48 protein-coding genes are annotated in these 57,671 nt (G+C 70.9%); 30 read left to right on the top strand and 18 right to left on the bottom strand.

Annotated features, from left to right (window positions below; all coding sequences use genetic code 11):
* Window positions 1–22 precede the first annotated feature (22 nt).
* Window positions 23–718, bottom strand: coding sequence for a DUF2293 domain-containing protein (locus AB0L59_RS37240; RefSeq protein ID WP_365591268.1), 696 nt, complete (start codon window positions 716–718; stop codon window positions 23–25).
* A 554-nt stretch (window positions 719–1,272) separates the two neighbouring features.
* On the opposite strand from AB0L59_RS37240, the gene AB0L59_RS37235 reads away from it, so the two are divergent.
* The gene (locus tag AB0L59_RS37235; RefSeq protein ID WP_365591267.1) at window positions 1,273–1,914 is read left to right on the top strand and encodes a uridine kinase; all 642 of its coding nucleotides are present in this window, start codon (window positions 1,273–1,275) and stop codon (window positions 1,912–1,914) included.
* Between the two features lie 42 nt (window positions 1,915–1,956).
* Here the strand turns inward: AB0L59_RS37235 and corA are convergent, their stop codons facing one another.
* On the bottom strand, window positions 1,957–3,084 hold the full coding sequence (gene corA, locus AB0L59_RS37230; protein WP_365591266.1) for a magnesium/cobalt transporter CorA: 1,128 nt from the start codon (window positions 3,082–3,084) through the stop codon (window positions 1,957–1,959).
* A gap of 216 nt (window positions 3,085–3,300) precedes the next feature.
* Between corA and AB0L59_RS37225 the strand changes: the two genes are divergently transcribed.
* Both AB0L59_RS37225 and AB0L59_RS37220 read left to right on the top strand, forming a co-directional pair.
* The gene (locus AB0L59_RS37225; RefSeq protein ID WP_365591264.1) at window positions 3,301–4,095 is read left to right on the top strand and encodes a methyltransferase domain-containing protein; all 795 of its coding nucleotides are present in this window, start codon (window positions 3,301–3,303) and stop codon (window positions 4,093–4,095) included.
* A gap of 369 nt (window positions 4,096–4,464) precedes the next feature.
* Window positions 4,465–5,415 (top strand): SDR family NAD(P)-dependent oxidoreductase, encoded by a 951-nt coding sequence (locus tag AB0L59_RS37220; protein ID WP_365591263.1) that lies wholly within the window; start codon window positions 4,465–4,467, stop codon window positions 5,413–5,415.
* 273 nt (window positions 5,416–5,688) lie between these two features.
* Here AB0L59_RS37220 and AB0L59_RS37215 read toward each other — a convergent pair whose 3' ends face one another.
* Together AB0L59_RS37215 and AB0L59_RS37210 are read right to left on the bottom strand one after the other, a co-directional pair.
* Complete coding sequence (locus AB0L59_RS37215) at window positions 5,689–6,612, bottom strand: PfkB family carbohydrate kinase (RefSeq protein WP_365591262.1); 924 nt, start codon at window positions 6,610–6,612, stop codon at window positions 5,689–5,691.
* A complete protein-coding gene (locus AB0L59_RS37210) occupies window positions 6,609–7,517 on the bottom strand; it encodes a pseudouridine-5'-phosphate glycosidase (protein WP_365591334.1) in 909 nt (302 codons plus the stop codon). Before AB0L59_RS37210 ends, AB0L59_RS37215 begins: the two co-directional genes overlap by 4 nt.
* A 100-nt stretch (window positions 7,518–7,617) precedes the next feature.
* Here AB0L59_RS37210 and AB0L59_RS37205 point away from each other — a divergent pair, with 100 nt between their 5' ends.
* The gene (locus AB0L59_RS37205) at window positions 7,618–8,049 is read left to right on the top strand and encodes a VOC family protein (protein WP_365591260.1); all 432 of its coding nucleotides are present in this window, start codon (window positions 7,618–7,620) and stop codon (window positions 8,047–8,049) included.
* Window positions 8,050–8,058: 9 nt separating this feature from the next.
* Here the strand turns inward: AB0L59_RS37205 and AB0L59_RS37200 are convergent, their stop codons facing one another.
* Window positions 8,059–8,613 carry a methylated-DNA--[protein]-cysteine S-methyltransferase gene (locus AB0L59_RS37200; protein ID WP_365591258.1) on the bottom strand — a complete coding sequence of 185 codons (555 nt, stop codon included), beginning with the start codon at window positions 8,611–8,613 and terminating at the stop codon, window positions 8,059–8,061.
* A gap of 40 nt (window positions 8,614–8,653) precedes the next feature.
* Entirely contained in the window at window positions 8,654–9,523 is an 870-nt protein-coding gene (locus tag AB0L59_RS37195) for a glycerophosphodiester phosphodiesterase family protein (protein ID WP_365591257.1), read from the bottom strand.
* Between the two features lie 278 nt (window positions 9,524–9,801).
* On the opposite strand from AB0L59_RS37195, the gene AB0L59_RS37190 reads away from it, so the two are divergent.
* From AB0L59_RS37190 to AB0L59_RS37165, 6 genes are all read left to right on the top strand, one after another.
* A complete protein-coding gene (locus tag AB0L59_RS37190) occupies window positions 9,802–10,659 on the top strand; it encodes an MHYT domain-containing protein (RefSeq protein WP_365591255.1) in 858 nt (285 codons plus the stop codon).
* A gap of 49 nt (window positions 10,660–10,708) precedes the next feature.
* Window positions 10,709–12,856: an excinuclease ABC subunit UvrB gene (gene uvrB / locus AB0L59_RS37185; protein WP_365591253.1), complete on the top strand. Its 2,148-nt coding sequence runs from the start codon at window positions 10,709–10,711 to the stop codon at window positions 12,854–12,856.
* Window positions 12,857–13,013: 157 nt separating this feature from the next.
* The gene (locus AB0L59_RS37180; RefSeq protein WP_365591252.1) at window positions 13,014–13,592 is read left to right on the top strand and encodes a TerD family protein; all 579 of its coding nucleotides are present in this window, start codon (window positions 13,014–13,016) and stop codon (window positions 13,590–13,592) included.
* 57 nt (window positions 13,593–13,649) lie between these two features.
* Window positions 13,650–15,650 (top strand): TerD family protein, encoded by a 2,001-nt coding sequence (locus AB0L59_RS37175; RefSeq protein WP_365591250.1) that lies wholly within the window; start codon window positions 13,650–13,652, stop codon window positions 15,648–15,650.
* 234 nt (window positions 15,651–15,884) lie between these two features.
* Window positions 15,885–16,874: a TerC family protein gene (locus tag AB0L59_RS37170; protein WP_365591248.1), complete on the top strand. Its 990-nt coding sequence runs from the start codon at window positions 15,885–15,887 to the stop codon at window positions 16,872–16,874.
* Window positions 16,875–17,023: 149 nt separating this feature from the next.
* Window positions 17,024–18,124, top strand: a complete 1,101-nt coding sequence (locus tag AB0L59_RS37165) for an ionic transporter y4hA (RefSeq protein ID WP_365591246.1) — start codon at window positions 17,024–17,026, stop codon at window positions 18,122–18,124.
* Between the two features lie 22 nt (window positions 18,125–18,146).
* On the opposite strand, the gene AB0L59_RS37160 is transcribed toward AB0L59_RS37165, so the two are convergent.
* Window positions 18,147–19,418 (bottom strand): MFS transporter, encoded by a 1,272-nt coding sequence (locus AB0L59_RS37160; RefSeq protein WP_365591244.1) that lies wholly within the window; start codon window positions 19,416–19,418, stop codon window positions 18,147–18,149.
* Window positions 19,419–19,629: 211 nt separating this feature from the next.
* Here AB0L59_RS37160 and aroQ point away from each other — a divergent pair, with 211 nt between their 5' ends.
* Window positions 19,630–20,103 carry a type II 3-dehydroquinate dehydratase gene (gene aroQ / locus AB0L59_RS37155; RefSeq protein ID WP_365591243.1) on the top strand — a complete coding sequence of 158 codons (474 nt, stop codon included), beginning with the start codon at window positions 19,630–19,632 and terminating at the stop codon, window positions 20,101–20,103.
* Here the strand turns inward: aroQ and AB0L59_RS37150 are convergent, their stop codons facing one another.
* The 5 genes from AB0L59_RS37150 to AB0L59_RS37130 all read right to left on the bottom strand — a co-directional run bounded on the left by AB0L59_RS37150 (window position 20,104) and on the right by AB0L59_RS37130 (window position 24,357).
* Window positions 20,104–20,862: an amino acid ABC transporter ATP-binding protein gene (locus AB0L59_RS37150; protein ID WP_365591242.1), complete on the bottom strand. Its 759-nt coding sequence runs from the start codon at window positions 20,860–20,862 to the stop codon at window positions 20,104–20,106.
* Window positions 20,859–21,794 (bottom strand): amino acid ABC transporter permease, encoded by a 936-nt coding sequence (locus AB0L59_RS37145; protein WP_365591240.1) that lies wholly within the window; start codon window positions 21,792–21,794, stop codon window positions 20,859–20,861. Before AB0L59_RS37145 ends, AB0L59_RS37150 begins: the two co-directional genes overlap by 4 nt.
* On the bottom strand, window positions 21,791–22,675 hold the full coding sequence (locus tag AB0L59_RS37140) for an ABC transporter substrate-binding protein (protein ID WP_365591239.1): 885 nt from the start codon (window positions 22,673–22,675) through the stop codon (window positions 21,791–21,793). Before AB0L59_RS37140 ends, AB0L59_RS37145 begins: the two co-directional genes overlap by 4 nt.
* A gap of 293 nt (window positions 22,676–22,968) precedes the next feature.
* Entirely contained in the window at window positions 22,969–23,625 is a 657-nt protein-coding gene (locus tag AB0L59_RS37135) for an MBL fold metallo-hydrolase (RefSeq protein WP_365591238.1), read from the bottom strand.
* 45 nt (window positions 23,626–23,670) lie between these two features.
* Entirely contained in the window at window positions 23,671–24,357 is a 687-nt protein-coding gene (locus AB0L59_RS37130; RefSeq protein ID WP_365591236.1) for a maleylpyruvate isomerase family mycothiol-dependent enzyme, read from the bottom strand.
* Window positions 24,358–24,581: 224 nt separating this feature from the next.
* Between AB0L59_RS37130 and uvrA the strand changes: the two genes are divergently transcribed.
* A complete protein-coding gene (uvrA, locus tag AB0L59_RS37125; protein ID WP_365591234.1) occupies window positions 24,582–27,608 on the top strand; it encodes an excinuclease ABC subunit UvrA in 3,027 nt (1,008 codons plus the stop codon).
* Between the two features lie 147 nt (window positions 27,609–27,755).
* Here uvrA and AB0L59_RS37120 read toward each other — a convergent pair whose 3' ends face one another.
* Window positions 27,756–28,667: a carbohydrate kinase gene (locus AB0L59_RS37120; RefSeq protein ID WP_365591232.1), complete on the bottom strand. Its 912-nt coding sequence runs from the start codon at window positions 28,665–28,667 to the stop codon at window positions 27,756–27,758.
* Window positions 28,664–29,794 (bottom strand): LacI family DNA-binding transcriptional regulator, encoded by a 1,131-nt coding sequence (locus tag AB0L59_RS37115; RefSeq protein WP_365591230.1) that lies wholly within the window; start codon window positions 29,792–29,794, stop codon window positions 28,664–28,666. The genes AB0L59_RS37120 and AB0L59_RS37115 overlap by 4 nt, the downstream gene beginning before the upstream one ends.
* Before the next feature lie 179 nt (window positions 29,795–29,973).
* Here AB0L59_RS37115 and AB0L59_RS37110 point away from each other — a divergent pair, with 179 nt between their 5' ends.
* Window positions 29,974–30,402, top strand: a complete 429-nt coding sequence (locus AB0L59_RS37110) for a Rieske 2Fe-2S domain-containing protein (RefSeq protein WP_365591228.1) — start codon at window positions 29,974–29,976, stop codon at window positions 30,400–30,402.
* A gap of 618 nt (window positions 30,403–31,020) precedes the next feature.
* On the opposite strand, the gene AB0L59_RS37105 is transcribed toward AB0L59_RS37110, so the two are convergent.
* On the bottom strand, window positions 31,021–31,968 hold the full coding sequence (locus AB0L59_RS37105; RefSeq protein ID WP_365591227.1) for a hypothetical protein: 948 nt from the start codon (window positions 31,966–31,968) through the stop codon (window positions 31,021–31,023).
* 277 nt (window positions 31,969–32,245) lie between these two features.
* Between AB0L59_RS37105 and AB0L59_RS37100 the strand changes: the two genes are divergently transcribed.
* The 14 genes from AB0L59_RS37100 (at window position 32,246) to AB0L59_RS37035 (ending at window position 49,444) form a co-directional block, all read left to right on the top strand.
* Window positions 32,246–32,620 (top strand): hypothetical protein, encoded by a 375-nt coding sequence (locus tag AB0L59_RS37100; protein ID WP_365591226.1) that lies wholly within the window; start codon window positions 32,246–32,248, stop codon window positions 32,618–32,620.
* 62 nt (window positions 32,621–32,682) lie between these two features.
* The gene (gene uvrC / locus AB0L59_RS37095; protein WP_365591224.1) at window positions 32,683–34,827 is read left to right on the top strand and encodes an excinuclease ABC subunit UvrC; all 2,145 of its coding nucleotides are present in this window, start codon (window positions 32,683–32,685) and stop codon (window positions 34,825–34,827) included.
* A complete protein-coding gene (rapZ, locus tag AB0L59_RS37090) occupies window positions 34,824–35,843 on the top strand; it encodes an RNase adapter RapZ (RefSeq protein WP_365591222.1) in 1,020 nt (339 codons plus the stop codon). The genes uvrC and rapZ overlap by 4 nt, the downstream gene beginning before the upstream one ends.
* The gene (gene yvcK, locus AB0L59_RS37085) at window positions 35,840–36,934 is read left to right on the top strand and encodes a uridine diphosphate-N-acetylglucosamine-binding protein YvcK (protein WP_365591220.1); all 1,095 of its coding nucleotides are present in this window, start codon (window positions 35,840–35,842) and stop codon (window positions 36,932–36,934) included. The genes rapZ and yvcK overlap by 4 nt, the downstream gene beginning before the upstream one ends.
* Complete coding sequence (gene whiA / locus AB0L59_RS37080) at window positions 36,925–37,914, top strand: DNA-binding protein WhiA (protein WP_189947274.1); 990 nt, start codon at window positions 36,925–36,927, stop codon at window positions 37,912–37,914. Before yvcK ends, whiA begins: the two co-directional genes overlap by 10 nt.
* Before the next feature lie 195 nt (window positions 37,915–38,109).
* Window positions 38,110–41,064: a M14 family zinc carboxypeptidase gene (locus tag AB0L59_RS37075; RefSeq protein ID WP_365591219.1), complete on the top strand. Its 2,955-nt coding sequence runs from the start codon at window positions 38,110–38,112 to the stop codon at window positions 41,062–41,064.
* 343 nt (window positions 41,065–41,407) lie between these two features.
* Window positions 41,408–42,415 carry a type I glyceraldehyde-3-phosphate dehydrogenase gene (gene gap / locus AB0L59_RS37070; protein WP_365591218.1) on the top strand — a complete coding sequence of 336 codons (1,008 nt, stop codon included), beginning with the start codon at window positions 41,408–41,410 and terminating at the stop codon, window positions 42,413–42,415.
* A 134-nt stretch (window positions 42,416–42,549) separates the two neighbouring features.
* Window positions 42,550–43,761, top strand: a complete 1,212-nt coding sequence (locus AB0L59_RS37065; RefSeq protein WP_365591217.1) for a phosphoglycerate kinase — start codon at window positions 42,550–42,552, stop codon at window positions 43,759–43,761.
* 6 nt (window positions 43,762–43,767) lie between these two features.
* On the top strand, window positions 43,768–44,544 hold the full coding sequence (tpiA, locus tag AB0L59_RS37060) for a triose-phosphate isomerase (RefSeq protein WP_365591215.1): 777 nt from the start codon (window positions 43,768–43,770) through the stop codon (window positions 44,542–44,544).
* Window positions 44,545–44,658: 114 nt separating this feature from the next.
* Entirely contained in the window at window positions 44,659–44,889 is a 231-nt protein-coding gene (gene secG, locus AB0L59_RS37055; RefSeq protein WP_181140459.1) for a preprotein translocase subunit SecG, read from the top strand.
* 216 nt (window positions 44,890–45,105) lie between these two features.
* Complete coding sequence (locus tag AB0L59_RS37050; protein ID WP_003957010.1) at window positions 45,106–45,441, top strand: RNA polymerase-binding protein RbpA; 336 nt, start codon at window positions 45,106–45,108, stop codon at window positions 45,439–45,441.
* A gap of 127 nt (window positions 45,442–45,568) precedes the next feature.
* A complete protein-coding gene (locus AB0L59_RS37045; RefSeq protein ID WP_365591214.1) occupies window positions 45,569–46,831 on the top strand; it encodes an MFS transporter in 1,263 nt (420 codons plus the stop codon).
* A 52-nt stretch (window positions 46,832–46,883) separates the two neighbouring features.
* A complete protein-coding gene (gene pgi / locus AB0L59_RS37040) occupies window positions 46,884–48,536 on the top strand; it encodes a glucose-6-phosphate isomerase (protein ID WP_365591212.1) in 1,653 nt (550 codons plus the stop codon).
* 248 nt (window positions 48,537–48,784) lie between these two features.
* Window positions 48,785–49,444, top strand: coding sequence for a thioredoxin domain-containing protein (locus AB0L59_RS37035; protein WP_365591331.1), 660 nt, complete (start codon window positions 48,785–48,787; stop codon window positions 49,442–49,444).
* Window positions 49,445–49,450: 6 nt separating this feature from the next.
* Here AB0L59_RS37035 and AB0L59_RS37030 read toward each other — a convergent pair whose 3' ends face one another.
* Genes AB0L59_RS37030 through AB0L59_RS37020 form a run of 3 tightly spaced genes read right to left on the bottom strand, consistent with a single transcriptional unit; the run spans window position 49,451 to window position 53,009 of the window.
* Window positions 49,451–51,733 carry an FtsX-like permease family protein gene (locus tag AB0L59_RS37030; RefSeq protein WP_365591329.1) on the bottom strand — a complete coding sequence of 761 codons (2,283 nt, stop codon included), beginning with the start codon at window positions 51,731–51,733 and terminating at the stop codon, window positions 49,451–49,453.
* Window positions 51,734–51,753: 20 nt separating this feature from the next.
* Complete coding sequence (locus AB0L59_RS37025) at window positions 51,754–52,506, bottom strand: ABC transporter ATP-binding protein (protein WP_365591210.1); 753 nt, start codon at window positions 52,504–52,506, stop codon at window positions 51,754–51,756.
* Window positions 52,503–53,009, bottom strand: a complete 507-nt coding sequence (locus AB0L59_RS37020) for a PadR family transcriptional regulator (protein WP_365591209.1) — start codon at window positions 53,007–53,009, stop codon at window positions 52,503–52,505. Before AB0L59_RS37020 ends, AB0L59_RS37025 begins: the two co-directional genes overlap by 4 nt.
* Before the next feature lie 128 nt (window positions 53,010–53,137).
* Between AB0L59_RS37020 and AB0L59_RS37015 the strand changes: the two genes are divergently transcribed.
* From AB0L59_RS37015 to AB0L59_RS37005, 3 genes are all read left to right on the top strand, one after another.
* Window positions 53,138–54,409 carry an ABC transporter substrate-binding protein gene (locus AB0L59_RS37015; RefSeq protein WP_365591208.1) on the top strand — a complete coding sequence of 424 codons (1,272 nt, stop codon included), beginning with the start codon at window positions 53,138–53,140 and terminating at the stop codon, window positions 54,407–54,409.
* A gap of 135 nt (window positions 54,410–54,544) precedes the next feature.
* Window positions 54,545–56,155: an alpha-amylase family glycosyl hydrolase gene (locus tag AB0L59_RS37010; RefSeq protein ID WP_365591207.1), complete on the top strand. Its 1,611-nt coding sequence runs from the start codon at window positions 54,545–54,547 to the stop codon at window positions 56,153–56,155.
* Between the two features lie 48 nt (window positions 56,156–56,203).
* Window positions 56,204–57,529 carry an extracellular solute-binding protein gene (locus tag AB0L59_RS37005; RefSeq protein ID WP_365591327.1) on the top strand — a complete coding sequence of 442 codons (1,326 nt, stop codon included), beginning with the start codon at window positions 56,204–56,206 and terminating at the stop codon, window positions 57,527–57,529.
* Window positions 57,530–57,671: the final 142 nt, after the last annotated feature.

Here is a 57,671-nt window from a genome sequence, read left to right as displayed (position 1 = left end):
GGCCCACGTCCGCTCTCTGCTCTCAGCCCACGTCCGCACCGGCGTCCTGCCAGGCCCGCAGCACGCTCTCCACGGCCTGGGCGATGCGGCGGCGTGCCTCGTACCGGGACACCCCGCTCATCAGCAGCTGGTCGTACGGCGTGTCCACGTGCCGTACGGCTGCCGCGACCGCCGAGATCACCGCCCCCTCCGACAGCGCCCGCCCGGCCGCGCTGCGCCCGACCCGCCCACTGCCCCGCGCGGACGCGTGCGCCGCGATCGCCCCCGCGCGATCGGCCGGGCAGCCGGGAAACAGCCGCAGGATCTCGGCCGCGAACGCCGCCGCGAACCGCTCGTCCTCCGCCGCCCTGCGCCGCGCGTCCCGTGCCCGCCGTCGGCGCCGCGCCTCCGCGTCCGCCAGGCAGCGGGCCTCGGCCCGGGCCAGCGCCGCCTCCTCGACGAGCACGCCCTGCCGCTCGTACCGGCTCTTGCGCCGGTTGAACCGCACCACGACGACCGACAGCCCGCTCTCCTCCCTGGACCTGCGGGTCAGCGCGGTGTCTCCGCGCGGCAGGAACACCAGGTGCCCGAGGTCCGCGCAGTGCAGGCAGCGCGGCGCCCCGTCCTCCAGTACGAGCAGCGACAGCGGACCGCGTCGGCACGCGGCACACCGCTTGGGTTTCAGCGCCTGGATGACGACAAGCCGACTGGGGGAGTGGGGAGTTGAGGGAAGGGCCATACGCGGTACTTTCCCCGCCGCCGCCCGCGCCTCCCGCGCCCTGCCTACTCCTTCTCCTCCTTTCGCATGCCGTTCTTCTCCCCGCTGTGGAAGGGGAACTCCGGCACCGGGGTGCGGTGCCGCAGCGGAGCCGGATCTCGTCCACCACAGCGACCGCGAGATCGGCGTACGACAGCCACGGCTTGCCACGGGCACCGCACTCTGCTCGCGGCCGCCGGTCCCCGTCGACGCGGTACCGCCCCGTTCGCGGCTCGCCGTGCTCCAGCTGTCCCGCGGGCGTGAGCATGACCCGGTCGACGGGCCCGTCGGCGACGAGTAGATTCCCGTCCAGCCAGCCTCCGACGAGAATCGAGCCGCGTCGCGTACGCGCTCACTTCGCTCGGCTGTACGCTGCCCCCCTTCTCGACACTGTCCTCGCCCGGAGCGAGGCCATCTCCGGGCCCTGCCGGCGGCCCGCGCCGAGCCGGCGAACCCCACAGGCGATCGCGCCGCTCTGCGCCCGCCGGACCTGCAGCGGGCGGGCTCCGTCACCTCGCTGTCCACCACCCGGCATCATGGGGCCTGTGCGACTCGAAGCGATCACCTGGGACCGGCTCGCCGAGCTGCTCGCCGACCGGCTGGCAGGCATGGAGCCAGCCGACGGCGGCGCCTGGCCGCGTGTCGGCTTCGACGGTGCCCCGGCCGCCCGGCCCGGCGACCTCGCCGAGCGGGTCGGGCAGGCGCTGCGGGTGCGTGGCCGGCCCTCGCTCGTGGTCGGTGCCGAGGGGTTTCTGCGGCCCGCCTCACTGCGCCTGGAGCACGGGCGGCGCGACGCGGAGTCGTACTACGGCGGATGGTTCGACACCGGTGCCCTGTGGCGGGAGGTGTTCGGCCCGCTCGACCCCGGCGGCAGCGGGCGCGTCCTGCCCGACCTGTGGGATCCGGACACCGACCGGGCCACCCGCAGCCCCTATGTACAACTCCCGCCCGGCGGGATCCTGTTGCTCCACGGCCCCCTGCTGCTTCGCCACTGGTTCCCCTTCGATCTGACCGTGCACCTCCTCCTCTCGCCAGGCGCCCTGCGCCGCCGCACCCCCGAGGCCGAGCACTGGACACTTCCCGCCTTCGAGCGCTACGAGACGGAGACCGACCCGGCCGGCACGGCGGACGTTCTGGTACGCGCCGACGACCCGCGCCATCCCGCCTGGGGCGGCTGAGCGGAACGGCCCGGCCGCGAGCCGTGGTCGTGCGGTCGCGGCTCAGAGCCAGCCGTTGCGCCGGAAGCCCCGGTACAGCACCAGGCACGCCGCCGCCATCACCGCCATGACCAGGGGATAGCCGAACCGCCAGTGAAGCTCGGGCATGTGGTCGAAGTTCATGCCGTAGACCCCGCACACCATCGTGGGCACGGCGATCACCGCGGCCCAGGCCGTGATCTTCCGCATGTCCTCGTTCTGCGCGACGGTCACCTGGGCGAGGTGGGCCTGCAGGATCGAGTTGAGCAGTTCGTCGAACGCGGCGATCTGTTCCTTGGCCCGGATCAGATGGTCCAGCACGTCCCGGAAGTAGGCCTGTATCTCCGGGGCGACGACCCGTATGGGCCGGGTGGCCAGGTCCTCCACCGGGCGACCCAGCGGCACCACCGCCCGCTTCAGTTCGAGCAGTTCGCGCTTCATCTGGTAGATGCGGCCGGGGTCGAGCCGTGCGCCGTTCTCGGAGAACACCTCCGTCTCGACCTGGTCGATGTCGGCCTGGACGGCGTCCGTGACGCTCAGGTAGTCGTCGACGACATGGTCGGCGATCGCGTGCAGCACCGCCGCCGGCCCCTTGGCGAGCTGATACGGATGCGCCTCCAACTCCTCGCGCAGTGGGCCCAGTGAGCCGTGCCGGCCGTGTCGCACGGTGATGACGAAGTCCTCACCGACGAACACCATGATCTCGCCGGTGTTGACCACCTCGCTGGTGGCCGTCAGCTGTTCGTGGTCCACGTAGCAGACGGTCTTGAACACCGCGAAGAGCGTGTTGCCGTAGTGCTCCAGCTTCGGGCGCTGATGGGCCTCGACCGCGTCCTCCACCGCCAACGGGTGCAGGTCGAACAGCTCGGCGACGCCCGCGAACTCACGGTCCGTCGGCTCGTGCAGCCCGAGCCAGACGAACCCCTCGCCGGTCTTGCGCACCATCTTCACGGCATCCACGAGGTCCGTGCACTGCGGTACGCGCACGCCGTCCTGGTACGTCACACAGTTGACCACCGACGAACCCAGGGGTGACCGGGCGGGGTGGCTCAGGTCGACGCGCGGCCGCCGCCGGGCCAGCCGCGCCACCTTGCGCAGGCCGCCGACCCTGCTGAACCCCGTGACCTTTCGCAGATTCCCCGCCATGGACATCTGGATCTCCTCGCTTGGATCTCCTCGCGCGACGCCTTCGCGCCTTGCCGGGCAAGTCTGCCAGCCGAGGGCAAAACGCGGGTAAGCCTGTGGGAATATGAGGTTCCGCTTGGTTCCCGGCTGTGGACGGTGCGGCCGTGTCCCGGCTCCGGCCTCCTCCACGCTCGCGTTCCAGGGGTGATCCCGAACAAGCCGGACGAATGGGATGATCGTGGCATGAAGCGTTCCGACGGATACCTCCTGGACAACCGGCAGAACGAGGCGGGTCAGCGCTTCGACGCCTTTGCCACGCTCTTCGATCCCACGACCTTCCGGCACATCGAGGCGCTGGGTATCGGGCCCGGCCGGCGCTGCTGGGAAGTCGGGGCAGGCGGCACCTCCGTGGTGTCCTGGCTCGCCGAGCGGGTGGGCCCCACCGGCAAGGTCGTCGCGACCGACATCGACACCTCGCGGCTCGCTTCCGCGGATCGTCCGCCGGTGGAGGTCCGCGTCCACGACGTGGGCGCCGAGGAACCGCCCGGTGAGGGCTTCGACCTGGTCCACGCCCGGCTCGTCCTCGTCCATGTCCCGGACCGGGAAAGGGCGTTGCGGTCCATGGTCCAGGCCCTGCGGCCCGGTGGGTGGCTGTTGGTCGAGGACGCCGACCCCGCGCTCCAGCCCTTGCTCTGCCCCGACGAGTACGGCCCCGAGCAGCGGCTGGCCAACCGGCTGCGGCAGGGCTTCCGCAAGCTTCTCGCCGAACGCGGCGCCGATCTGTCCTACGGCCGCAAGGTCCCGCGTCTGCTCCGCGAGGCCGGCTTGAGCGAGGTGCAGGCCGATGCGTACTTCCCGGTGACGTCGTCGGCCTGTACCGCCCTGGAGGCCGCGACGGTCCGCCAGATCCGGGACCGGCTCGTCAGCGCCGGGCTCGCCACCGACGAGGACATCGACCGGCACCTGGCCAACGTCGAGGCCGGCGGCATGGACCTGGCCACCGCGCCGATGATCTCGGCGTGGGGGCGGAAGGACTAGGCGCTCCCGCAGCCGTGCCGCACGGGGCCGGCCGTCCCTGCCCGGCGTGCGCGCTGCCGGGCCAGGGCGCGCCGCAGCTGCCCGTGTCCTTGTGCCACCGGCGGTCGACCGGTGTCTGTGTGCGGTTGTGATCAAGCAGTGTGACTGAGCGCCGGAGCCGACCACTGAGTGCGTCACCTGGCCGCGCTCGCTCTCAGTTCTGCGCCGGTCGTGGCGTGGGCCTTCTTGCCCTCGGTAGTTCTCCGAGGTGTCGGAAGTCTGTCGGCGGTGTCCGTGATCTGTCGGCGGTATGTCGGTGGAGGTTGCGACCTTGGGCGGGTCGGTGCTCCCCATGAGCACGCTGCCTCAGAGAGCAAGGAGCCTGTCATCGTGTCTTCCGCATCCCGGAGCCGACCGTGGGACGTTCACCGGCTGCCCTCTGCCCCGGGCAGGATCTTCCTGGTCACTGGGGGTAATGCCGGGATCGGCTACTTCGCCGCGGAGCAGCTCGCCGCCACCGGCGCCGTCGTCGTACTCGGCAGCAGGGACGCCGCGAAGGCCGACGCCGCCATGGCCTCGATCCGCTCGCGCGTCTCCGGCGCGCATGTGCGGCACCTTCCACTGGACCTCGCCGACCTGTCGTCCCTGCAGACCGCCGTGGACAGGCTGGACCTCGATCATCTCGACGCGGTGGTCCACAACGCAGGGGTCGCGCTCGACGACCCGCCGCGTCGAGAGACCGAGGACGGCCATGAGCTGATGTTCGGCACCAACCACCTCGGCCACTTCGCGCTCACCCAGTGGCTGGCCCCCCTGCTGTCCGCGGCGCCGGCGGGCCGCATCGTGACGGTGGGAAGCTTCGCGGCGCGGTCCGAGCGACTGGACCTGGACGATCTGCAGTCGACCCGGGACTACCGGCCCAAGCGCACCTACGGCCGATCGAAGCTGGCGCAGATGTGCTTCGGCTTCGAACTCGATCGCCGCCTGCGTGCCGTCGGCAGCACGGTGCTCAGTGTGGTGGCCCATCCCGGCGGCGCACTGGACTCCCTCACTCCGTCCCGCCCGCCGGTACGCGTGACAACCCCCGGTGAGCGGCTGCGAGCCCTGCCCGCCGGGCTCTTGGTGCAGGGCAAGGACGCCGGAGCATGGCCCGTGGTCCGTGCCGTACTCGACACGCAGGTGCAGGGAGGGCAGCTGTGGGGGCCGAGGGCATTCGGCCTGCGTGGCAGACCACGGCGTGAGCCCGTCCCTTCCCACATGGCCGATCCGGCCGTCGCCGCTCGCCTTTGGGCCGCCAGCCGTGAGCTGGCCGGCACCGGTCCGGACCTCGGATTTCGGTAGTCCGGAGCCGCACCCAGGGCAACCATGCGGTGGCCAACTGCCGTGCTTCAGCCGGGCCAAGACCGGCTCGGCTGGATCGACTTCCGACGGCCGTCCAGCGTCAGACCCCGCGAGTACTACTCGCCCCACCGCCGCTGATCCCGCCGCGGGACCGTAGCGGCCACATCGGCGACGAACTGCGACAACTCACCCCGGAGCCGTTCCATCTCCCCCAGCCCTCATACCAAGACGTCGCCACCACCTGCCGGGATCACCCGAAGTAACGAAGAACTACTAATCGTCGTCACCCGGTTGCGGCGGCCTCCCGCCGACCCGTTCCACCGCCTCCGCGCCCGCCCGGCAGCCTCGTGCCGCCGCCTCCTGCGGGTCCGCGCCCGCGAGCAGGGCGGCGAGGAACCCACCGGTGAAGGCGTCACCGGCGCCCGTGGTGTCCCGTGGGACCGCCGGCGCCGCCGGGATCCTGGCCGGTGTGCTGCCGGAACGGGCCACCAGGGCGCCGTCCGCGCCCGCCTTGGTCACCACCAGGGGAACGAGACGGCTGAGTTTGGCGGCCGCGTCCGCCGGATCCGGCAGTCCGGTCAGCAGACACGCCTCGTCCCGGCTGGGCAGCAACACGTCCAGCTCCGCCGCGAACGCCAGGAACCGGTCCACCCCCAGCCGTACCAGGAAGCCCGCCGACGCCGGGTCCAGGCTCACCGGCACGCCACGCGCGCGTGCCGCCGCAAGCGCTGTCCGCGCGAGCTCCCGGCTCGGCTCCCTGAACAGCAGGTACCCCGACAGGTGCAGCCGGGCGACGCCGTCGAGCAACGCGTCCGACCAGTCTGCGGGTTCCAGCCGCAAGGACGCCCCGCTGTCCGTGAGGAACGTGCGCTCCGCCGCCGCACCCGTGTCGACGAGGCAGATCACCGTGCCGGTGGCCGCCGTCGGATCGACCACCAGTCGGGGCCGCACCCCGGCCGCGATCAGCGCACGCTCGTGCCACGCGGCCGCGTCGACGCCCACCCGCCCCAGCAGCCGTACGTCCGCACAGCCCGTGTGCACGGCCCAGCAGGCCACGTTCGCGCCCGCGCCGCCCGGCAGCGTCCGGACCGCCGCGGCCGTGTCGGTGCCGGCCGCGAGCGGTCCCCGGTGCCGGGCGACGACATCCGTGACCACGTCACCGACGACCAGCAGGGCCCCGCTCCGGACCGTGGTCACCCCTTGGCCCACGCCGTGGCGATCCGTGCGGCCAGCCGTACGTTGCCGCGCACGGCCGCCAGGTTGGCGCTCAGGGAGGCGCCGTCGGTGTGCCGGACCAGGTAGTCCAGCAGGAACGGGGTCACCGCCTGCCCGGTGATGCCCTGGTCCGCGCACGAGCGCAGCGCGTCGGCCAGTACGCGCGCGTGCAGCTCCGGATCGAGCTGCTCCGCCTCGGGGACGGGCTGAGCGACGATCAGCGCCGACTGCGTCACCTCGAGCGCGTCCTGGCCCCGCATGACGGCCGCCACCTGCTCCGGGGTGTCCAGTGTCCAGTCGACCGGATGTCCCGAGTCCGACAGGTAGAAGCCCGGGAAGCGGTCCGTGCCGTATCCGGCGACGGCCACACCCAGCGTCTCCAGCCGCTGCAGGGTCGCCGGAACGTCCAGGATCGACTTCACGCCCGCGCAGACCACGGTGATCCGGGTGCGTGCCAGGAGCCCCAGGTCGGCCGATTCGTCCTGGGTGACCGTCCACTCCCGGTGCACACCGCCCAGCCCGCCGGTGGCGAACACCCTGATGCCCGCGAGCGCAGCCAGCTGCGCCGTCGCCGACACCGTGGTCGCCCCGCTCACCCCGACCGCCACGGCGAGCGGCAGATCGCGGTGGCCCAGCTTGCGGATGCCGTCCTCGTTCGCCACCCGCTCCAGCTGCTCCTTGTCCAGACCGACGCGGGGGCGACCGTCGAGCACGGCCACGGTCGCCGGTACGGCGCCCTCCCGGCGCACCGCGTCCTCCAGCTCCAGCGCCACCTGTAGGTTGCGGGGGCGCGGCAGACCGTGCGCGATGATCGTGGACTCCAGGGCCACCACCGGCCGCCGCGCGCCGATCGCTTCCCGGACTTCTTCCGACATCACCAGCACCACGCGCACCGCCTCCTGTCCGTAGTCCTTTCCTGATCTCTGGCGGGAGCCGGCCGCCGCTAAACGCTTGCGGCCTGTGGGGGACGCCACCAGTGTGGGCCGCATGACGAACAACAGCACGCGTCTGGATCACATCGTCCTGTGGGTCGCCGATCCGGTCGCCGCGGCCCGCTTCTACGAGACGGCCGTCGGTCTGGAGCCGATCGGGGTCGCCGAGTTCGCCGAGGGAAAGGCGGCCTTCCCCTCCGTACGCGTCAACGAGGAGACCATTCTGGATCTCGCTCCGCTCACCTTCGCCGCACGCATGAAGATGCTGCCCGGTGCGGCCGAGAGCGCCGGCCACCCCGTCAACCACCTCTGCCTGGCCCTGCCGGCCGACGCCTTCGACGCTCTGCGCGCCAGCCTGGAGGAACACGGCGTGGCCGTTTCGGCCACCGATCACGACCTCGCGGGCGCCCGAGGCAACGCCACGAGCAGCTTCTACTTCCGCGACCCTGACGGCAACGTCTTCGAAGCCCGGCACTACGACGACTAGCCGGGCCGGTCAGAACAGCGGCTCGGGCAGCACCCCCTCCAGTGCGAGCAGTCTTCGCTTGGTTTCCAGACCGCCCCCGAAACCGCCGATGCCGCCGTCGCTCTCCACCACCCGGTGACACGGCACGACCACCGGCAGCGGATTGGCACCCATCGCCGCCCCGACCGCCTGTGCCCCGCCGGGCTGTCCGACCCGTCCGGCGAGGTCGCCGTACCCCACCACCGTGCCGTACGGCACGCCGGCCGCCAGCTCGTGCAGCACCTGCCGGTTGAAGCCGGAGATCAGCGACCAGTCCAGCGGCAGGTCGAAGTCATGCCGCTCGCCCGTGAAGTACGCCCGGAGCTGGCGTATCGCCTCCGCCAGCAGCGGCGCGTCCGGATCCTCCACGGGACCGGTGCCCAGCCGGGCCGCCAGCCGCTCCAGTGCTCGGTCGCGCACCGCGTCCGTGGCGTGGAAGACGACGTTGACCAGGCCGTCGCGGGTGGCCGCCAGCATCAGCGGCCCGATGTCCGTGCCCACCACGGCCCACACGACCCGCTGCTCATCCTGCCCATGGCTGTCCATGCGCCCACGGTACGACCCGCCACTGACAACGCCCGGCCCGTCAGTCCGAACCCAGCGCCGTCCGCACCACGTCGGGCTTGTTGGTGATGATCCCGTCGACGCCGTAGCCCGCCACCCGGCGTGCGCCGGCCACGTCGTTCACCGTCCAGGCGAACACCCCGAGCGGCCTGCCGTGCGGCCCGTCGAAGGCGTGCACGGCCGAGACGTACCCCTTGGAGAGCGAGGCGTACGAGGGGTTGACCAGGTCGGTGAAGCGCGCGTACGTGTGCAGCTGTGCGACCGTGGGCATCCCGAGGTAGGCCGTGGTGATCGCGGGCCGCAACTCGTGCACCGTCCGGATGCTGTCGGCGCTGAAGCTCTGCACCATCAGTCGCCTCAGATGGCTTTGGTCCAGCCACCCCTGGTTGCCGAGGAGCTTGAGGGTCTGCTGTTCGATGCCCGGATACAGCTGCGGGTTCTTGATCTCCAGGAGCAGCTTCTCGTGGTTGTGCTCGATGCGGCGCATGTACTGCTTCAGCGTCGGCACGCGCGTGCCCGCGTAGGCGGGGGAGTACCAGCTGCCCGCGTCCAGCCGGGCGATCTCGGCGGCGGTGAAGTCCTTCACCTTCCACGGTGCCCGGCCGGGGAAGAGCTGCTTGACGTTCGTGGTGCGCTGGAGACTGTCGTCGTGGATGACGACCAGCTCGCCGTCCTTGGTGCGCTGGACGTCGTTCTCGACCCAGGAGAAGCCCAGCCGCGCGGCCTTGTCGATGGAGGCAAGCGTGTTCTCGGGAGCGTAGGCGGAGGCCCCCCGGTGGGCGACCACCGTGGGCTTGCCGACGTCGCCGGCCCGGGCGTCGGAGGTGGGGCTCAGCAGGGCCGCCGTGGCCAGGACCGCGGCGGCTGTGAGGGCAACTACGCGCGCGTGCATGCAGACTCCTCGCGTCGAGCGAATACGCACAGCATCCAGACTGACAGCTGACCGTCACCGGCACACGGGCGCACGATGGCCACAGCCTGAACGGGGATGTCCCAGTCCGCTCACCGCGACCGCACAACTGCGGCAGGGCCGTGTTTCTTTGCCGGAAAATCGTTCGACCATTCCGGTGGGGGTCATACTCTCAGCGACAACCCGGACCGCCCGCGCGGTCCTGGGCCGGGGGCATTTCGGGTATTCCAGGACACAAAAGGGCGGAAGGGCAGCCGCGGATGCAAGGCACGGTCGACGGATTCAGCTACGGGGCCGTCACCCCGCTGGCGGCCTATCTGATGGCCTGTCTCGGTGGCGCCCTCGGCCTGCGCTGCACCACCCGCGCGCTGCTGGTCACGCACTCCTGGCGGCCCGCCTGGCTGGCCCTCGGCGCCGCCGCGATCGGCTCCGGGATCTGGACGATGCACTTCGTCGCCATGATGGGCTTCGCCATCAAGGAGGCCCCGATCCACTACGACCAGCCGGTCACCTACGCGAGCCTCGGCCTCGCCATCGTCATGGTCGGCGTCGGCATCTTCATCGTCGGCTACCGGGGCGCCACCGGCACAGCGCTCTTCACCGGCGGCACCATCACCGGTCTGGGCGTCGCCTCGATGCACTACCTGGGCATGGCGGGTGTGCGCTTCCACGGGCGGTTCACCTACAACACGCTCACGGTCGCCGCCTCCGTCGTCATAGCGGTCGTGGCCGCCACCGCCGCCTTGTGGGCCGCCGGACGCGTCCGCGGCTTCCTGTGGAGCGTCGGGGCGAGCCTCGTCATGGGGCTGGCCGTGAGCGGTATGCACTACATGGGCATGGCAGGCCTGGGCGTCCACCTCGACGGCACCTCCCACACCGGCGGAGGCGTTCCGGAGCCGTCCGTGCTCGCGCCCATGCTGATCGGCCCCCTGGCCTTCCTGCTCCTCGCGGCCGTCGTCGTGATCTTCGACCCGATGATGGTCATGGGCCGGCCCGTCCGCCTGCCCGCCGAGCGCACACCGGGTGTCCCGGCGGCCGCCGTCCCCTCCCACCTGGACCGCCGTCCCGTCCTGCACTCGGGGCGCCGGCCCGAGCACCAGGGCTCCCGGAGCAGGTAGAACCACTGATCGGGGCCCGTTGTCAGTGCGGGGTCGTACGGTGGAGGACATGCGGCCCGTTTCCCACATCGAACGCACGGTGGCGCCCTTCGAGGTCGTCAGCCCCTACCAGCCCAGCGGCGACCAGCCGACGGCCATCGCCGACCTCGCCAAGCGCATCGAGGCCGGTGAGAAGGACGTCGTCCTGCTGGGCGCGACCGGCACCGGCAAGTCCGCCACCACCGCGTGGATGATCGAGCAGCTCCAGCGCCCCACGCTCGTGATGGCGCCGAACAAGACGTTGGCCGCCCAGCTGGCCAACGAGTTCCGCGAGCTGCTGCCGAACAACGCGGTCGAGTACTTCGTCTCGTACTACGACTACTACCAGCCCGAGGCCTACGTCCCCCAGTCGGACACGTACATCGAGAAGGACTCCTCGATCAACGAGGAGGTGGAGCGCCTGCGCCACTCGGCGACGAACTCGCTGCTCACCCGCCGCGACGTCGTCGTGGTCGCCTCCGTCTCCTGCATCTACGGCCTCGGCACCCCGCAGGAGTACGTGGACCGCATGGTCCCCCTCCGGGTCGGCGACGAGCTCGACCGGGACGAGCTGCTGCGCCGTTTCGTCGACATCCAGTACACCCGCAACGACATGGCCTTCAGCCGCGGTACCTTCCGGGTCCGCGGCGACACCATCGAGATCTTCCCGGTCTACGAGGAGCTGGCCGTCCGCATCGAGATGTTCGGTGACGAGATCGAGGCGCTGTCCACGCTGCACCCGCTCACCGGCGAGATCATCAGCGACGACCAGCAGTTGTACGTCTTCCCCGCCTCCCACTACGTCGCCGGTCCCGAGCGCATGGAGCGGGCCGTCAACGACATCGAGAAGGAGCTCGGGGAGCGCCTCGCCGAGCTGGAGAAGCAGGGCAAGCTCCTGGAGGCCCAGCGCCTGCGGATGCGCACCACGTACGACATCGAGATGCTCCGCCAGATCGGCACCTGCTCCGGCGTCGAGAACTACTCGATGCACTTCGACGGCCGCTCGCCCGGCTCCCCGCCCAACACCCTGCTGGACTACTTCCCGGACGACTTCCTGCTCGTCATCGACGAGTCACACGTCACCGTCCCGCAGATCGGTGCCATGTACGAGGGCGACGCCTCCCGCAAGCGCACCCTCGTGGACCACGGCTTCCGCCTGCCCTCCGCGTTGGACAACCGCCCGCTGAAGTGGGAGGAGTTCCAGGAGCGCATCGGCCAGACCGTCTACTTGTCGGCGACCCCGGGAACCTACGAGCTGTCGCGCTCCGACGGCGTGGTCGAGCAGATCATCCGCCCGACCGGCCTCGTCGACCCGGAGGTCGTGGTCAAGCCCACCGAGGGCCAGATCGACGACCTGGTGCACGAGATCCGCAAGCGCACCGAGAAGGACGAACGCGTCCTCGTCACCACCCTCACCAAGAAGATGGCCGAGGACCTCACCGACTACTTCCTGGAGCTCGGCATCCAGGTGCGCTATCTGCACAGCGACGTCGACACCCTCCGCCGCGTCGAGCTGCTGCGCGAACTGCGCTCCGGTGAGTACGACGTGCTGGTCGGCATCAACCTCCTGCGCGAGGGCCTCGACCTGCCCGAGGTGTCCCTGGTGGCGATCCTCGACGCCGACAAGGAGGGTTTCCTGCGCTCGGGCACCTCGCTGATCCAGACCATCGGTCGCGCGGCGCGCAACGTCTCCGGCCAGGTCCACATGTACGCCGACAAGATCACCCCGGCGATGGAGAAGGCCATCGACGAGACCAACCGCCGCCGGGAGAAGCAGGTCGCGTACAACAAGGCCAACGGCATCGACCCGCAGCCGCTCCGCAAGAAGATCAACGACATCGTCGCGCAGATCGCCCGCGAGGAGGTCGACACCGAGCAGCTTCTCGGTTCCGGCTACCGCAAGTCCAAGGACGGCAAGGGCGCCAAGGCTCCCGTCCCGGCGCTGGGTGACAAGGCGGCCAAGGGCGCGAAGGGCGGCAAGGCGGCCAAGGGCAAGGCGGCGGCCACGGTTCCCACGGACCGTCCGGCGGCCGAACTCGCCGAGCAGATCGAGGAGATGACCGAGCGCATGCGCGCCGCCGCCGCGGAGCTGCAGTTCGAGATCGCGGCCCGGCTGCGCGACGAGGTCTCGGAGATGAAGAAGGAGCTGCGTCAGATGCGGGAAGCCGGCCTCGCCTGACCCCCCGCCACCCTGCCGGACCTCGGTATATGCGCCGAGTGTTGCAACACCGACACAAAGCGCGGGCGGGGGTTCGGCACTGCCGGTGCCCCTGCGTAGGGTTCTTGACAACCGCGAGCTTCGCGGCAACAGGGGACCATCGAGAGGGGATTCAGCGGTGTCCGTCAACTTGAGCAAGGGTCAGGCCATCAGCCTGGAGAAGAAGGACGGGGCCACCCTGACCGCGGTCCGTATGGGGCTCGGCTGGCAGGCGGCGAAGCGGCGCGGCCTGTTCGGTTCCCGCACCCGCGAGATCGACCTGGACGCCTCCGCCGTCCTCTTCGCCGAGAAGCAGCCGGTCGACGTCGTCTTCTTCCGCCACCTGGTGAGCGACGACGGCTCCGTCCGCCACACCGGTGACAACCTCGTCGGCGGCGTCGGACAGGGTGGTGACGACGAGGCGATCCTCGTGGACCTGCAGCGTGTGCCGGTCCACGTCGACCAGATCGTCTTCACCGTGAACTCCTTCACCGGCCAGACCTTCCAGGAGGTGCAGAACGCGTTCTGCCGCCTGGTGGACGAGACCAACGGGCAGGAACTCGCCCGCTACACGCTGGACGGCGGTGGTGACTACACCGCCCAGATCATGGCGAAGGTGCACCGCGCGGGCTCGGGCTGGACGATGACCGCGCTCGGCTCCCCGGCCAACGGCCGCACGTTCCAGGACCTGATGCCGGCGATCCTGCCGCACCTGTAGGACCACCCGCTCAACCTGGCGGGGCGCACGAGAGAACAACACAGGGGGGCGACGGCGATGACGGCCGAGCTGGTGCGCGGACAGAACCACCCGCTGTCCCAGGTCGGGCTGGCGATCCGGATCACGGCCGGGACACCGGTCCTGGCCGGGGCCACGCTCGGCGACGAGAACGGCATGGTGCCGGGCCCCCAGTGGGTCGCGCATCCCGGCGCCCCCGCTCTGCCCGGCATCGAGGTGCCCCGGCGGGCCGCCACCGAACACCGGCTGGCCGTCGACCTGGACGCTCTGCCCGAGGCCGTGCACCGCCTCGACGTGTTCCTCGCTCTTCCCTCGGGCGTCGGAGGACCGCTCCGGTTCGGTGGCGTAGCCGCCCCGCACACCACGGTCGAGGGGCTCGACGGCAGCGAACTCGCCTGCTTCACCCTGACCGGCCTGGACAGTGAGACGGCCGTGCTCGCCCTGGAGCTGTACCGCAGACAGGGTGCCTGGAAGGTGCGCGCGGTGGGCCAGGGCTACGCGGCCGGCCTCCCCGCACTCCTCGCCGACCAGGGCCTGGACGCGGCGGCGGATCTCGCGGCCGCCGTCCACCGGGCCGCGGCCCACGACCCGTCCCGTGCGCTGCCGTCCTCCATGGCGTCACCGCACCAGGCACCGGTACCCACACCGCAGGACACCTCCGCGACCGTGCCGCACGGCGCACCCGCTTCCGCGCCGCGCGACACCCACCGGCCCGAGGACGAGGACGCGCCCGGGTCCGGGACGGTGGGGCCGCCAAGCTCGTACGCCCCGCGGAACCCGTACGACGCCCAGGACCCCGGCACCACCCCGCGCGATCCGGACGCCCGGGTCGACCACACCCATCCCGGTCGCCGCCCGCACGGCACACCGGCGCCGGCTGCTCCCGCCGCCGATGACCGACCCGCACAGCCCGTCGCGGGCGACGCCGTCGGCTGGTCGATGGAGGAGCGGCTGTACAACCAGGTCTGGGGCATGTTCGAGGATCTGGCCCGCACGACGGCCGCGTACCGCAGCGCCGTCGACTTCGCCGACTCCCGCCTGGAGAAGGAGCTCGACCAGGCCCTCGCCGACCCCCGCACCCGGCTCGGCACCGCGGGCGATGCCGCGCGCGAGGCGGCCCAGGAACGCCGGACGCAGTTGGTGGACCAGGCGCGCGCAGTCCTCGACCGCGACCTCGCGCAGCTCACCGCCGAGTCGGAGGTGGTCGAGCCCGCGCTTCCGCCCGCCTACGCCGGCTGGGACAACCCCGTCTGGCACGGATACCGCGTGCCCGCCGAGCCGCCCATGGCCCTGCGCCTCGGCGACCTGCAGCTGCCCGAGAGCGTGCCGCTGCGCATTCCCCTGCTGGTCAGGCTGCCGCTGGAACGCGGCCTGTGGCTCGACAGCGGTGCGGCAGAGGCCTCCGACGGCCCCGAGGGCCTTCAGGACTCCGCCGAGCTGCGGCGCCTGGCCATGGAGGCGGCGATGACACTCGCGGCGCGACTGCTCGCCGTCCACCCGGTCGGGGACTTCGCCGTGCGAATCATCGACCCGGCCGGCGCGGGAGCCACGGCGTTTGCTCCGATCACGGGGACAGGGGTGCTCGCGGCGCCCCCTGCGACCGGGGCAGCGGGGGTGACGGCGCAGCTGGAGCGGCTCACCCGACGGGTCGATCTGGCGCAGATGGCGCTGCGCGGAGGCGCCCCCCAGACGCTGCCGGCCGATGTCGACACCGCGCGTCAGCTGCTGATCGTCAACGACTTCCCGCACGGCTTCGACGACCGGGCGGTGACCCGGCTGCGCTATCTCGCCGACGAGGGGCCCGACGTCGGCGTGCACCTCCTGCTGGTGGCGGACCGCGCGGACGCCGCAGCGTACGGCCCCCTGCTCGATCCGCTGTGGCGTTCGCTGATGCGACTCACGCCCGTGCCCGACGACCATTTCACCGACCCCTGGGTCGGGCACGCCTGGACCTACGAACCCTCACTGGTGCCGTCCGGCAGCCAGATCGTGCAGCACGTCCTCAGCGAAGTGGCCCGAGCCTCGACCAAGCCCAAGTAAAGCCGTTTCACCTGGTGCTTTGGTCTTTATTTTGCATTTTCCTTTACCTTTCCTTGGTGATTGGGGTACTGTCTTCCGTACGGAGGGGAGTACTCCCTGACTGCGGCGCACCCGTCAGTACGGACCGGTTCCGGTCCTGGGGCGTCGGCCCCACGCGGGTGGAAGAGACCTCCGGCAGCGACGACGCTGACGTGTTTGCCGTTACGTAATGCCGGAGGTGCAGTGGAAGTCTCCATGACCCTGTGGGTCCTGACCATCGTGGGCCTTGCCGCCCTGATCGCGGTCGATTTCTTCATCGGGCGCAAGCCGCACGAAGTGTCGGTCAAGGAAGCCGGTATCTGGACCGTCGTCTGGATCTCCCTGGCCGGGCTCTTCGGTCTCGGTCTCCTCGTCTTCGGCGGCGGGCAGCCGGCTGGTGAGTTCTTCGCGGGATTCATCACCGAGAAGTCTCTGAGCGTCGACAACCTCTTCGTCTTCGTCCTGATCATGGCGAAGTTCGCGGTGCCCTCGCGGTACCAGCAGCGCGTCCTGCTCGTCGGCGTGCTCATAGCCCTGGTCCTGCGGGCCGTCTTCATCGCCGCGGGTGCCGCGATCATCGCGAGCTTCTCCTGGGTGTTCTACCTCTTCGGCGCCTTCCTGGTATGGACGGCCTGGAAGCTCGTCCAGGAGGCCCGCACGGATGAGGAGGAAGAGGAGTTCGAGGAGAACAAGCTGCTGAAGGCCGCGGAGCGCAAGTTCGGCGTGGCCGACCGCTATCACGGCACCAAGCTGTGGATCCAGCGGAACGGCAAGCGGGTCATGACCCCGATGCTGGTCGTGATGCTCGCCATAGGCACCACGGACGTCCTGTTCGCCCTCGACTCCATCCCCGCGATCTTCGGCCTGACCCAGGACCCGTACATCGTGTTCACCGCCAACGCCTTCGCCCTCATGGGGCTGCGGCAGCTGTACTTCCTCATCGGCGGCCTGCTGAAGAAGCTGGTCCACCTCTCGTACGGCCTGTCCATCATCCTCGGCTTCATCGGCGTCAAGCTGGTGCTGCACGCCCTGCACGAGTCCGGCGTCCATGTCCCCGAGATCAGCATCCCCGTCTCGCTCGGCGTGATCTGCGCGGTCCTGGTCGTCACGACCATCACCAGCCTGATGGCCACCAGGAAGCGGGCGGCGATCGAGGCCGCGCGGACCGGCCGCGAAGACGCCCGGAAGGCCAGCGTCGACGCCTGACCAAGCCCGCGACAGGCGCGCCTCCGAGGGAGCGGGACTGTGCTTCAGCAGACACCGCTCCCGCCCGTGCCGGGCTCACGGCGGAAGGCGTGAGAGGTGTCCGAAAAGAACGGAATGCGAATCCTGTACGTCTCTGCGACCATCGCGGCATGATCACTCGGCTCCGGTCGCTCACCCGGGAATGGACGCTCCTCGTGCCCGTCCTCGCGGTCGTCCTCCTGGTCTTCACCTGGGGACGTGACCTGCCGGGTGCGGTCGTCGGCCTGGTGACCCTGGTGCTTGCCGGATCCGTCCTGGCGGCGGTCCATCACGCCGAGGTCGTCGCCCACCGGGTCGGCGAGCCCTTCGGGTCCCTGGTGCTGGCCATCGCCGTCACGGTCATCGAGGTGGCCCTGATCGTCACCCTCATGGTCGACGGGGGCGCCAAGAGTTCCACCCTGGCGAGGGACACCGTCTTCGCCGCCGTGATGATCACCTGCAACGGTATCGTCGGGCTCTGTCTGCTCGTCGCCTCCCTGCGGCACGGCACCGCGGTCTTCAACCCCGAGGGCACCGGCGCCGCCCTGGCGACCGTGGCGACGCTCGCCACGCTCAGCCTGGTGCTGCCGACCTTCACCACCAGCAAGCCCGGGCCGGAGTTCTCCTCGGTCCAGCTGACCTTCGCCGCGCTGTCCTCACTGATTCTCTACGGACTGTTCGTGGCCACCCAGACCGTGCGCCACCGTGACTACTTCCTGCCGATCACCCGGCAGGGCGAGGTCATCACCGCCGAAGACCACGCCTCACCCCCGACCGCGCGCACCGCCTGGATGAGTCTCGGCCTGCTCGGCCTGGCCCTGATCGGCGTAGTCGGCCTGGCCAAGGGCGTGTCGCCCGCCATCGAGTCCGGCGTGGAGGCGGCCGGCCTGCACCAAGCCGTCGTCGGCGTGATCATCGCCCTGCTGGTCCTGCTGCCGGAGACCATCGCCGCGCTGCGCTCCGCCCGCCGCGACCGGGTACAGACCAGTCTCAACCTGGCGCTCGGCTCGGCCATGGCCAGCATCGGCCTGACGATCCCGGCCGTCGCCCTCGCCTCCGTCTGGCTGTCGGGACCGCTCGTCCTCGGCCTCAGCTCGACCCACATGCTGCTGTTCGCGCTGACCGTCGTGGTCAGCTCCCTGACGGTGGTACCGGGACGAGCCACACCCCTGCAGGGCGGTGTCCACCTGGTGATCTTCGCGGCTTACCTGGAGCTCGCGATCAACCCCTAGCCGTCCGTCCGGTCCCAGCGGGTCAGCCCGTAGCCGGCTCCACCGCCGGCACGGGCACGGGGCGGGTCTCGGGCAGCAGAGCGAAGCACGCGAGGCTGAGCAGTGCGACGCCCGTGAGATAGACGCCCACACCCCACGGGACCCGTCCACCGTGCTCCGCGAGAGCCGTGGCCACGATCGGGGTGAGGGCGCCGCCGAGAACCCCGCCGAGGTTGTAGCCCACCGCGGCGCCCGTGCAGCGCACCCGCGCCTCGTACAACTCAGGCAGGTAGGCGGCGATCACCGCGAACATGGTGATGAAGGAGACCAGTGCCCCGAGGATGCCGAGGAACATGAGCAGTGGCTGGCCGGTGGCCAGCAGCGCGACCATCGGGAGCATCCACAGGCAGCAGGCCGCGCACCCCGTGAGGCACATCGGCCGGCGCCCGTAACGGTCGCCCAGCAGGGCCATGAACGGCGTGAGGGAGGCCTTGACCACCACCGCGGCCATGACACACGTCAGCATCACCGTCCGGCTCACCCCCAGCCGCTGCGTGGCGTACGCCAGCGACCAGGTCGTCACCGCGTAGAAGACGGCGTACCCCGCGGCCAGCGCCCCCGCCGTCAGCAGCACCAGCCGGCCGTGGTGGCGTACGACCTCGACGAACGGCACGCGCGCGTGGTCGTCGATCTCCAGGAACCGAGGGCTCTCGGCGAGCGACGAGCGCAGCCACAGCCCGCACAGCGCCAGCGCCCCGGCCGCCCAGAACGGCACCCGCCACCCCCAGGCGGCGAACTCCGCGTCGGACAGCCCCGCCGACAGGGCGAGCATCACCCCATTGGCGAGCACGAACCCGAGCGCGGGTCCCACCTGCGGAAAGCTGGACCACAGCACGCGCCGCCCGGGCGGCGCGTGCTCGGCGGTCAGCAGTACCGCCCCGCCCCACTCCCCGCCGAGGCCGAGACCTTGCAGAAAGCGCAGGACGAGCAGGAGCGCGGGCGCGGCCACGCCGATCGATCCGTACGTCGGCAGACAGCCCACCGCGACCGTCGAGGCGCCCGTGAGCAGCAATGAGAGAACCAGCACAGGCCGCCGTCCGCGCCGGTCGCCGAGGTGCCCGAACAACACCGACCCCAGCGGCCGGGCCACGAACCCCGCCCCGAACGTCGCGAACGCCGCCAGTGTCCCCGCGAGCGGCGAGAACGTCGGGAAGAACAGCGGCCCCAGGACCAGGGCGGCCGCTGTGCCGTAGACGAAGAAGTCGTAGAACTCGACCGCGGTCCCCGCCAGGGAGGCCGCGGCGAGCCGCAGCATCGACGGTGTCCTTACGGTGCGTGCAGGTTCCATGTCGTGCCAACTACCCACCGTGAGCGCGGGTTACGGGGGGGCGTGTGGAGGTGACGAAGCGACCGGAGTGCGCGCCGAGGCGACGGCGTGCGGGGCGCGCCGTCCGCTCCGGCCACCGTGATAGACCGGGTGCCAGCAGCGGTCGTCGACGTACCGCTCCGAACGGACCGGAGGAACCGTGCCCCGCACCCTGGCCACCGCCCCGATCATGATCCTCAACGGGCCCAACCTGAACCTGCTCGGTCAGCGCCAGCCCGAGATCTACGGCAGCGACACACTGGCCGACATCGAGGCGCTGTGCGCCAAGGCCGCGGCCGCGCACGGCGGCACGGTGGACTTCCGGCAGTCCAACCACGAGGGCGAACTGGTCGACTGGATCCACGAGGCGCGGCTGAACCACTGCGGAATCGTCATCAACCCTGGCGCCTACTCGCACACGTCCGTCGCGATTCTGGACGCACTCAACACCTGTGACGGCATGCCCGTCCTGGAGGTGCACATCTCCAACATCCACCGGCGCGAGTCGTTCCGGCATCACTCCTACGTCTCGCTGCGTGCCGACGGCGTGATCGCCGGATGCGGGGTGCAGGGCTATGTGTTCGGTGTGGAGCGCGTCGCCGCGCTGGTGGGCGCGGCCCAGGCGGAGGCGTAGTTACAGCCGGCCCGCCTCCACGATCCGCCGCAGGAAGCGCCGCGTGCGCTCCTGCTGCGGGTCGCCGAAGACCTGCTCGGCGGTGCCGCGTTCCAGGACCACTCCACCGTCCAGGAAACAAACCTGGTCGGCGACGTCCCGCGCGAAACCCATCTCGTGCGTCGCCAGCACCATGGTCATGCCGTCGTCCTTCAGACCCCGGACCACTTCCAGGACCTCGCCCACGAGTTCCGGGTCGAGCGCTGCGGTGATCTCGTCCAGCAGCAACAGCCGAGGCCGCACCGCAAGGGCCCGTACGATCGCCACCCGCTGCTGCTGACCGCCGCTGAGCCGGTCCGGGTAGGCGTCGGCCTTGTCGGCCAGTCCGAGGCGCTCCAGCAGCTCCCTGGCCCGTTCTCCGGCCTCCGCGCGGGAGACGCCGTGCACCCGGCGCGGCGCCAGCGTGACGTTCTCCAGCACGGTCATGTGCGGGAAGAGGTTGTACGCCTGGAACACCACGCCGATACGGCGCCGTACCGCGTCCTGGTCGGCGCGGGGGTCGGTGATCTCCTCTCCGTCCAGCCAGATGGCGCCGTCGTCGAGTTCCTCCAGGAGGTTGGCGCAGCGCAGCAGCGTGGACTTGCCCGAGCCGGAGGCGCCGATCAGCGCGGTCACCGTGTGCGGTGCGACCTCCAGATCCACGTCCCGCAGAACGACGGAGCCGCCGAATGTCTTGCGGACGGACTCCATGCGCAGCACGGGCGCGTCTGCGTCGCTCATGGCGTTCCTCCCTGGGCCCGCTGCCGGTCCATCCGGGCCGTCACCCAGTCCGTGAAGCGGGTCATCGGAATGGTCAGCGCCACGAACACCAGCCCCGCGACGATGTACGGCGTGTAGTTCAGACTGCGGCCCACGATGATGTCGGCCGCCCGTACGGCGTCCACCGCGCCGCCGATCGACACCAGACCGGTGTCCTTCTGCAGCGACACCAGGTCGTTGAGCAGCGGCGGCACCTGACGTCGTACCGCCTGGGGGAGGACGACGTAGCGCAGGGCCTGCCGGCTGGTCAGGCCCAGTGAGCGGGCCGCGGCGTGTTGCGAGGGGTGGATCGACTCGATGCCGGCCCGGAACACCTCGGCCACGTACGCCGAGTACGTCAGCGTCAGCGCCGTACCGCCCAGCAGCACCGGATCGACCGTCACACCCTGCAGCCGCAGCGCCGGCACGCCCAGGACCACGATCATCAGGTTGATGATCAGCGGGAGGCCGCGGAAGAAGTCGGTGTACGCCGCCGCCAGCACCCGCAGCGGGAAGAACACCGGTCCACGCAGAGTGCGCGCGATCGCGATCAGCATGCCGAGTACCAGGACGGCGACGCCGCAGACCACGAGCAGGCGGACGTTCAGCCACAGCCCTTCGAGGACCTTCGGCAGCGCCTCGCGCGCGTAGCGCGCGTTGAAGAACGTCTCCTCGGTGCGCGGCCAGCCCGGCGCGTCGACCACGACCAGATACAGCACGACGGCCGTGACCAACGTGGACAGTGCCGCGACGGCCGTGGCGCGGCGGGCACGCGCGCGTGTGTAGCGCTCGCGCTCGAGCCGCCGCTCGGAGGGTGCGTACCCGTCACCGGCGACGCCACCAGCGCCGCCACCGGTCATGCCGCCCTTGTCGTCGGCCCCCTCCGGGGCCGACTCGCCCTTGACGACCGTCACTTGAACACCGGCGCGTCGACGGCGTCGGAGAGCCACTGCTTCTCCAGCTTCGCCAGCGTGCCGTCCTTGCGCAGGGCGTCCACGGCGCCGCTCACGCACGAGGTCAGCGCGCTGCCCTTGTCCAGCACCAGCCCGAACTGCTCGGGTGTGCCGCCCTGGTTCTCGAACTGGCCGACGATCCGCGCGTTCGTCACCTCGGCGGAGGTGATGTAGAACGCTGTCGGCAGGTCGACGACGATGGCGTCCACCTGGCCGTTCTTCAGCGCCGACTTGGCCTGGTCGTTCTTCGCGAACGCGGCGGCCTGCTGCTTCGGCTTCACCACGTCGGTGATGTAGTCGAGGCTCGTGGTGCCCACCTGCGCACCCAGCTTGAGGTTCTTCAGGTCCGCGATGCTCGTCGCCTTGGCGGCCTTGCCGCCCTTCAGCGCGATGACGGCCTGGCGCACGTCGTAGTAACCGGAGGTGAAATCGACGGCCTTCTTGCGTTCGGCGCTGATCGACACCTGGTTGATGTCGAAGTCGAAGGTTTTCACACCGGGCGCGAACGCCTTGTTGAACGGCACGCTCTGCCAGACGACCGCGTTCCTGTCGTAACCCAGCTGCCGGGCCACGGCGTAGGCGACCGCCGACTCGAAGCCCTTGCCGTTCGCGGGCTTGTCGTCCTTGAACCAGGGCTCGTACGCCGGTTCGTCCGTCGCGATCGTCAGCTTCCCGGAGGTCTTGGTGCCCAGCTTGCCCTTGGCGCAGCTCTTCGCGGCCGAGCCGGACGGGGAGGCCGCCGCCGCGCCGTCGGGCTGCGGAGCGCAGCCGACAGCGGTGGCGAGCAGGGCTACGGTGGCGGCGGCCAGCGCACGGCGCAGGGTGCGGGGGGCGAGGTACATGGCGGGAGATTGGCAGCGAACCCCGGGTTTGTCCAGGTCACGACCGTAACTGTCCGCATAGTGGGAGCGTGCGTTGCGGGCGTGTGAACGGCGGGTACGACGCGGGCCTTTGGCCAGGGCCGCCGGCCGAGGGCGGGGGTGGAGACCGGCGGCCCTACCGCACAGGAGCCGTCATCCTCTGCGGGGCTGCCACCAGTTGACCGCGTGACACGGCGCGCCGGGAGCGCGCACGCGCCCCCGGCGCGGGTGAAAAATTCACACGGGGCGCACGCCACGAGGCACGCGCCTGGCGCTCACCACCCGCGCGCGTGCCACTCCGGCAGATGCGGCCGCTCCGCTCCCAGGGTGGTGTCGTTGCCGTGCCCCGGATACACCCAGGTCTCGTCGGGCAGCACGCCGAAGATCTTCGTCTCCACGTCGTGGATCAGGCTGGCGAACGCCTTCGGGCTCTTGCGTGTGTTGCCGACGCCGCCCGGGAACAGGCAGTCGCCGGTGAAGACGTGCGGGTGGCCGTGCGGATCGTCGTAGACCAGTGCGATCGAACCCGGTGTGTGCCCGACGAGATGACGCGCGGTGAGTTCCACCCGCCCCACCCTGATGACATCGCCGTCGTCCACGAGAACGTCGGTGGGGACCGGGATGCCGGAGGCGTCCTCGCGGCCCGCGTACGTACGCGCTCCCGTGGCCGCGACGACCTCGGCGAGCGCCTGCCAGTGGTCGCCGTGCTGATGCGTGGTGACGACGGACGCGATGCCGTCGTCACCGATCATGCCGAGGAGCACCTCGGCCTCGTTGGCGGCGTCGATCAGGAGCTGCTCGTCGGTGGCCCGGCAGCGCAGCAGATAGGCGTTGTTGTCCATCGGGCCGACCGCGATCTTGGTGATCATCAGGTCTTTCAGCTCGTGCACATCCGCGGGCCCGCCGACCCTGACCTCTCCGGTGTACGTCATGGTGATCAGCCTATAGCGGCCGGCGGCCCCCGGACCGTCGGCGGCCTACAGCGCGGGCAGCTTCGGCAGCGCGCCGTTCGTGGTCAGGGCCGAGCCGTCGCGCCGCCCGGCGAGCCAGCCCAGCAGGTCGGCGGCCGTGCCCTCGACCACGACCGGTCCGTCCGTCGCGCCGCCGCCGGTGGTCCAGACCCGGCCGTTGCCCGCGTTCAGGCCGGTCGACGGCACGTCCCTGTGGCCGGCGAAGCGTTGCGCCAGGAAGTCGATCACCCGGTCCGTGAACTCCTCCGGAAGATCTTCCAGCTCATATCCGATGCCGAGGTCCACATGGTGCAGCTCGACCTCGACCCACCGCCGGAACGGCACCCGGGACGCGGAGTCGGTGACCCCGTTGCGCAGCTCCACCGTGCGCGTCCAGTCCGCCGGCGCGTCCCCCCTGGACTGGAAGCGGGCGGCGCTCTCGCGCAGGTCGGCGAGCTGGACGTCGAGGGGGCGCGGGGCGTCACGCTCGATGTCGGCGTCCCGCGCCTCGGCGCTTTCGTACATGGGCCGCCCCTCGAGCACGTTCACGAGCGCGTCCGCGTTGCGGGCGAGATGGGCCACGACGTGCCCGCGGGTCCACCCCGGAAGCCGTGACGCGTCGGCGAGCGCGGCGTTGTCCAGTTCGGCGACCGCGTTGAGGAGCCGTTCGGTCGCGTCACGTACACATCCCAGGTCATGAGCGTGATCAATCATGAGCCTGACATTAGCCCCGCCACACCTTTGAGTGAAGGTGGTGAACCGCGTCCTCAAATCGAAAGCACGTGCTATATCGTCGAAGGCGGCGTCGGGCATGCTGGATAGCCGGTGGTTGTTATGCAACCGGGCAATCCGACCGGCGTTGTCAGTGGCTCCCCCTAGTCTGAAGAAGCACGGGGGCCCCGCCCCTGTCACTTCTCTCAAGAAAGGTGCGGACCGGCGTGGCCGACCGTCTCATCGTCCGTGGCGCGCGCGAGCACAACCTGAAGAATGTCTCGCTCGACCTGCCTCGTGACTCGCTCATCGTCTTCACGGGCCTGTCCGGGTCGGGCAAGTCCTCCCTGGCCTTCGACACGATCTTCGCGGAGGGCCAGCGGCGCTACGTGGAGTCGCTCTCCTCCTACGCCCGGCAGTTCCTCGGCCAGATGGACAAGCCGGACGTCGACTTCATCGAGGGTCTGTCCCCGGCGGTCTCCATCGACCAGAAGTCGACCTCGCGCAACCCGCGCTCCACGGTCGGCACCATCACCGAGGTCTACGACTACCTGCGACTGCTCTTCGCGCGCATCGGCAAGCCGCACTGCCCCGAGTGCGGCCGCCCGATCTCCCGCCAGTCGCCGCAGGCCATCGTCGACAAGGTCCTGGAGCTGCCGGAGGGGAGCCGCTTCCAGGTGCTGTCGCCGCTGGTGCGCGAGCGGAAGGGCGAGTTCGTCGACCTCTTCGCCGACCTCCAGACCAAGGGCTACTCCCGCGCGCGCGTGGACGGGCAGACCGTCCAGCTCTCCGACCCGCCGACGCTGAAGAAGCAGGAGAAGCACACGATCGAGGTGGTCGTGGACCGCCTCACGGTGAAGGAGTCCGCCAAGCGCCGCCTCACCGACTCCGTGGAGACAGCCCTCGGCCTGTCCGGCGGCATGGTCGTGCTCGACTTCGTCGACCTCCCCGAGGACGACCCCGAGCGCGAGCGCATGTACTCCGAGCACCTGTACTGCCCGCACGACGACCTGTCCTTCGAGGAGCTGGAGCCCCGCTCCTTCTCCTTCAACTCGCCCTTCGGCGCCTGCCCGGACTGCACCGGCATCGGCACGCGCATGGAGGTCGACCCCGAGCTGATCGTCCCGGACGAGGAGAAGTCCCTGGACGAGGGCGCCATCCACCCCTGGTCGCACGGGCACACCAAGGACTACTTCGGCCGCCTGACCGGCGCCCTCGCGGACGCCCTCGGCTTCCGCACGGACATCCCGTTCGCGGGACTGCCCCAGCGCGCGAAGAAGGCCCTGCTCTACGGCCACAAGACCCAGATCGAGGTCCGGTACCGCAACCGGTACGGCCGCGAGCGCGTGTACACCACGCCCTTCGAGGGCGCGGTGCCGTTCGTGAAGCGCCGGCACAGCGAGGCCGAGAGCGACGCGAGCCGCGAGCGGTTCGAGGGCTACATGCGTGAGGTGCCGTGCCCCACCTGTGAGGGCACGCGCCTGAAGCCGATCGTGCTCGCGGTCACGATCATGGAGAAGTCGATCGCCGAGGTCTCCGCGATGTCGATCAGCGACTGCGCGGACTTCCTGGGGCAGCTGAAGCTGAGCGCCCGCGACAAGAAGATCGCCGAGCGGGTGCTGAAGGAGGTCAACGAACGGCTGCGTTTCCTGGTCGACGTCGGCCTGGACTACCTCTCGCTGAACCGCGCGGCCGGCACGCTCTCCGGCGGTGAAGCCCAGCGCATCCGCCTGGCCACCCAGATCGGCTCCGGCCTCGTCGGCGTCCTGTACGTCCTGGACGAGCCGTCCATCGGCCTGCACCAGCGGGACAACCACCGGCTGATCGAGACGCTGGTCCGGCTGCGCGACATGGGCAACACGCTCATCGTCGTGGAGCACGACGAGGACACCATCAAGGTCGCCGACTGGGTCGTGGACATCGGTCCCGGAGCGGGTGAGCACGGCGGCAAGGTCGTGCACAGCGGCTCCCTGAAGGAACTGCTCGAAAACACCGAGTCGCAGACCGGCGCATACCTCTCGGGCCGCAGGGCGATCCCGCTTCCGGACATCCGCCGTCCCCGCGACCCGTCCCGCCGGCTCACCGTGCACGGCGCCCGTGAGAACAACCTGCAGGACATCGACGTGTCCTTCCCGCTGGGCGTGTTCACGGCCGTCACGGGCGTCTCCGGATCCGGCAAGTCGACGCTGGTCAACGACATCCTCTACACGCACCTGGCCCGCGAGCTGAACGGCGCGAGGAACGTCCCCGGACGGCACACGCGCGTGGACGGCGACGACCAGGTCGACAAGGTCGTACACGTCGACCAGTCGCCGATCGGCCGCACCCCCCGGTCCAACCCGGCGACGTACACCGGGGTCTTCGACCACATCCGCAAGCTGTTCGCCGAGACCACCGAGGCGAAGGTCCGCGGTTACCAGCCCGGCCGCTTCTCCTTCAACGTCAAGGGCGGCCGCTGCGAGAACTGTGCGGGCGACGGCACGATCAAGATCGAGATGAACTTCCTCCCGGACGTCTACGTCCCGTGCGAGGTCTGCCACGGCGCCCGGTACAACCGGGAGACCCTGGAGGTCCACTACAAGGGCAAGTCCGTCGCCGACGTGCTGAACATGCCGATCGAGGAGGCCACCGACTTCTTCGAGGCCGTCCCGGCCATCTCCCGGCACCTGAGGACGCTGAAGGACGTCGGTCTGGGCTATGTCCGCCTCGGCCAGTCCGCCACCACCCTCTCCGGTGGTGAGGCACAGCGCGTGAAGCTGGCCAGCGAACTGCAGAAGCGGTCCACCGGGCGCACGGTCTACGTCCTCGACGAGCCGACCACCGGTCTGCACTTCGAGGACATCAGCAAGCTCCTGAAGGTCCTCGGCGGCCTGGTGGACAAGGGCAACACGGTGATCGTCATCGAGCACAACCTCGACGTGATCAAGACCGCCGACTGGATCGTGGACATGGGTCCGGAGGGCGGCGCCGGCGGTGGCCTGGTGGTTGCCGAGGGTACGCCCGAGGAGGTCGCCGGGGTTCCGGCCAGCCACACCGGCAAGTTCCTGCGCGAGATCCTCGGCGCCGACCGGATCAGCGACGCGGAACCGGTGTCGGCGCCGCGTGCCGGCACGGCCAAGAGGACGGCCGCCGCGAAGACGACGGCGAAGCGGACGGTGACGGCCAAGGCCAACAACACGGCGACCAAGAAGGCCGCCACGGCCACGAAGAAGGCGACGCCCGCGAAGAAGACGACACGGGCACGCAAGGCCTGACACACCACCAGAAAAGCGGCGCCCCGCGGGAACTTCCCGCGGGGCGCCGCTCGTTCCACCATCAGCCGCCCCGGCTCCGAGGCCCGACCGGCCCCCGCACCTCGGGTCCGGCCGCACCTTGACAACAACAGAGAGGAAAAGGGCCGCTCACAGTTCGCCGACCTCGGCCGCGTACGGCGGCTCGGCCCCCGCCCGCGAGCAGGTGATCGCCGCCGCGCGCGCCGCGAAGCGCAGCAGCCGCGTCCAGCCCTCCGCCCCGAGGGCGGCCAGCGCTTCCTCCGACAGTGCGTCCAGTGCGGAAAGCCCATGCAGCAGGGCCGCGTTCACCGTGTCACCGGCGCCGATGGTGTCCACCACGGCGACCTGCTCACCCGGTACGGAGTACTCCCCGCCGTCCCGGGTGAACGCGGTCAGACCCTCCCCGCCCCGGGTCACCACGACGGCCGCCGGCCCGGCCGCCAGCCACTCGCGCGGGGTGCCATCCAGCCACTCGGCGTCCTCCGCGGAGAGCTTCAGCAGCGTCACCGAGGGCAGCCAGCTCTTGAAACGAGCCCGGTAGGCGTCCGCGTCCGGGATCAGTCCCGCCCGGATGTTGGGGTCGAGCGCGGTGAACAGGCTCTGTCCGGCTGCCGTGCGCATCAGCTCCTCATAGGCACTCGCTCCGGGCTCCAGGACGAGTGAGCAGGTGCCGAACGACACCGCGCGCGTGCCGGCGGGAAGCGCGGCGGGGACGGTGAACAGGCGGTCGGCGGTGCCGTCGACATAGAAGGAGTACGCGGCCGAGCCGCCGGCGTCGATCGTGGCCACGGCCAGGGTCGTCGGCTCCGGCCCGCGCTGCACGCCCGACACGTCCACCTCCTCCCGGCGCAGTCCGTCGAGCAGGGCCTCGCCGAAGGCGTCGTGCGAGGTCCGGGAGCAGAAGGCGGTGGGGGAGCCGAGCCGGCCGAGGGCCACGGCGGTGTTGTACGGGCCGCCGCCGAGCGCCGGCTTCAGGTCCGCGAGGGCACCGGAGCCCTGCGGTACCAGGTCGATCAGTGCCTCACCGGCGACGACGATCACGAGGCGGTTCCCTTCTGGGGCAGCGTGGATGATGCGGTGTGCTCCGGCTCCTCGGACCCGCCCGGCTCCTCCGGGCAGCCGCAGGACGTGCGGTGGACGAACGCACACGGCAGCCGCACCGTCCGGGTCGGTCGGCGCCGCTCCTGCAGACGGTCCAGGAGCAGCTGGACGGCCCGCGCGCCCAGTTCCCTGCTGGGCTGGGCGATGGCGGTGAGCCGGGGTGAGAACAGGTCGGCCCAGGCGAAGTCGTCGAAGCAGCACAGGGCGATGTCATCCGGGACGGACAGTCCGTGCCGGCGCAGGGCACTGAGGGCGCCGATGGTCATGGCGTTGTTGGCGGTGACGAGCGCCGTGGGCGGACCCGGCAGGGCGAGCAGGGCGGCCGTGGCCTGCTCCGCGCTCCCGGATTCGGAGTCGCCGGACACGAGGAGCCGTTCGTCGTGGGCCAGACCGGCGGAGGTGAGGCCGTCCCGGTAGCCGGAGACACGCTCACTGGTGGTGCTGAGCCCGGGCAGGCCGGCGACCAGGCCGATCCGGCGGTGGCCAAGGCCGGCGAGATGAGTGACGAGACGGGCGGTCGGTGCGGCGCTCTCGGCGCATACCTGGTCGTACCAGGGCGCGCTCTCGGCGGAGGCGGGGCCCCCTCCACCGTCGGCGGCTGTGTCCGCAGCCACGTCCACGTCGATCACCCGGTCCAGGAAGACGGTGGGTACGGCGTGGCGGCGGAGATAGCGGACCAGATCGTGCGGGCGCGCTGAGGGAGCGACGATCATGCCGTCCACCCGGCGTTCGTGGAGAAGCTGGACGATCTTGCGCTCGTGCCCCGGGTCGTCGTGCGGGTCCGCGATGAGCAGGCCGTAGCCCGCCGCCAGGGCGGCGGACTCCACGCCCTGGAGGATCTCCGTGAAGTACGGGTTGCTGCTCGCCGACACCGCGAGTCCGATGGAGCGGGTGCGGGAGGTCACCAGGGAGCGGGCCAGGGTGTTGGGGGTGTAGCCGAGGGTGTCGATGGCCTCCAGCACGGCCTGGCGGGTGTGGGGGAGCACCGGGCGGGTGCCGTTCAGGACATGGGAGACGGTCGCCACCGAGACACCGGCGCTCCGCGCGACGTCCGCCATGGTGGGCATCGCCTTCACCTCCCTGAACCGAATGACCGCAGGCCCTTCCGGCTCGGACGCTATCTCACCGGCGCCTTCGCGTAAACGCTTGCGCAAACGTTTACGCCCTTTCCCTGCCCCCGCCCCAGGGTCGACCCTTCTGCCCAGGTATGGTCGCCGTGCACACCCCTTGAACAGTGGAGTTCCCTATGCCCGTCCCGCCCTCCGCGAGCCGCCGTACCGTCCTTCGAGGTGCCGCCGTGGCCCCGGTCGCCGGGCTCGGCCTGGCCGCCTGCTCGGCACCGGGCCAGGGCGGCTCGGTCGCGGCCACGCCGACCGCGCCGGTCGACCTCGGTGCCGACAGCGAGGTCTCGAAGGGCGGTGCCAAGCTCTACCGGGATCACAACGTCGTCGTGAGCCGTGACGGGAGCGGCGCGCTGAAGGCCTACAGCTCGATCTGCACGCACGCGGGGTGTCCCATCAACAAGCTGCAGGGGACGACCCTGACCTGCCCCTGCCACGGCAGCCAGTTCGACGCCGTGACGGGCAAGGTGGTCCAGGCACCGGCCACGGAGCCCCTGGCCGAGCTGCCGGTGAAGACCACGAACGGTCGGATCATCGCCGGCCCGGGCGCCTGACCGGAAGGCCGCCCCGAGCCCCGCCCGCACGCCCGTCCCACCCCGCCGCCGCGCTGCCGTCCCACGCTGCCTGGCCGCGGCCTTCTGCCGTGACTGGGTGCCGCTGTCCTGCGGTTCGGCGGTCCTCCGTGTCCTTGCGCCCGGGCGGCGCCGCCGCGCTGCCTTCCCGACGCCGCCGACAACCGGGCAGCCGCCCCGCCGGTGCTCGTCTCTGTCCCGCGCGGCCATCCCGTATCGCCGGGCCGTCCGGCATACCCTTCAGCACCCACCGCCTCCTCGTCCGTGACCCCGCCTCTGCGCTGGGATGCCGGGTTAAAGTGCGGTGACTCCTGCCGTGCGCTGCCCCTCATCGCCGTCCCGCACACCCTGTCGGGCAACCGCGAAACGGCACCGCCGCACCGGCACCGCGGCCCGGCCACCGCTACCGCCCCGCATCAGGGTGCCACCCGCCACCACGGCGGCACGCCGTACTTCCACCGCACCTTCGGTGCCCCGTCGGCCCCGCCCCACCTCCGAAGCGCGGTCTCCTCCGAAGGCCGCCCTGTCCGGCCCCGCACGCCCCTCATCGCCGTCCCGCGGGCCCGGAGTCGCCTCAACCGGCACGCGCCCAAGGCGACTTCACGCCCAGTCCCACCCGATACCGACGATGCCCGGACGTATCCGTGGCTCGACCAGGTGGACGCAGTGATGGGGGCCGGTGACCGGCAGTTCGTGACGGCCGCTGCGGGGAGCCGCCGCCGAGTGCTGGGCGAAGCGGTGGCAGCGGACCGGCAGCGCGGCCGCGTCGAATCGCACCTGAAGCGCGTACTGGCCGCCGGGGAAGCCGAAGCCGTGGAGGTACTCGCGGCAGGGCCCGGCCGTGCCGTCCTCGAAGCCGTACCGGAAGAGGAAGGTGTCGCCCGCCCGCAGCCGGGTGCCGAAGAGCAGCTCCGCCACGAGCACGCCGGTGTCCTGGTCCCGGCGTACCCGTCCCGTGCGGCAGTTCTCCAGGGCCCGCACCCTGATGTCGTGCGGGCGACAGCCGGGGTCGCCGTGGTGCACGGCGACGAATCTGTCCACACCGTCGCGGTGGGCCCGGACGATGTGGTGGGCCTCGCGGCCCGCCAGCTCGCCCCGGGCGCCGATGCGGACGCATTCGTGGTGGCCCAGGGTGTGCAGCCCGCCGTCGAGGGACCAGCCCAGCTCGGCCCGGAGTCGGTCCAGGACGTCCGAGGCCTCGATCAGGGAGCGGTAGGAGCGCCCGGCAGGGCGGCCGGCCGCGGCACGCTCGTCGGCCTCGGCGAGTAGCCGGATCAGCGACTCGTCCGGCAGACGGAGGATCTCCTCCAGCGCCCGCACGGCGCGCAGCGACTCCGGGCGCTGCGGTCGGCGGGCACCCTGCTGCCAGTAACTCAGGCTGGTGACCCCGACCTTGACGCCGTGCCGGGACAGATGGTGCTGGACCCGCTGGAGCGGCAGCCCACGTGCGGCGATCGCGGCGCGCAGCGCCACATGGAAGGGGCCGCCCCGCAGGGCCGTGTCCAGTTCCGCGGTGGCAAGGTGCGCGTGTTCTGTGGCATGCCGCATACCGGGGCGCCTTTCTGTGAGGTGTCGCAACGGCTGGTCAGACCGTCTGCGCCGGTGCCCGGGCCGCCCCCGTGGGCGCGGTGGACGCCCGTGGCTGCGCACGCCGCGCCGGTACGCGTGCGTGCACGGACCCGAGTTCCCCCGCATTGAAGCGTGTTGACCAGACCCCGACAACACCTCGAACCCGCCACGGCCGAGCCGGGCCGGGAGACGACGCCGAGCCGCAGCCGCCCGCCACGAGCAGCGCGCGCGCCCCGGCCGATGGGAGGATCGGCGCGTGACGGAGATCTGGGCCTTCGACGGTGATCGCACGGCAGTGACGGCTGAGGAGGGGGTCGCCGCGCTGTGCCGCCGGATCGCCGAGGGCCGTCTCGACACCTGCCTCACCAGCTCCGCCGGGCGCCGGCTGTCGGTGGTGACCAACACCGAACGCGCGCTGGTGATGCTCCTTGGCGGGGAGGACGATCCGGGCGCGCACGCCGTCTCCAGGGGAGCCCGGGGGACGAGCGGGGGCTTCCGGCTCTCGAACGGGCAGTGCGACGCCTTTCCCGACGAGGACACCGTGCCGCTCGACGAGGCGCTCCGGATCGTCCGGCATGTGATCGGCACGGGGCTGCCGCCCGGGGACACCGGCTGGTGTGCGGACGGGTGAGCGGCGCGGGGGTCGTCCACAGGCCCGACGCGGTGTCGGTGCTCGCCAGTAGGGTGTGAGACATGGCCGATCCCTCCAGCTACCGCCCCAGGCCGGGTGAGATCCCGGACTCTCCGGGGGTGTACAGGTTCCGTGACGAGCACCGCCGGGTGATCTACGTCGGAAAGGCGAAAAGCCTGCGCCAGCGCCTGGCGAACTACTTCCAGGACCTGGCGAACCTGCACCCGCGCACCCGGACGATGGTGACCACCGCCGCGTCCGTGGAGTGGACGGTGGTGTCCACGGAGGTCGAGGCCCTTCAGTTGGAGTACTCCTGGATCAAGGAGTACGACCCCCGGTTCAACGTCAAGTACCGCGACGACAAGAGCTACCCGTACCTCGCCGTGACGATGAACGAGGAGTTCCCGCGCGTGCAGGTGATGCGCGGTCACAAGAAGAAGGGCGTCCGGTACTTCGGGCCGTACGCGCACGCCTGGGCCATCCGGGACACCGTCGACCTGCTGCTGCGCGTGTTCCCGGTGCGCACCTGCTCGGCGGGCGTGTTCAAGAACGCCGCGCGCACCGGCCGTCCCTGCCTGCTCGGCTACATCGGCAAGTGTTCCGCCCCCTGCGTCGGCCGGATCGGCCCCGGGGACCACCAGGAGCTGGCCGAGGAGTTCTGCGACTTCATGGCCGGCCGCACCGGCACCTACCTCCGCCGTCTGGAGAAGCAGATGACGGAGGCTGCCGAGGAGATGGAGTACGAGCGGGCCGCCCGGCTGCGCGACGACATCGAGGCCCTGAAGAAGGCCATGGAGAAGAACGCCGTAGTGCTCGCCGACGCGACCGACGCCGACCTCATCGCAGTCGCCGAGGACGAGCTGGAGGCGGCCGTGCAGATCTTCCACGTGCGCGGCGGCAGGGTGCGCGGCCAGCGCGGCTGGGTGACCGACAAGGTGGAGGAGATCACCACCGGCGCCCTCGTCGAGCACGCCCTGCAGCAGCTCTACGGCGAGGAGACCGGGGACGCGGTCCCCAAGGAGGTCCTGGTCCCGGCGCTGCCCGAGCCGGTGGAGCCGGTCCAGGACTGGCTGACCGGCCGCCGCGGGGCGAACGTCTCCCTGCGCATCCCGCAGCGCGGCGACAAGAAGGCGCTCATGGAGACCGTGCAGCGCAACGCCCAGCAGGCCCTCGCGCTGCACAAGACCAAGCGCGCCTCCGACCTGACCACCCGCTCGCGCGCCCTGGAGGAGATCGCCGAGGCCCTCGACCTGGACAGCGCCCCGCTGCGCATCGAGTGCTACGACATCTCGCATCTGCAGGGGGACGACGTGGTCGCCTCCATGGTCGTCTTCGAGGACGGCCTGCAGCGCAAGAGCGAGTACCGCCGCTTCCAGATCAGGGGCTTCGCGGGCCAGGACGACGTCCGCTCGATGCACGAGGTGATCTCCCGCCGCTTCCGGCGCTATCTCGCCGAGAAGGAGAAGACGGGGGAGTGGGCCGACGGCGGGGACGACGCCCTCACCGACGGCGACGGCGCGGTCACCGGGCCGCAGCCGGTCACCGGCTCCGTCAAGACGGACCCCGTCACCGACTCCGTCCAGACGGACCTGATCACTGACTCCCTCAAGGAGGAGGACGGCCGCCCCAAGAAGTTCGCGTACCCGCCCCAGCTGGTCGTCGTCGACGGTGGGCAGCCTCAGGTCGCCGCGGCCCGGCGCGCCCTGGACGAGCTGGGCATCGACGACATCGCCGTCTGCGGCCTCGCCAAGCGCCTGGAGGAGGTGTGGGTGCCCGGTGAGGACGACCCGGTGGTCCTGCCCCGCACCAGCGAGGGCCTCTATCTGCTCCAGCGCGTGCGCGACGAGGCACACCGGTTCGCGATCACCTATCAGCGCACCAAGCGCGCCAAGCGCTTCCGGTCCGGCCCTCTGGACGACGTCCCCGGCCTCGGCGAGACACGCAAACAGGCGCTCATCAAGCATTTCGGCTCGGTGAAGAAGCTGCGGTCCGCCACAATCGAACAGATCCAGGAGGTGCCCGGGATAGGCCGGAAGACGGCCGAGACCATCGCCGCGGCCCTCGCCCAGGCGGCTCCGGCCGCACCCGCCGTGAACACGGCGACTGGAGAGATCATTGATGACGAGGAACCCGATACGACGGCGGGATCCTCGGGGGAGCCCGTGACCGCGGGCCTCCCTGACGAACGACGGGGGCAGGAGACATGACCGAGCACGAAGCACAGCCCACAGCGGAGCGAGATCGGGCCCCCGGGGAAGCGGGTCAGGATCAGCCACAACCCGCGGCCGGCGAGCAGCCCGCGGTCCAGGAAAACGGAGCACAGGTGAGCACGGAAGGTACGCCGGCCGGCGGCCCCGAAGCGGCCATCCCCGAGCTGGTGATCATCTCCGGCATGTCCGGAGCGGGGCGGTCGACGGCCGCGAAGTGTCTGGAGGACCTCGGCTGGTTCGTCGTGGACAACCTCCCGCCCGCCCTGATCCCCACCATGGTGGAGCTGGGCGCCCGCTCGCAGGGCAACGTGGCGCGGATCGCGGTCGTCGTGGATGTGCGCGGCCGGCGCTTCTTCGACAACCTGCGCGATTCCCTCGCCGACCTCGACAGCCGGGGCGTCACGCGCCGGATCGTCTTCCTGGAGTCCTCCGACGACGCCCTGGTGCGCCGCTTCGAGTCGGTGCGCCGCCCGCACCCCCTGCAGGGCGACGGCCGGATCGTGGACGGCATCGCCGCCGAGCGCGAGCTGCTGCGTGAGCTGCGCGGCGACGCCGACCTGGTGATCGACACCTCCAGCCTCAACGTGCACGAGCTGCGTGCCAAGATGGACGCCCAGTTCGCCGGCGAGGAGGAGCCGGAGCTGCGGGCCACGGTGATGTCCTTCGGCTTCAAGTACGGCCTCCCGGTCGACGCCGACCTGGTCGCGGACATGCGGTTCCTGCCCAATCCGCACTGGGTCCCGGAGCTGCGGCCGTACACCGGCCTCAACGAGGAGGTCTCCGCCTATGTCTTCAACCAGCCCGGCGCCAAGGAGTTCCTCGACCGGTACGCCGAGCTGCTGCGGCTCATCGCGGCGGGCTACCGGCGCGAGGGAAAGCGGTATGTGACCATCGCGATCGGCTGTACCGGCGGCAAGCACCGCTCGGTCGCGGTGTCGGAGAAGCTCGCCGCCCACCTGGCGGCCGAGGGCGTGGAGACGGTGGTCGTGCACCGGGACATGGGACGGGAATGACGGAACGTACACGGCGGCTCGGCAGGCTGCGCCGGATGGTGCCGGAGGGGCGCTCGAGCCGTGCCACGGCAGAGGGCCGGGCGGCCCGCCCCGCCGAGGCCCGCGGCGGCCGGCCCCGCCGCCGGGGCGCCCAGCCCAAGGTGGTCGCGCTCGGCGGCGGCATGGGCCTGTCCGCCTCGCTCGCCGCGCTGCGCCGGATCACCGGCGACCTCACCGCCGTCGTCACCGTGGCCGACGACGGCGGCTCCAGCGGCCGGCTCCGCGACGAGCTGGGCGTGCTGCCGCCCGGCGACCTGCGCAAGGCGCTGGCCGCGCTGTGCGGCGACGACGAGTGGGGTCAGACCTGGGCCCGGGTCATCCAGCACCGCTTCCAGTCCAAGGGCGATCTGCACGAGCACGCGGTCGGCAATCTGCTCATCGTCGCCCTGTGGGAGCAGCTCGGCGACCATGTGCAGGCCCTGGACCTGGTCGGCAAGCTGCTCGGCGCGCACGGGCGGGTCCTGCCCATGTCGGCCGTGCCGCTGGAGCTGCAGGCCCTGGTCAGGGGGCACGACCCGGAGCGCCCGGACGACGTGGACACCGTGCGCGGGCAGGCGACGGTCGCGCTCACGCCGGGCGAGGTGCAGTCGGTGCACCTGGTGCCGAACGACCCGCCGGCCGTGCCCGAGGCCGTCGCGGCGGTCCTGGACGCGGACTGGGTGGTGCTCGGTCCCGGTTCCTGGTTCTCCTCGGTGATCCCGCATCTGCTCGTCCCCGAGCTGCTGGACGCCCTCATGGAGACCAAGGCGCGCAAGGTGCTGTCGCTGAACCTCACCCCGCAACCGGGCGAAACCGAGGGCTTCTCCCCGCAGCGTCATTTGGAGGTTTTGGGGCGACACGCCCCTAAACTCGCCCTGGACGTGGTGCTGGCCGACGAGGCCGCCGTGCCCGACCGCGACTCGCTCACCGAGGCCGCCCAACGGCTGGGAGCCGCGATCGAGCTGGCTCCGGTGGCTCGGACGGACGGATCACCCCGGCACGATCCGGAGCTGTTGGCCGCCGCGTACGACCGTATTTTTCGGATGCATGGAAGGATCGGCCCATGGCGATGACGGCAGCGGTGAAGGACGAGATCTCCCGGCTACCCGTCACCCGGACCTGCTGCAGGAAGGCGGAGGTCTCCGCCATTCTGCGGTTCGCCGGCGGCCTTCACCTGGTGAGCGGGCGCATCGTGATCGAGGCGGAGCTGGACACCGCGATGGCGGCCCGCCGGCTCAAGCGGGACATTCTGGAGATCTTCGGCCACAGCTCCGAGCTGATCGTGATGGCCCCCGGCGGGCTGCGCCGCGGCTCGCGCTACGTCGTACGGGTCGTCGCGGGCGGTGACCAGCTGGCCCGTCAGACGGGCCTGGTGGACGGTCGCGGCCGTCCGATCCGGGGTCTGCCGCCGCAGGTGGTCTCGGGGGCCACGTGCGACGCGGAGGCGGCTTGGCGCGGGGCCTTCCTGGCGCACGGGTCGCTGACCGAGCCCGGCCGTTCCTCCTCGCTGGAGGTGACCTGCCCGGGACCGGAGGCCGCGCTCGCGCTGGTCGGCGCCGCTCGTCGGCTGTCGATCGCCGCGAAGGCCCGTGAGGTGCGCGGCGTGGACCGGGTGGTGGTCCGCGACGGAGACGCGATCGGCGCGCTGCTGACCCGCCTCGGCGCGCACGAGTCGGTGCTCGCCTGGGAGGAGCGCCGGATGCGCCGCGAGGTGCGGGCCACGGCCAACCGGCTCGCCAACTTCGACGACGCCAACCTGCGCCGCTCGGCCCGGGCCGCCGTGGCCGCCGGAGCCCGGGTGCAGCGGGCGCTGGAGATCCTGGGCGAGGAGGTTCCCGAGCACCTCGCCGCGGCCGGGCGCCTGCGCATGGAGCACAAGCAGGCCTCGCTGGAGGAGCTGGGCGCGCTCGCCGACCCGCCGCTGACGAAGGACGCCGTCGCGGGCCGTATCCGCCGGCTGCTGGCGATGGCCGACAAACGCGCCGCCGACCTGGGCATCCCGGGCACGGAGGCCAACCTCAGCGAGGAGCTGGCGGACAACCTGGTCGGCTGACCGTCCTCGTCAACAGGCCGTTGCCGAGGCCCAGTCGGGGCTTCGGCAGCGGCGTTTGCGCAGTAGCCGAGCCTCCGTGTGCACAGCCGGCGAACCTTCGTCCACGTGGCCGTGAGGCGCTCTTGACTCGACCTTCGACTGACATGAACCTGGCAACCTGTTCGCCGCTGTGGCGGACCACCGCTAGGGGGGTTCATGAGACACAGAGCGAGATCGATCCTCGCTGTCGGCGCGCTCCTGCTCGGCGGAGCGAGCCTCGCACCCGTGGCCCAGGCACAGAACGGAAGTCCGGCGAAGTCCGACCCGGACGAGATCAAGGTCTTCCGTGCCGACATCACCCAGCGGCAGATCCCGCTGCTGCTCAAGGCCGGCCAGGACGGGGACGAACTCACCGAGCAGGTCACCGGCGGCGGAAGGTCGGAGGTCGAGGTCTACCTCACCGACCAGCAGGCCGCGAAGCTCCGGAAACAGGGCGTCGACCTCACCGAGCACACCGTCTCGGCCAGGGCGCAGGCACGCGTCGAGAAGGCGTCCGAGGGTGTGTTCCGCCCCTACGGAGGAAGCGGGGGGCTGAAGGCGGAGATTCTCCGGACCGCGCAGGCCAACCCCGGCCTGACCAAGGTCGAGTCCATCGGCAGGACGGTGGACGGCCAGGACATCCTGGCGCTCCGGCTGACCAAGGGCGCCAGGAGGACCAAGGACGGCTCCAAGCCGTCCGTGCTGTACATGTCCAACCAGCACGCGCGTGAGTGGATCACACCGGAGATGACCCGGCGTCTGATGCACTACTACCTCGACCACTACAGGACCGACGAGCGCATCCGGCGGATCGTCGACTCGACCGAACTGTGGTTCGTCATCTCGGCCAATCCCGACGGCTACGACTACACGTTCAAGAACTCCGCGACCCGCCTGTGGCGCAAGAACCTGCGGGACGTCAACGGCGACGGCGTCATCGGCACGGGTGACGGCGTCGACCTCAACCGCAACTTCCCCTACAAGTGGGGTTACGACGACGAGGGTTCGTCCCCCAACCCCACCAGCGAGACGTACCGCGGCGCGAGCCCCGCGTCCGAGCCCGAGACCAGGGCGCTGGACGGTTTCGAGAAGCGCGTCGGATTCAGGTACGCCGTCAACTACCACTCCGCCGCCGAACTCCTCCTCTACGGCGTCGGCTGGCAGGTCGCCACCCCCACCCCGGACGACGTCCTCTACAAGGCGCTGGCAGGCACCCCGGACAACCCGGCCATCCCCGGCTACCGTTCGCAGCTGTCGTCGGAGCTGTACACCACCAACGGCGAGGCGGACGGACACGCGTCGAACGTCGACGGCATCGCGATGTTCACCCCCGAGATGTCGACCTGCGAGACCGCGTCGAACGTGGACCCGAACGACGCCTGGAAGCCCGAGGACTGCCAGTCGGTCTTCAACTTCCCCGACGACGAGAAGCTGATCCAGCAGGAGTTCGCCAAGAACCTCCCGTTCGCGCTCTCCGTCGCCGAGACCGCCGTACACCCCGACAGGCCGGTCTCCTCGGTCGGGCTGCGCGCCGCCGACTTCACCCCGGCCGCCTTCCCCACGTCGTACTCCCGGGGAGCGGACCAGGAGGTCTCGGTCGTCGTCCGCAAGGCGATCCGCGACAAGGAGCTCAGGTACCGCGTCGACGGCGGCCGCACGCTCGACCAGCCGCTCAGGCCCTGGAGGGGCGGACAGACCTACGGCGGCGCGGACAACCTCTACTTCGACGAGTACCGGGCCACGGTGCGTGGCGGCGAGCCGGGCGACAGGGTCGAGGTGTGGTTCAGCGGCAGGACGGAGAGCGGCAGGAAGGTCTCCAGCTCCCGCTTCACCTACACCGTCGCCGAGCGGCCCAGGGCCGACACGCTCGTCGTCGCCGAGGAGGGCGCGGCGGCCACGCAGGCGCAGAAGTACGTGGACGCGGTCAGGGCGGCAGGACACAGGGCGCTCGTGTGGGACGTCGCCACGCAGGGCGCTCCGGACGCGCTCGGCGTGCTGAAGCACTTCAGGACGGTCGTGCACTACTCCGGCGCGAACGGCCCGGGCAACGCCACCCAGCTCCAGCTGCGCTCCTACCTCAACGAGGGCGGCAGGCTGGTCGAGGCCGGCGAGCTGGCCGCTGGCAGCGTGGACCTCGGCGACGGCACCCTCTCGGACGACTTCAGCCAGTACTACCTGGGCGCCTACAGCCGTACGTCCACCAGGGGAGCCACCGGCTTCACGGGGTCCGGCGCCCTGGACGGCTACACCGGCGCCCTCGGCGACGCGCCCGGCAACCCGCTGGACAGGGCCGGCACCTACGGCGTCACCTCCGACGAACTTCCGGTGACCACGTACCCGCAGTTCAAGAGCGCGGGCGCGGGCCGGTTCGCCGGGACGGTCAACCCCTACGGGCCCTACTCGGGGTCGTACATGGCCGCCGCCGTGCACACCGACGACGCCTACAAGCGCCTCACCCGCACCATCGACCTCACCGGGGTCACCGCCGCCGACAAGCCCGCCCTGAGCACCCGGCTGCTGTGGGACACCGAGCCGGGCTACGACCACGCGGTGGTCGAGGCGCACACCGTGGGCGCCGACGACTGGACGACCCTGCCGGAGACCGGCGGCGCCACGAGGACGGCCGTGCCGGCGGACTGCGGGCAGGGCTTCCTGATCGCCGAGCACCCGTGGCTGAAGCACTATCTGACGCTCACCGACAACGCCTGCACCGCGACCGGCACGACCGGCTCCTGGAACAGCCTCACCGGCAGCTCCGGCGGCTGGCAGCAGGCCGGCTTCGACCTGAGCGCCTACGCCGGGAAGTCGGTCGAGGTCTCGATCAGCTACATCACCGACCCGGGCACCGGCGGACACGGCGTCCTCGTCGACGACGCCTCGCTCGTCGTCGGCGGCACGGCGAAGGAGACCGAGGGGTTCGAGTCCTCGCTGGGCGCCTGGCACGTGGCCGGACCGCCCGCGGGCAGCCCGGCCGTACTGAAGGACTGGGAGCGCTCCGGGGCGCTGTTCCAGACGTACGGAGCGGTCACGACGCACGACACCGTGCTGCTCGGTTTCGGTCTGGAGCAGGTGTCCTCGGCGGTGGATCGGGCAGTCCTGGTGAGGAAGGCGTTCGCGGCGCTCGGCGGGTGAGGGGCGCCACGTTGACAGATCCCGCTCGCCTTGTTCCAACAGGTGAGCGGGAGCCCTCTCAAGGGTGCGCGGAGGGAGTCCTGATCAAGTGAGCCGACCCGCTCACGAACGAGTGAAGACAGCGTGAAAACCGCCCGGCGTTCCGTATCAAATAAGGGTGAATCCACCGCCGTTCCGGGAGGGTCCGTACCCCTACTGGCGGGTACGGAACACCTGCCCGTGTATGGGTCAACTCGATGTCACCCCGGGGCCCGCAGAGAGGTAGGGTCGGGGGTGGTCGGGGACATCCCAAACAGAGCTCGCCGGCACCGCATGGCCGGCGTACCAACGAGGAGATCGGTTCGTGACGATCCGCGTAGGCATCAACGGCTTCGGCCGTATCGGTCGTAACTACTTCCGTGCGCTGCTGGAGCAGGGTGCGGACATCGAGGTTGTGGCTGTCAACGACCTGGGTGACACCGCCACCACGGCGCACCTGCTCAAGTACGACACGATCCTGGGTCGCCTGAAGCAGGAGGTCTCCCACACCGCCGACACCATCACCGTGGACGGCCACACCATCAAGGTGCTCTCCGAGCGCAACCCGGCCGACATCCCCTGGGGTGAGCTGGGCGTCGACATCGTCATCGAGTCGACCGGCATCTTCACCAACAAGGACGACGCCGCGAAGCACATCGCCGGTGGCGCAAAGAAGGTCCTCATCTCGGCTCCGGCCAAGAACGAGGACATCACCATCGTGATGGGCGTCAACCAGGACAAGTACGACCCGGCGAACCACCACGTCATCTCCAACGCCTCCTGCACCACCAACTGTGTGGCGCCGATGGCGAAGGTCCTCGACGAGAACTTCGGCATCGTCAAGGGTCTGATGACCACGGTGCACGCGTACACGAACGACCAGCGCATCCTGGACTTCCCGCACAAGGACCTGCGCCGCGCCCGTGCCGCCGCCGAGAACATCATCCCGACCACCACCGGTGCCGCGAAGGCCACCGCCCTGGTGCTGCCGCAGCTCAAGGGCAAGCTGGACGGCCTCGCCATGCGCGTCCCGGTCCCGACGGGCTCGGTCACCGACCTGGTCGTCGAGCTCGGCCGCGAGGTCACCAAGGAAGAGGTCAACGCCGCCTTCCAGAAGGCCGCGGAGGGCGAGCTGAAGGGCCTCCTCGAGTACACCGAGGACCCGATCGTCTCCTCCGACATCGTCAACGCCCCGGCGTCCTGCACCTTCGACTCCTCCCTGACCATGGTCCAGGAGGGCAAGAACGTGAAGGTCATCGGTTGGTACGACAACGAGTGGGGCTACTCCAACCGCCTCGTGGACCTCACGGTCTTCGTCGGCAACCAGCTCTGATCGACGCAGCAGGACCTTGAAGTGAGAGCAGGGCTCGGGCAGCGCAGCGCCGCGCTGTCCGGGCCCTGTCTCACGCCCGCACCACGTCCTTTTACGATCAGGTGCACCACGAGCCCTCCTTTGGAGTCCACTCAATGAAGACGATCGACGAACTTCTCGCCGACGGCGTGAGCGGCAAGCGGGTCTTCGTCCGCGCCGACCTCAACGTCCCGCTGGCCGACGGGACGATCACCGACGACGGCCGCATCCGCGCCGTCCTGCCCACCATCAAGGCCCTGGTGGACGCCGGCGCCAAGGTGGTCGTCGCCTCGCACCTGGGCCGCCCCAAGGGTGCCCCGGACCCCGCCTTCTCGCTGCTGCCCGCCGCCGAGCGCCTCGGTGAACTGCTGGGCGCTCCGGTCGCCTTCGCCCAGGACACGGTCGGGCCGGCCGCCCACGACGCCGTCGGCGGCCTCCAGCCCGGCCAGGTCGCGGTCATCGAGAACCTGCGCTTCAACCCCGGCGAGACCGCCAAGGACGACACCGATCGCGGCGAGTTCGCCGACCGGCTCGCGGCCCTCGCCGACGTGTACGTCAGCGACGGCTTCGGCGCCGTGCACCGCAAGCACGCCTCCGTGTTCGACCTGCCGAAGCGGCTGCCGCACTACGCCGGCTACCTCATCACGACCGAGGTCGGCGTCCTGAAGAAGCTGACCGAGGACGTCAAGCGCCCCTATGTCGTCGCGCTCGGCGGCGCCAAGGTGTCCGACAAGCTCGCCGTCATCGACGAGCTGCTCGGCAAGGCCGACCGCCTCCTCATCGGCGGCGGCATGGCCTACACCTTCCTCAAGGCCAAGGGCTACGAGGTCGGCATCTCCCTCCTGCAGGAGGACCAGATCGCGGCCGTCACCGAGTACATGGAGCGCGCCGAGAAGCAGGGCGTGGAACTCGTGCTCCCCGTCGACGTCGTGGTCTCCCGGACCTTCCCGGACCTGAAGACCAAGGCGCCGACCGAGCACACCACGGTCGACGCGGACAAGATCCCCGCCGACCAGGAGGGCCTGGACATCGGCCCGAGGACCCGAGAGCTCTACGCCTCGAAGCTCGCCGACGCCGCGACCGTGTTCTGGAACGGTCCCATGGGCGTCTTCGAGCACCCCGACTACGCCGAGGGCACCAAGGCGGTCGCCCAGGCCCTCGTCGACTCGAACGGCTTCACCGTCGTCGGTGGCGGTGACTCCGCCGCGGCCGTGCGTACGCTCGGCTTCGACGAGAACGCATTCGGCCACATCTCGACCGGTGGCGGCGCCTCCCTCGAATACCTCGAGGGCAAGACGCTCCCCGGCCTCGCCGCACTGGAGGACTGACCTCACATGAGCACGCGCACGCCGCTGATGGCGGGCAACTGGAAGATGAACCTCAACCACCTCGAGGCCATCGCGCACGTCCAGAAACTCGCCTTCGCCCTGGCCGACAAGGACTACGAGGCCGTCGAGGTCGCCGTCCTGCCGCCCTTCACCGACCTGCGCTCCGTGCAGACCCTGGTCGACGGCGACAAGCTCAAGATCAAGTACGGTGCCCAGGACATCTCGCAGCACGACTCCGGTGCCTACACCGGCGAGATCTCCGGCCCGATGCTGTCCAAGCTGAAGTGCACGTTCGTGGTCATCGGCCACTCCGAGCGGCGCCAGTACCACAACGAGACCGACGAGCTGGTGAACGCCAAGGTCAAGGCCGCCTACAAGCACGGCCTCACCCCGATCCTGTGCGTCGGCGAGGAACTGGACGTCCGCGAGGCGGGCAACCACGTCAGCCACACCCTCGCCCAGGTCGAGGGCGGTCTGAAGGACCTCCCGGCCGAGCAGGCCGAGACCGTCGTGATCGCCTACGAGCCGGTCTGGGCCATCGGCACCGGCAAGGTCTGCGGCGCCGGGGACGCCCAGGAGGTCTGCGCCGCCATCCGCGCCAAGATCGCCGAGCTGTACTCCCAGGACGTGGCCGACAAGGTCCGCGTCCAGTACGGCGGCTCCGTGAAGTCGGGCAACGTCGCCGAGATCATGGCGCAGGCCGACATCGACGGCGCCCTGGTCGGCGGTGCCTCGCTGGACGCCGACGAGTTCGTCAAGATCGTGCGTTTCCGCGATCAGTAGGACGAGCTGTGAGTAGGCGGTAGCGGCGATACGTCGTACCCTTGCGGGGGCACAGCCGACGTGCTGTGTCCCCGTCGTCCATCCGAATCCGAGGAAGTTGGTCCAGCCGTGGTTTTGGGGTTCTCGATCGCCCTGATCATCTTCAGCCTGCTGCTGATGCTGCTGGTGCTGATGCACAAGGGGAAGGGCGGCGGCCTCTCCGACATGTTCGGTGGCGGCATGCAGTCCTCCGTCGGCGGCTCCTCCGTCGCCGAGCGCAACCTCGACCGGATCACCATCGTGGTCGGTCTGCTGTGGTTCGCGTGCATCATCGTCCTCGGCATGCTGATGAAGACGAACAGCTGACATTCAGCTGAGCACACACATCACGCATATTCGGTAGTAAGGCCCCATGTTCGGTACGCGCTCCTGAGCGCGGCCTATCATGGGGCTTGCGTCTAGGTGTAGGGGCTTGTAACTCCAATCACTGGACGCGCGTTGGGCCTTACGTAGACTGAGGCGCTCGCGGCGAAGCGAAACGCCGACTCGCTTCGCGGCACCATCACGCAGGGAGTTACGACCGTGGCAAGTGGCAACGCGATCCGAGGAAGCCGGGTCGGGGCGGGGCCGATGGGCGAGGCCGAGCGCGGCGAGTCCGCGCCGCGTCTGCGCATCTCCTTCTGGTGCTCCAACGGGCACGAGACGCAGCCCAGCTTCGCCAGCGACGCACAGGTCCCCGACACCTGGGACTGCCCGCGCTGCGGCTTCCCGGCCGGGCAGGACCGGGACAACCCGCCGGACCCGCCGCGCACCGAGCCGTACAAGACGCACCTCGCGTACGTACGGGAGCGGCGCAGCGACGCGGACGGCGAGGCGATCCTCGCCGAGGCCCTCGCCAAACTGCGGGGCGAGATCTAGGACTTGACACCGGCCGGACACCTCGAGGTGCCTGGCCGGAGCCGTATCGCCCCGCTCGGCCGACCGGTTGTCAGTGGTGCCCGCTACGGTTTTCGTGAAGGCGAGAACCGTGGGGGGAGTTCCGGCAGTGGTCGAGACGGGGGAGAGGCATGCGCCGGCGTGGCGCGGGGGCTTCGGGCGGTTGTGGTCGGCTGCCGTGATCTCCCGGTTCGGGGACGCCCTGCGCGGAGCCGCGCTGCCGCTGCTCGCCGCGTCGCTGACCGACCGGCCCCTGCTCATCGCCTCGGTCACGGCGTGCGGTTATCTGCCCTGGATCGTCTTCGGTCTGCTCGGCGGCGCGGTCGCCGATCGCGTCGACCAACGGCGCGCGATGTGGACCGTGGACGCCGTGCGCGGTCTGCTCATGGGAGCCTTCGCGGTGGCCGTCGCCCTGGGCCGCGCCTCGGTCGCGCTGCTCATCGCCCTGGCCTTCACGCTGACCGCCCTCCAGACGCTGTTCGACAACGCCTCCACGGCCCTGTTGCCGGCCCTGGTGGACCGGCAGACGCTCGGCAGTGCCAACGCCCGGCTGATGACGGGGCAGAAGATCGCCGGCGGGCTGATCGGCGCGCCTGCCGTGCCGGCGCTGATCGCTGCCGGGGCGGCCGTCCCCTTTGGGGCCGACGCGGCCACCTTCCTCGTGGCGGCCGCGCTGGTCGCCTCCCTGCGGACCGGCGCGCCCGAGGGCGCGACGAGACCGGCGGGCAGCACCCTGCGCCGGGAGATCGCCGCCGGACTGCGCACCCTGGGCCGCGACCGGGACCTGCGCGGGCTGTGCGCCGCCACGGCCCTGTGCAACATCGGCATGGGCGCCCTGACCGCCACCCTGGTGGTCCTCGTGACCGGCTGGCTGCACGCGGGTACGGCCGGATACGCGGCGGCGACCACGGCGTACACCGTCGGCGGCCTGACCGGCGGCGTGCTGAACCGGTGGGCCACGGCGGCGCTCGGCCCCCTGCGAACCGTGCTGCTGGCCGGCACCGTGCAGACCGGCGCGCTCGTCGTGATGGGCACGGTGCGGAGCCTGGCCGCGGCGGTGGCCGCGCTCGCGGTCTTCGGTTGCATGGGCATGCTGTGGAACGTCAACACGACGACCCTGATGCAGCAGCGCGCCCCCACCGACATGCTCGGCCGGGTCGGCTCCGCCTTCCGCACCCTCGCCGTCGCCGGGGCTCCGCTGGGCGCCCTGCTGGGCGGTGCCGTGGCCACGGCCTGGGGGCCGGGCACCCCGGCCCTGCTCACCGCCGCCTTCTTCGTCCTGTCCGTCACCGCGCTGATACCGGCCCGCAAGCCGGACGTACCTGTTGTTGAGCCGGACGACGACGTCACGTCCGCTCGCGCCGCACGGTGATCAATTAGGTTGGAACAGCTGGGACAGGCACGAAAGAAGGCGGAAGTCGGAAATGAACGCAGACGGCCGTACCAGGCTCAACCAGACGCCCGAATGGACCGCGCTCGCCAAGCACCGGGAGGAGCTGGCCGACACCCATCTGAGGGAACTGTTCGCCGCCGACCCCGGGCGCGGGGAGGGATACACGCTCCAGGTCGGCGATCTGTACCTCGACTACTCCAAGCACCTGGTCACCGACGAGACGCTGAGGCTGCTGCGCGAGCTGGCCGCCGCCAGGGACGTGTTCGGGCTCAGGGACGCCATGTTCCGTGGCGAGAAGGTCAACGTCACCGAGAACCGCGCGGTGCTGCACACCGCGCTGCGCGCCGCCCGGGACGCGGTGATCGAGGTCGACGGCGAGAACGTCGTCCCGCAGGTCCACGCCGTGCTCGACAAGATGGCCGACTTCGCCGACCGCGTCCGCTCCGGCGCCTGGACCGGCCACACCGGCAAGCGCATCAAGAACGTGATCAACGTCGGCATCGGCGGCTCCGACCTGGGCCCCGCGATGGCCTACGAGGTCCTGCGCAGCTTCACCGACCGCGATCTGACGGTCCGCTTCGTCTCCAATGTGGACGGCGCCGACCTGCACGAGGCGACCCGGGACCTGGACCCGGCCGAGACGCTGTTCATCATCGCCTCCAAGACCTTCACCACCATCGAGACGATCACCAACGCGACCTCCGCCCGCACGTGGCTGCTGGGCGCGCTCGGCGACGAGTCGGCGGTCGCCAAGCACTTCGTGGCGCTGTCCACGAACGCGGAGAAGGTCACCGAGTTCGGCATCGACCCGGACAACATGTTCGAGTTCTGGGACTGGGTCGGCGGCCGGTACTCGTACGACTCCGCGATCGGGCTGTCCCTGATGCTCGCGATCGGACCCGACCGGTTCCGCGAGATGCTCGACGGCTTCCGGCTGGTCGACGACCACTTCCGCACCGCGCCCGCCGAGGCCAACGCGCCTTTGATCCTGGGTCTGTTGGGCATCTGGTACGGCAACTTCCACGACGCCCAGTCGCACGCGGTGCTGCCGTACAGCCACTACCTGTCGAAGTTCACCGCCTATCTGCAGCAGCTGGACATGGAGTCCAACGGCAAGTCGGTGCAGCGTGACGGCGAGCCGGTGCGGTGGCAGACCGGGCCGGTCGTCTGGGGCACCCCGGGCACCAACGGCCAGCACGCCTACTACCAGTTGATCCACCAGGGCACCAAGCTGATCCCGGCGGACTTCATCGGCTTCGCGGAGCCGGTGGCCGAGCTGAGCGGCGAACTCAAGGCGCAGCACGACCTGTTGATGGCCAACTTCTTCGCCCAGACGCAGGCGCTCGCCTTCGGCAAGACGGCCGAGGAGGTCCGTGCGGAGGGCGTTGCGCAGGACCTGGTCCCGCACAAGACCTTCCGGGGCAACCGGCCCACGACGACCATCCTGGCCAGGGAACTCACCCCGTCCGTCCTGGGCCAGCTGATCGCCCTCTACGAACACAAGGTGTTCGTGCAGGGCGCGGTCTGGAACATCGACTCCTTCGACCAGTGGGGCGTCGAACTCGGCAAGGTCCTCGCCAAGCGGGTCGAGCCGGCGCTCACCGAGGGCGCGGAGGTCCCGGGTCTCGACGTCTCGACCAAGGCGCTGGTCGCCCAGTACCGGCGGCTGCGCGGCCGGAGCTGATCCCACGACCGCTGAACCCGCCGCGCTGTACCGGCGCGCGCTGATCCCGTGTCCGGTCCGCTGCGGCGACTTGATCTGTGAGTTTTCCCTGCGCATCCCTTAAGGTTCGGACGGCTTCAGGGGAGGAAGGGCGCATGGTGCACAGAGGGTTCGCGGCGGCGGTCGCGGTGGCCGTGGTGGGGGTCTCGGCGGTGGGCTGCGGCAGCACGGACCAGCCGGCGGAGGCGAAGAACGGCGGGTCGTCGGCCATGCAGAAGGCCGCACCCGCCTACTCCGGGCTGTCGGCGGTGCCCGAGCGGCTGGGGAGCGACGGGACGACCATCACCGTCGGCGACCCGGCCGCCCCGGTGACGGTGCACCTGTACGAGGACCCCCGGTGCCCGGTGTGCAAGAGGTTCGAGACCACCGGCGGCGCCCCGCGGCTGCGTGAGGCTACCATCCGGCGCGAGGCGAAGACCCAGTACACCCTGGCCTCCTTCCTGGACGGCCGGCTCGGCGGTTCGGGTTCCGCGAAGGCCGTCAATGCCCTGCGGGCCGCGCTGGAGAAGGGCAGGTTCGCCGAGTACCACGACGTGCTCTACGCCCACCAGCCCGACGAGAGCGTCGACGGGTTCACCGACGCCTACCTCCTCAAGCTGGCCTCTCGGGTCCCCGGGCTGCGCGGGCCGGACTTCGACTCGGCGGTGAGGACCATGAAGTACCGCTCGTTCGTGGCCGAGGCCGAGGCCGTGTACGAACAGGCGGGCGGGGCGCAGGATCCCCAGGGGCCCGGCACCCCCACGGCCGAGATCAGCGGTGTCCGCATCCCCGCCGAGTACAACGGCGTGCTCTTCGACGGCGGCGCCTTCGCCGGTCTGCTCTCGAAGGTCCGGGCGCAGCCTGGGGAGTGGCGGAAGCTGTCTTCCTGATCTCCGTCAGGCCACCGCGCTCAGCGTGTCCGCGAGGCGTCGGCGGGCCGCGCGGGTCGCGGGCAGCGCGGCGAGCGCCGCCGCCCCGAGGACGGCGGCCGCGCCCAGTACGAGCAGCAGCGCGGGTGAGGGGGACTGCGCGATGCCGGCGCCGATGCCACTGGAGCTGCCCTGGGCATCGATGAGCCGGTGCCCCAGCGGCAGACCCAGCACGGTGGCGGCGAGCGTCGCGGCCAGGGCCGTACAGCTCGTCGCCGTGACCGTGATCGCGGTGATCTGCCGCGGGGACATGCCGATCGCCTTCAGCGCCAGCACGTCCCGTTCGCCCTCGCGGACGGTGCCGCCGATGGCGGTGAGCAGTTCGACGAGCCCGATCAGCGCCAGCACGGCGATCAGCCCGGCGACGACCGCGCGGAGCGGGGACAGGCCGTCGGCGGGGTTCGTCACGGGGTGCACGTCCAGATGGCCGCGGCCGGCCGAGGTGAGTGCGGCGGCCACCCGGTGCGCGTCGGCGCCGGGGCGCAGCCGCAGTTCGTAGAAGGCGGGGGCCAGTCCGGGGTCGTTCTCGCGGAGGGCGTCCAGGGAGGTGGTCACGACCCGGCCGGCGTTCTGCGGTTCGATGCTGCGGCCCACGATGTGCAGGATCTGCGGCCGGTCGCCCACCGTCATGCGCACCCAGTCGCCGACCCGGGCGTGCAGCAGGTCCAGCAGACCCTGGCCGGCCACGGCCTCGTCCGGTCCGCGCGCGGGCCGGCCCTCGGCGAGGGAGTAGGGGTAGGGCTCGGCGCGGGTGCCGACGCCGCGCAGCGCGATGGTGCCGGTCTGGCCGGGGACCAGAGCGGCGACCTCGACTCCCGGATAGGCGGCGGCGACCCGGTGATCAGCGGTGAGCAGGGCCCGTACGGCGGACGCGTCCAGGGCACCGTCCGAGCGGACCGTGAGGGCCGTCGGCAGGCCCATGCGGTCGGGCTCGCTGTGGAAGCGGTCGATCGTGGTCCAGGCGCTGAGCGCCACCACGATGAGCAGCAGCGGCAGCGTCAGCCGGGCCACCGTGGCCAGCGACCGGCCGCGTCCCGCGAACGCCTTGTGGACGCCGAGGACCAGCGCCGCCGGCAGCCGCAGTCCGAGTGCCTGCCGGGCGACGCCGGGCAGCCGTCCGCCGGCGGGCGCGGCCGGGCGCGGCACCGGAACCGGCGGCACCCGCCCGGCCCGCCAGGCCGCGAGCCCCGTGGTCAGGCCGATGAACAGCACCGCGCCCACCGGCACCGCGCACAGCGCCACCGTGTGCCCCGGCAGCCCGTCCCACAGGCCCACCGCGTCACCGAGACGGCCGGGGACCCGGCTGCCCAGGGCCTCGGTGAGCGCCGCGGCCGCCACCGAGCCCAGCAGCGCGTACGCCAGATGCTGGAGCAGGAAGATCCGGACCACCTGGCCCGGCGTGAAACCGATCGCCTTCAGTACCGACAGGTCCCGCAGATGCCCCCGGATGCGGGTGGCGATCGCCCCGTGCACGGCGAACCCGGCGGCGATCAGGGCACCGAGACCGAACAGGCCGAGCACCTGCCCGAGCAGCCGGTTGCCGCCCTGGGCCGCGGAGCGTGCCTGCTGCCAGGTGGAGACCTCGTCGACGGCGCCCGCGCCCAGCACCGTGACGGCACGCTGCACCGCGTAGTCCGTGTCGGCCGGGTCGGTGAGGCGCAGGCCGATCACCTGCCCGCCGGGCACGCGCACGGCGGACGGCAGCGCCCAGACCAGCCCCGGCTGCTCACCCGCGCTGTAGTGGGGCTCGGCGCTGTCGGCGATGCCCTCGACGGTCAGGGTGCGGGCGGTACCGGGCAGGGTGAGGGTGTCCCCGGGCTCGGCCAGCAGGGCCCGGGCCAGGCTGCTCTCCAGCACCACGCCGTCCGGGTCCGCCGGATCCAGCCAGTGCCCGGCCGTGAGCAGCGGCCGCCCCACGGACGGCGGTTCCGGGGTGCCGCGCAGTTCCACGGAGGCTCGCGTGCCGCGTACGGCGACGGTGGCGGACTCGGTGCGATAGGGGCCGGCCACGGCCTCGACACCGTCCAGCCGGGCCAGCCCGCGGGCGTCGGCCGACGGCACGGTGTGGAGCCACACATGCGCCCCACGGGCCTGGGTGAAGACCCGCTGCCAGGGGTTGGTCGCGTAGCCGAACAGGGCGGTGGCCAGCAGCAGCGAGGCGACGATCCCGGCGGTGGCCACCACCAGGAACAGCGCCTCGCCGCGATGGGCGCGCAGGTCGGAGTGCGCCCAGCGCAGGGTGGCTCGCACGTCCCTGAGATCCAGCACCGTCAGTCCCTCAGCTCCAGCACACCGGAGATGCCGCCGCGCCGGGGCGGCGGGGTGCCGTCCAGGGGCGCGTCGTCGGCTATGCGACCGTCGAAGAAGCTGATCACGCGGTCGGCGGCGCTCGCCAGCCGGGCGTCATGGGTGACCAGCACGATGGTCTGGCCGCGTCCGTGGAAGCGGGACAGCAGCCGCATCACCTCACGCGTGCCCTTGCTGTCCAGGCTCCCGGCGGGCTCGTCGGCCAGCAGCAGCGGCGGATGGTTGACCAGCGCCCGGGCGAGCGCGACCCGCTGCTGCTCGCCGCCGGACAGCTCGCCCGGCATGCTGCGCTCCTTGCCCTCAAGACCCAGCTCGGCCAGCAGCTCCGCCCGCTCGGCTCGGGCCCTCTTCGGCGGGACGCCTGCCAGCAGCGCGGGCAGTTCGACGTTGTCGGCCACCGACAGGTTCGACACCAGGTTGAAGAACTGGAACACGATCCCGATGGCCTTGCGGCGCTCCACCGCCCAGCGCGCCTCGCTGAAGGAGTCCGTGCACCGCCCGTCGAGCCAGATGCTGCCCTCGTCGGGCCGCTGCAGCCCGCCGAGCAGATGCAGGAGCGTGGACTTGCCGGCGCCGGACGGGCCGGTGATCGCCACGAACTCGCCCCGCGCCACGGACAGGTCGACCCCGCGCACGGCATGCGCGGGGGCGCCCTCGCCGTGGTGGGTCTTCACCAGCCCCTCGGCGCGCAGCACCGCGGTACCGTCCTCGCTCATTCCAGTTCCTCCTGACACCGCTCCAGCCAGTCGAGGTCGGCCTGCAGATGCAGCATCGCGCCCTCGATGAGCAGGTGGGCGATGCGGTTGTCCCGGTTCTCGGCCGCGGCCAGTTTCGACAGGTTGCGCATGGTGGTGAGGTACTGGCGCCGCTGCCTGTTGATGAGGGCGATCTGGTCGGTGAGACCGGTCTGCGGGGCGAGGGCGAGCTTCATGAAGAACTCGTCCCGCACCCGCGGCTCGTCCTCGGTCTCCTCGAACCAGGCGTGCAGCGCCTCCCGCCCGGCGTCGGTGAGGTGGTAGACCTTCTTGTTGGGCCGGCTGGACTGCTCGACGTCCTCGCCCTCGATCAGTCCCGACTTCTCGAGGCGGCCGAGGGTGACGTAGATCTGGCCGACGTTCGGCTGAGGGTACGCGGAGCCCAGCAGTTGCTCAAGGTCCTGTTTCAGCTCGTAGCCGTGGGCCGGGCCGCGGGCGAGGAGTGCCAGGAGGGGCAGGCGCACTCGTGCTGTCCTCCTGTCTGCTCAATGTGCTCCAGGCCCTAGTATCGCCCATACCTAACAGGTATACATGGCCTCTGACTCCCGGCGAGGGTGCCCGGAGCCTTGTGTACGTGTTCAGGGAGGAACCTATGCGGTGGATACGCGCCGCCGGTAGGGGTCTCCTCGTTCTCGCCGTGATCATGACCGGGTACGTCGCCTCGGGTGCCCAGGCCGACCAGGGTGCGGGTGACGGGCGCGGCCCGCTCACCCTGGCCACCGCCGGTGACCTCACCGGTTATCTCGCCCCGCTGCTCCAGGGCTGGAACCGCACCCACCCCGGCGAGAAGGTCACCCTCGTCGAGCTGCCGGACTCAGCCGACGAGACCCATGCGCAGATGACCACCGACCTGCGCGGCGGTGACCGGGGCCGCTTCGACGTCCTCAACATCGACGTCGACTGGACCTCGGAGTTCGCGGCGGCCGGCTGGATCCGTCCGCTGCCACCCGACCGCTTCCCGCTGAAGAGCTTCCTGCCGCCGGTGGTGGACACGGCCACCTACGAAGGACGCCTGTACGCGGTCCCGTACGTCACCAATGCCGGACTTCTCCTGTACCGCAAGGACATCCTCGCCAAGGAGGGCGTGCCCCCGCCGCGGACCTGGGCCGAGCTGGAACACGACGCGAAGACCATCGCGCCCAAGTACCACCTCGGCGGTTACGCGGGCCAGTTCCTGCCCTACGAGGGACTCACCGTCAACGCCGCCGAGGCCGTGTACTCGGCGGGCGGCTCGATCCTCGGCGACGAGGGCACCCGGGTCACCGTCGACTCCTCCGCCGCCCGCGAGGGCATCGGTTTCCTCGCCCGCGGCGTCCGCGAGGGGTGGATTCCCAAGGCCGCGCTGACCTGGAAGGAGGAGGAGTCCAAACAGGCCTTCCAGGGCGGCGGGCTGCTCTTCCTGCGCAACTGGCCCTACGCCTACGCCGTCGCCTCCGCCCCGGGCTCCAAGGTGGCCGGGAAGATCGGCGCCGTACCGCTGCCCGGTCCCGACGGGCCGGGCACCAGCGTCCTCGGCGGCTCCAACCTCGCCGTCAACTCCCATGCCCGGCACCCCGATTCGGCCGCACGCCTGATCGCCTACCTCACCAGCGCGCCCGTCCAGCGCCAGGTGCTGACCCGGGGCGCGCTGCCGCCCGTGCGCGCCGCGCTCTACGAGGACCCCGTGCTGATCCGGCGGTTCCCCTATCTGCCGACCCTGCGCACCGCCGTGCTCACCGCCGCGCCGCGCCCCAAGAGCGCGCACTACGACCAGGTCAGCCTGGTGGTGCAGGCCGTGATGCAGGACGCGCTCACCGGACGGGAGACCCCCGAGCAGGCCGTGCGCCGGCTCGCGCGCGAGCTCGACGCGATCGCCCGTCGATAGTTACCTGTTAGGTAACGCCCGCATCTCATTCGACTACGGCATGCCCGGTTAAGTACCGATTTGCGACGTCAACTGCCCAGTAGCTTCCGTTCACTTCATTGACACCCCTGCGCAGCACCTACCTAACATGCATGCATGTTGAGTAAGTACCACTGGTGGCGCGACGCGGTGATCTACCAGGTCTACGTCCGCAGCTTCCTGGACAGCACCGGCGACGGCGTCGGCGATCTGGCCGGCGTTCGGGCCGGGCTGCCGTACCTGAAGAAGCTGGGCGTCGACGGCATCTGGCTGAGCCCGTTCTACCCCTCGCCCCAGCACGACCACGGCTACGACGTCGCCGACTACTGCGGAGTCGACCCGCTCTTCGGTGACCTCGCCGAGTTCGACCTGCTGGTGGCGGCCGCCCGGCGCCTCGGCGTCAAGGTGCTCCTCGACATCGTCCCCAACCACTGCTCCAGCGAGCACCCGTGGTTCCGCGAGGCGCTGGACAGTGCGCCCGGCAGCCCGGCACGCGCCCGCTTCCACTTCGCCGACGGCCGCGGCCCCGGCGGTGCCGAGCCGCCCAACAACTGGCACGCCATGTTCGGCGGGCCGGCCTGGAGCAGAGTCGGCGACGGCCAGTGGTACCTGCACATGTTCACGCCCGAGCAGCCCGACTGGAACTGGCGTGACCCCGAGGTGGCCGCCGAGTTCGACCGCGTCCTGCGCTTCTGGCTCGACCGCGGGGTCGACGGCTTCCGCATCGATGTGGCGGCCGGGCTCTACAAGCACCCCGAACTGCCGGACTCCGACGACCCGGAGGCCGACGCCCGCACCCGCGACTCGGTCAACCCGCTCGCCTGGAACCAGCCCGAGGTGCACGAGGTGTGGCGCCGCTGGCGCGCGCTGTGCGAGGAGTACACCGCACGCGACGGCCGCGAACGCCTCCTGGTCGGCGAGGTCTCCGTCCCCACCGCCCGCGAACACGCCCTGTACGTCCGCCCCGACGAACTCCACCAGGCCTTCTTCTTCGACCTGCTCGGCGCCCCCTGGGACGCCGACGCCTTCCGCAAGGTCATCTCCGAGGCCATGCAGGACATCGCCGGCACCGGCTCGACGGTCACCTGGGTCCTCAACAACCACGACCAGGTCCGCACCGTCACGCGCTACGGCGAACCCGCCACCGAGGGCAGCGGCCTGGGCGCCGCCCGCGCCCGCGCCGCCGCGCTGCTGATGCTGGCGCTGCCCGGAGCCGCGTACATCTACCAGGGGGAGGAGCTGGGACTGCCCGAGGTCGTCGACCTGCCCGACGACGTCCTCACCGACCCGATCTTCCGCCGCACCGGCAGCCGCGCCCGCATCCGTGACGGCTGCCGGGTGCCGCTGCCCTGGTCCGGGCAGGCCTCCCCGTTCGGCTTCACCTCCGGTGCGGAGGGCGCCAAGCCCTGGCTGCCGCAGCCGGAGTACTTCGCCGAGTACGCCACCGACCGCGCCCTCGCCGACACCCGCTCCTTCTGGCACCTCTACCGCGACGGTCTCCAACTGCGCGCCTCACTGCCCCAGTTGGGGGAGGGCCCCCTCCACTGGCTGGACTCCCCGCCCGGCGTCCTCGCCTTCACCCGCGGCGACGGCCTGGTCTGCGCCGTCAACTTCGGTACGGCCCCCACGCCCGCGCCGGTCTCCGGCACCCCCCTGCTCTCCAGCGGCCCCTGTCCGGCGGGCGTCCTGCCCGGCGCCACGGCGGCCTGGTGGCTGAGCGACCTCTGATCACCCGCCTCTTGAGCTGTTCACCCGCCTCTTGAAGGGACATCGATGATGATGCGACGACGTACCACCCTCCTCACGAGCTGCACCGCACTCGCCCTGGCGCTCGGCGCGACCGCCTGCGGCGGCGGACCGGTCTCGGCCGGCGGCGGTGACAAGGCGCTCAGCGGCCAGACGGTCACCGTGGCCGGCGTCTGGTCCGGCAGCGAACAGAAGAACTTCCAGAAGGTGCTGGACGCGTTCACCGCGAAGACCGGCGCCAAGACCCAGTTCGTCTCCACCGGCGACAACGTCTCCACGGTCGTCGGCAGCAAGATCGAGGGCGGCAACGCGCCCGACGTCGTCATGGTCCCGCAGGTCGGCGTCCTGCAGCAGTTCGCGAAGCAGGGCTGGCTCAAGCCGCTGTCGCCCACCGCGCAAGCGACGATCACCGCCGACTACGCGCCCGTGTGGAAGAAGTACGGCAGCGTCGGCGGCACCCTGTACGGCCTGTACTTCAAGGCCGCCCACAAGTCGACCGTCTGGTACAGCCCCGACGCGCTCACCCAGGCCGGGGTCAAGCCGCCGAAGACGTACGACGAGATGCTCAAGGCCGGGCACACCGTCTCCGACTCCGGGCTCGCCGCCTTCGCCGTCGGCGGTGAGGACGGCTGGACCCTCACCGACTGGTTCGAGAACGTCTACCTCTCCCAGGCCGGCCCCGAGAAGTACGACGCCCTAGCCGCGCACAAGCTGAAGTGGACCGACCCGTCCGTCGTCAGGGCGCTCACCACCCTCGGCAAGCTGTTCAAGGACAAGCAGCTGATCGCGGGCGGCCAGAAGGAGGCCCTGAACACCGACTTCCCCGGCTCGGTGGAGAAGGTGTTCGGGCCCAAGCCCGAGGCCGGCATGGTCTACGAAGGCGACTTCGTGGCCGGCGTCGCGCACGACCAGTTCGGGAAGACCATCGGCAAGGACGCGAACTTCTTCCCGTTCCCGGCGGTCGACGGCGGCACGGCACCGGTGGTCAGCGGCGGCGACGCGGCCGTCGTCCTCAAGGACGGCAAGAACGCCAAGGCCGGCATGAAGCTCCTGGAGTACCTGGCCACCCCCGAGGCCGCGGCCGTGTGGGCCAAGGCAGGCGGCTTCCTGTCGCCGAACAAGAAGCTCGACTTCGCCTCCTACAGCGACGACGTCACCCGCGCCACCGCCAAGTCCCTGATCAACGCGGGCGACTCGGTCCGCTTCGACATGTCCGACCAGGCCCCGGCGGCCTTCGGCGGCACCAAGGGCACGGGCGAGTGGAAACTGCTCCAGGACTTCCTGCGCGACCCGTCCGACCCCAGGGGCACCGCGGCGAAGCTGGAGTCCGCGGCGGCCAAGGCCTACCAGGACTGAGCGGGCCCACCATGACCGCCACCACCGTCGTGAAACAGCAGGCGGCCCCGCAGCAGGGTTATCCGCAGCAGGGCTACCCCCAGCAGGGGTACGGCCAGCCGTACGTGGACCACGACCACCACCAGCAGGGCGGCGGGCGTCG

Source organism: Streptomyces sp. NPDC052109 (assembly GCF_040680195.1).
Lineage (GTDB): Bacteria > Actinomycetota > Actinomycetes > Streptomycetales > Streptomycetaceae > Streptomyces.
The sequence above is the reverse complement of the archived record's forward strand: the minus strand, read 5'-3'. Positions and strand labels throughout refer to the sequence as shown.

What these genes read in the sequence shown, in the direction of transcription:
- AB0L59_RS37240 (WP_365591268.1), bottom strand. Translation starts at nt 718, where the DNA reads ATGGCCCTTCCCTCAACTCCCCACTCCCCCAGTCGGCTTGTCGTCATC.
- AB0L59_RS37235 (WP_365591267.1), top strand. Translation starts at nt 1,273, where the DNA reads ATGGGGCCTGTGCGACTCGAAGCGATCACCTGGGACCGGCTCGCCGAG.
- corA (WP_365591266.1), bottom strand. Translation starts at nt 3,084, where the DNA reads ATGTCCATGGCGGGGAATCTGCGAAAGGTCACGGGGTTCAGCAGGGTC.
- AB0L59_RS37225 (WP_365591264.1), top strand. Translation starts at nt 3,301, where the DNA reads ATGAAGCGTTCCGACGGATACCTCCTGGACAACCGGCAGAACGAGGCG.
- AB0L59_RS37205 (WP_365591260.1), top strand. Translation starts at nt 7,618, where the DNA reads ATGACGAACAACAGCACGCGTCTGGATCACATCGTCCTGTGGGTCGCC.
- AB0L59_RS37200 (WP_365591258.1), bottom strand. Translation starts at nt 8,613, where the DNA reads ATGGACAGCCATGGGCAGGATGAGCAGCGGGTCGTGTGGGCCGTGGTG.
- AB0L59_RS37195 (WP_365591257.1), bottom strand. Translation starts at nt 9,523, where the DNA reads ATGCACGCGCGCGTAGTTGCCCTCACAGCCGCCGCGGTCCTGGCCACG.
- AB0L59_RS37190 (WP_365591255.1), top strand. Translation starts at nt 9,802, where the DNA reads ATGCAAGGCACGGTCGACGGATTCAGCTACGGGGCCGTCACCCCGCTG.
- uvrB (WP_365591253.1), top strand. Translation starts at nt 10,709, where the DNA reads ATGCGGCCCGTTTCCCACATCGAACGCACGGTGGCGCCCTTCGAGGTC.
- AB0L59_RS37175 (WP_365591250.1), top strand. Translation starts at nt 13,650, where the DNA reads ATGACGGCCGAGCTGGTGCGCGGACAGAACCACCCGCTGTCCCAGGTC.
- AB0L59_RS37170 (WP_365591248.1), top strand. Translation starts at nt 15,885, where the DNA reads ATGACCCTGTGGGTCCTGACCATCGTGGGCCTTGCCGCCCTGATCGCG.
- AB0L59_RS37165 (WP_365591246.1), top strand. Translation starts at nt 17,024, where the DNA reads ATGATCACTCGGCTCCGGTCGCTCACCCGGGAATGGACGCTCCTCGTG.
- AB0L59_RS37160 (WP_365591244.1), bottom strand. Translation starts at nt 19,418, where the DNA reads ATGCTGCGGCTCGCCGCGGCCTCCCTGGCGGGGACCGCGGTCGAGTTC.
- AB0L59_RS37150 (WP_365591242.1), bottom strand. Translation starts at nt 20,862, where the DNA reads ATGAGCGACGCAGACGCGCCCGTGCTGCGCATGGAGTCCGTCCGCAAG.
- AB0L59_RS37140 (WP_365591239.1), bottom strand. Translation starts at nt 22,675, where the DNA reads ATGTACCTCGCCCCCCGCACCCTGCGCCGTGCGCTGGCCGCCGCCACC.
- AB0L59_RS37135 (WP_365591238.1), bottom strand. Translation starts at nt 23,625, where the DNA reads ATGACGTACACCGGAGAGGTCAGGGTCGGCGGGCCCGCGGATGTGCAC.
- AB0L59_RS37130 (WP_365591236.1), bottom strand. Translation starts at nt 24,357, where the DNA reads ATGATTGATCACGCTCATGACCTGGGATGTGTACGTGACGCGACCGAA.
- AB0L59_RS37115 (WP_365591230.1), bottom strand. Translation starts at nt 29,794, where the DNA reads ATGCCCACCATGGCGGACGTCGCGCGGAGCGCCGGTGTCTCGGTGGCG.
- AB0L59_RS37110 (WP_365591228.1), top strand. Translation starts at nt 29,974, where the DNA reads ATGCCCGTCCCGCCCTCCGCGAGCCGCCGTACCGTCCTTCGAGGTGCC.
- AB0L59_RS37105 (WP_365591227.1), bottom strand. Translation starts at nt 31,968, where the DNA reads ATGCGGCATGCCACAGAACACGCGCACCTTGCCACCGCGGAACTGGAC.
- uvrC (WP_365591224.1), top strand. Translation starts at nt 32,683, where the DNA reads ATGGCCGATCCCTCCAGCTACCGCCCCAGGCCGGGTGAGATCCCGGAC.
- rapZ (WP_365591222.1), top strand. Translation starts at nt 34,824, where the DNA reads ATGACCGAGCACGAAGCACAGCCCACAGCGGAGCGAGATCGGGCCCCC.
- yvcK (WP_365591220.1), top strand. Translation starts at nt 35,840, where the DNA reads ATGACGGAACGTACACGGCGGCTCGGCAGGCTGCGCCGGATGGTGCCG.
- whiA (WP_189947274.1), top strand. Translation starts at nt 36,925, where the DNA reads ATGGCGATGACGGCAGCGGTGAAGGACGAGATCTCCCGGCTACCCGTC.
- AB0L59_RS37075 (WP_365591219.1), top strand. Translation starts at nt 38,110, where the DNA reads ATGAGACACAGAGCGAGATCGATCCTCGCTGTCGGCGCGCTCCTGCTC.
- AB0L59_RS37065 (WP_365591217.1), top strand. Translation starts at nt 42,550, where the DNA reads ATGAAGACGATCGACGAACTTCTCGCCGACGGCGTGAGCGGCAAGCGG.
- tpiA (WP_365591215.1), top strand. Translation starts at nt 43,768, where the DNA reads ATGAGCACGCGCACGCCGCTGATGGCGGGCAACTGGAAGATGAACCTC.
- pgi (WP_365591212.1), top strand. Translation starts at nt 46,884, where the DNA reads ATGAACGCAGACGGCCGTACCAGGCTCAACCAGACGCCCGAATGGACC.
- AB0L59_RS37035 (WP_365591331.1), top strand. Translation starts at nt 48,785, where the DNA reads ATGCAGAAGGCCGCACCCGCCTACTCCGGGCTGTCGGCGGTGCCCGAG.
- AB0L59_RS37025 (WP_365591210.1), bottom strand. Translation starts at nt 52,506, where the DNA reads ATGAGCGAGGACGGTACCGCGGTGCTGCGCGCCGAGGGGCTGGTGAAG.
- AB0L59_RS37015 (WP_365591208.1), top strand. Translation starts at nt 53,138, where the DNA reads ATGCGGTGGATACGCGCCGCCGGTAGGGGTCTCCTCGTTCTCGCCGTG.
- AB0L59_RS37010 (WP_365591207.1), top strand. Translation starts at nt 54,545, where the DNA reads ATGTTGAGTAAGTACCACTGGTGGCGCGACGCGGTGATCTACCAGGTC.
- AB0L59_RS37005 (WP_365591327.1), top strand. Translation starts at nt 56,204, where the DNA reads ATGATGCGACGACGTACCACCCTCCTCACGAGCTGCACCGCACTCGCC.